General features: G+C 72.6%; 49 protein-coding genes, 1 pseudogene and 2 riboswitches (1 of these 52 cut by a window edge). Of the genes and pseudogenes, 25 read left to right on the forward strand and 25 right to left on the reverse strand.

Annotation, left to right across the window (positions count from 1 at the left end):
- Positions 1 to 337 precede the first annotated feature (337 nt).
- Together cyaB and ACIRYZ_RS07660 are read left to right on the forward strand one after the other, a co-directional pair.
- Positions 338 to 907: a class IV adenylate cyclase gene (gene cyaB, locus ACIRYZ_RS07655; protein ID WP_402940928.1), complete on the forward strand. Its 570-nt coding sequence runs from the start codon at positions 338 to 340 to the stop codon at positions 905 to 907.
- 13 nt (positions 908 to 920) lie between these two features.
- Positions 921 to 1,103: pseudogene (locus ACIRYZ_RS07660) on the forward strand (HD domain-containing protein); the annotation flags it as partial.
- A gap of 209 nt (positions 1,104 to 1,312) precedes the next feature.
- Here the strand turns inward: ACIRYZ_RS07660 and ACIRYZ_RS07665 are convergent.
- From ACIRYZ_RS07665 to ACIRYZ_RS07675, 3 genes are read right to left on the reverse strand one after another with little or no spacing between them, the layout of a single operon-like run.
- Positions 1,313 to 1,786, reverse strand: coding sequence for a hypothetical protein (locus ACIRYZ_RS07665; RefSeq protein WP_402940931.1), 474 nt, complete (start codon positions 1,784 to 1,786; stop codon positions 1,313 to 1,315).
- A gap of 6 nt (positions 1,787 to 1,792) precedes the next feature.
- Positions 1,793 to 3,028: a helix-turn-helix domain-containing protein gene (locus tag ACIRYZ_RS07670; protein ID WP_402940933.1), complete on the reverse strand. Its 1,236-nt coding sequence runs from the start codon at positions 3,026 to 3,028 to the stop codon at positions 1,793 to 1,795.
- Entirely contained in the window at positions 3,025 to 3,351 is a 327-nt protein-coding gene (locus ACIRYZ_RS07675) for a putative quinol monooxygenase (protein ID WP_402940936.1), read from the reverse strand. Before ACIRYZ_RS07675 ends, ACIRYZ_RS07670 begins: the two co-directional genes overlap by 4 nt.
- 227 nt (positions 3,352 to 3,578) lie before the next feature.
- Here ACIRYZ_RS07675 and ACIRYZ_RS07680 point away from each other — a divergent pair, with 227 nt between their 5' ends.
- The gene (locus ACIRYZ_RS07680) at positions 3,579 to 4,070 is read left to right on the forward strand and encodes an ATP-binding protein (RefSeq protein ID WP_402940939.1); all 492 of its coding nucleotides are present in this window, start codon (positions 3,579 to 3,581) and stop codon (positions 4,068 to 4,070) included.
- A 79-nt stretch (positions 4,071 to 4,149) separates the two neighbouring features.
- Here the strand turns inward: ACIRYZ_RS07680 and meaB are convergent, their stop codons facing one another.
- Genes meaB through ACIRYZ_RS07695 form a run of 3 tightly spaced genes read right to left on the reverse strand, consistent with a single transcriptional unit; the run spans position 4,150 to position 9,257 of the window.
- Positions 4,150 to 5,136: a methylmalonyl Co-A mutase-associated GTPase MeaB gene (meaB, locus tag ACIRYZ_RS07685; protein ID WP_402940942.1), complete on the reverse strand. Its 987-nt coding sequence runs from the start codon at positions 5,134 to 5,136 to the stop codon at positions 4,150 to 4,152.
- A 12-nt stretch (positions 5,137 to 5,148) separates the two neighbouring features.
- On the reverse strand, positions 5,149 to 7,353 hold the full coding sequence (gene scpA / locus ACIRYZ_RS07690; RefSeq protein WP_402940945.1) for a methylmalonyl-CoA mutase: 2,205 nt from the start codon (positions 7,351 to 7,353) through the stop codon (positions 5,149 to 5,151).
- Positions 7,350 to 9,257 carry a methylmalonyl-CoA mutase family protein gene (locus ACIRYZ_RS07695; protein ID WP_402940948.1) on the reverse strand — a complete coding sequence of 636 codons (1,908 nt, stop codon included), beginning with the start codon at positions 9,255 to 9,257 and terminating at the stop codon, positions 7,350 to 7,352. Before ACIRYZ_RS07695 ends, scpA begins: the two co-directional genes overlap by 4 nt.
- Positions 9,258 to 9,586: 329 nt before the next feature.
- Here ACIRYZ_RS07695 and ACIRYZ_RS07700 point away from each other — a divergent pair, with 329 nt between their 5' ends.
- Positions 9,587 to 10,657, forward strand: coding sequence for an NlpC/P60 family protein (locus ACIRYZ_RS07700; protein ID WP_402940951.1), 1,071 nt, complete (start codon positions 9,587 to 9,589; stop codon positions 10,655 to 10,657).
- Between the two features lie 291 nt (positions 10,658 to 10,948).
- On the opposite strand, the gene ACIRYZ_RS07705 is transcribed toward ACIRYZ_RS07700, so the two are convergent.
- Both ACIRYZ_RS07705 and ACIRYZ_RS07710 read right to left on the reverse strand, forming a co-directional pair.
- Positions 10,949 to 11,833: a M56 family metallopeptidase gene (locus ACIRYZ_RS07705; protein WP_402940953.1), complete on the reverse strand. Its 885-nt coding sequence runs from the start codon at positions 11,831 to 11,833 to the stop codon at positions 10,949 to 10,951.
- Positions 11,830 to 12,165, reverse strand: coding sequence for a BlaI/MecI/CopY family transcriptional regulator (locus ACIRYZ_RS07710; RefSeq protein WP_393038620.1), 336 nt, complete (start codon positions 12,163 to 12,165; stop codon positions 11,830 to 11,832). Before ACIRYZ_RS07710 ends, ACIRYZ_RS07705 begins: the two co-directional genes overlap by 4 nt.
- A 227-nt stretch (positions 12,166 to 12,392) precedes the next feature.
- A riboswitch (M-box (ykoK) riboswitch) is annotated at positions 12,393 to 12,569 on the forward strand.
- A 358-nt stretch (positions 12,570 to 12,927) separates the two neighbouring features.
- Here ACIRYZ_RS07710 and ACIRYZ_RS07715 point away from each other — a divergent pair.
- From ACIRYZ_RS07715 to ACIRYZ_RS07725, 3 genes are all read left to right on the forward strand, one after another.
- Entirely contained in the window at positions 12,928 to 14,592 is a 1,665-nt protein-coding gene (locus ACIRYZ_RS07715; protein WP_402940956.1) for an NRAMP family divalent metal transporter, read from the forward strand.
- A 103-nt stretch (positions 14,593 to 14,695) separates the two neighbouring features.
- Entirely contained in the window at positions 14,696 to 15,430 is a 735-nt protein-coding gene (locus ACIRYZ_RS07720) for an MgtC/SapB family protein (protein ID WP_402940959.1), read from the forward strand.
- Positions 15,431 to 15,476: 46 nt separating this feature from the next.
- Positions 15,477 to 16,154, forward strand: a complete 678-nt coding sequence (locus ACIRYZ_RS07725; RefSeq protein WP_402940962.1) for a YoaK family protein — start codon at positions 15,477 to 15,479, stop codon at positions 16,152 to 16,154.
- A 70-nt stretch (positions 16,155 to 16,224) separates the two neighbouring features.
- Here the strand turns inward: ACIRYZ_RS07725 and ACIRYZ_RS07730 are convergent, their stop codons facing one another.
- Positions 16,225 to 16,881 carry a hypothetical protein gene (locus tag ACIRYZ_RS07730; RefSeq protein ID WP_402940964.1) on the reverse strand — a complete coding sequence of 219 codons (657 nt, stop codon included), beginning with the start codon at positions 16,879 to 16,881 and terminating at the stop codon, positions 16,225 to 16,227.
- 362 nt (positions 16,882 to 17,243) lie between these two features.
- Between ACIRYZ_RS07730 and ACIRYZ_RS07735 the strand changes: the two genes are divergently transcribed.
- Genes ACIRYZ_RS07735 through ACIRYZ_RS07745 form a run of 3 tightly spaced genes read left to right on the forward strand, consistent with a single transcriptional unit; the run spans position 17,244 to position 20,682 of the window.
- Positions 17,244 to 17,768, forward strand: a complete 525-nt coding sequence (locus tag ACIRYZ_RS07735; RefSeq protein WP_402940972.1) for a PadR family transcriptional regulator — start codon at positions 17,244 to 17,246, stop codon at positions 17,766 to 17,768.
- Positions 17,765 to 18,451, forward strand: coding sequence for an ABC transporter ATP-binding protein (locus tag ACIRYZ_RS07740; RefSeq protein ID WP_402940975.1), 687 nt, complete (start codon positions 17,765 to 17,767; stop codon positions 18,449 to 18,451). The genes ACIRYZ_RS07735 and ACIRYZ_RS07740 overlap by 4 nt, the downstream gene beginning before the upstream one ends.
- The gene (locus ACIRYZ_RS07745) at positions 18,448 to 20,682 is read left to right on the forward strand and encodes an FtsX-like permease family protein (protein ID WP_402940978.1); all 2,235 of its coding nucleotides are present in this window, start codon (positions 18,448 to 18,450) and stop codon (positions 20,680 to 20,682) included. Before ACIRYZ_RS07740 ends, ACIRYZ_RS07745 begins: the two co-directional genes overlap by 4 nt.
- Positions 20,683 to 20,742: 60 nt before the next feature.
- Here the strand turns inward: ACIRYZ_RS07745 and ACIRYZ_RS07750 are convergent, their stop codons facing one another.
- Both ACIRYZ_RS07750 and ACIRYZ_RS07755 read right to left on the reverse strand, forming a co-directional pair.
- A complete protein-coding gene (locus ACIRYZ_RS07750) occupies positions 20,743 to 21,207 on the reverse strand; it encodes an NUDIX hydrolase (protein WP_387617284.1) in 465 nt (154 codons plus the stop codon).
- Positions 21,208 to 21,228: 21 nt separating this feature from the next.
- Positions 21,229 to 22,680 carry an SDR family NAD(P)-dependent oxidoreductase gene (locus tag ACIRYZ_RS07755; RefSeq protein WP_402941442.1) on the reverse strand — a complete coding sequence of 484 codons (1,452 nt, stop codon included), beginning with the start codon at positions 22,678 to 22,680 and terminating at the stop codon, positions 21,229 to 21,231.
- A gap of 362 nt (positions 22,681 to 23,042) precedes the next feature.
- Between ACIRYZ_RS07755 and ACIRYZ_RS07760 the strand changes: the two genes are divergently transcribed.
- A complete protein-coding gene (locus tag ACIRYZ_RS07760; RefSeq protein WP_402940982.1) occupies positions 23,043 to 24,482 on the forward strand; it encodes a GuaB1 family IMP dehydrogenase-related protein in 1,440 nt (479 codons plus the stop codon).
- Here the strand turns inward: ACIRYZ_RS07760 and ACIRYZ_RS07765 are convergent.
- The gene (locus ACIRYZ_RS07765) at positions 24,443 to 25,417 is read right to left on the reverse strand and encodes a DUF5995 family protein (RefSeq protein ID WP_402940985.1); all 975 of its coding nucleotides are present in this window, start codon (positions 25,415 to 25,417) and stop codon (positions 24,443 to 24,445) included. The genes ACIRYZ_RS07760 and ACIRYZ_RS07765 overlap by 40 nt on opposite strands.
- Before the next feature lie 192 nt (positions 25,418 to 25,609).
- On the opposite strand from ACIRYZ_RS07765, the gene ACIRYZ_RS07770 reads away from it, so the two are divergent.
- Complete coding sequence (locus ACIRYZ_RS07770; protein WP_402940988.1) at positions 25,610 to 26,461, forward strand: poly-gamma-glutamate hydrolase family protein; 852 nt, start codon at positions 25,610 to 25,612, stop codon at positions 26,459 to 26,461.
- A gap of 36 nt (positions 26,462 to 26,497) precedes the next feature.
- On the opposite strand, the gene ACIRYZ_RS07775 is transcribed toward ACIRYZ_RS07770, so the two are convergent.
- Both ACIRYZ_RS07775 and ACIRYZ_RS07780 read right to left on the reverse strand, forming a co-directional pair.
- The gene (locus ACIRYZ_RS07775) at positions 26,498 to 26,887 is read right to left on the reverse strand and encodes a DUF3224 domain-containing protein (protein ID WP_402940991.1); all 390 of its coding nucleotides are present in this window, start codon (positions 26,885 to 26,887) and stop codon (positions 26,498 to 26,500) included.
- Positions 26,888 to 27,029: 142 nt separating this feature from the next.
- Positions 27,030 to 28,121: a PP2C family protein-serine/threonine phosphatase gene (locus tag ACIRYZ_RS07780; protein WP_402940994.1), complete on the reverse strand. Its 1,092-nt coding sequence runs from the start codon at positions 28,119 to 28,121 to the stop codon at positions 27,030 to 27,032.
- Between the two features lie 116 nt (positions 28,122 to 28,237).
- On the opposite strand from ACIRYZ_RS07780, the gene ACIRYZ_RS07785 reads away from it, so the two are divergent.
- Positions 28,238 to 29,200, forward strand: a complete 963-nt coding sequence (locus ACIRYZ_RS07785; protein WP_402940997.1) for a pseudouridine synthase — start codon at positions 28,238 to 28,240, stop codon at positions 29,198 to 29,200.
- A 187-nt stretch (positions 29,201 to 29,387) separates the two neighbouring features.
- Here the strand turns inward: ACIRYZ_RS07785 and ACIRYZ_RS07790 are convergent, their stop codons facing one another.
- The 4 genes from ACIRYZ_RS07790 to ACIRYZ_RS07805 all read right to left on the reverse strand — a co-directional run bounded on the left by ACIRYZ_RS07790 (position 29,388) and on the right by ACIRYZ_RS07805 (position 35,233).
- Entirely contained in the window at positions 29,388 to 31,007 is a 1,620-nt protein-coding gene (locus ACIRYZ_RS07790) for a multicopper oxidase family protein (protein ID WP_402941000.1), read from the reverse strand.
- A 423-nt stretch (positions 31,008 to 31,430) separates the two neighbouring features.
- A complete protein-coding gene (locus ACIRYZ_RS07795; RefSeq protein WP_402941003.1) occupies positions 31,431 to 32,288 on the reverse strand; it encodes a DUF1259 domain-containing protein in 858 nt (285 codons plus the stop codon).
- A gap of 334 nt (positions 32,289 to 32,622) precedes the next feature.
- Positions 32,623 to 33,678: a type III polyketide synthase gene (locus ACIRYZ_RS07800; RefSeq protein ID WP_402941006.1), complete on the reverse strand. Its 1,056-nt coding sequence runs from the start codon at positions 33,676 to 33,678 to the stop codon at positions 32,623 to 32,625.
- A 349-nt stretch (positions 33,679 to 34,027) separates the two neighbouring features.
- Complete coding sequence (locus ACIRYZ_RS07805; RefSeq protein ID WP_402941008.1) at positions 34,028 to 35,233, reverse strand: cytochrome P450; 1,206 nt, start codon at positions 35,231 to 35,233, stop codon at positions 34,028 to 34,030.
- 390 nt (positions 35,234 to 35,623) lie between these two features.
- Between ACIRYZ_RS07805 and ACIRYZ_RS07810 the strand changes: the two genes are divergently transcribed.
- Both ACIRYZ_RS07810 and ACIRYZ_RS07815 read left to right on the forward strand, forming a co-directional pair.
- Positions 35,624 to 36,379: an SDR family NAD(P)-dependent oxidoreductase gene (locus ACIRYZ_RS07810; RefSeq protein ID WP_402941010.1), complete on the forward strand. Its 756-nt coding sequence runs from the start codon at positions 35,624 to 35,626 to the stop codon at positions 36,377 to 36,379.
- Complete coding sequence (locus tag ACIRYZ_RS07815) at positions 36,376 to 37,443, forward strand: S-adenosylmethionine:tRNA ribosyltransferase-isomerase (protein WP_402941012.1); 1,068 nt, start codon at positions 36,376 to 36,378, stop codon at positions 37,441 to 37,443. The genes ACIRYZ_RS07810 and ACIRYZ_RS07815 overlap by 4 nt, the downstream gene beginning before the upstream one ends.
- A gap of 149 nt (positions 37,444 to 37,592) precedes the next feature.
- Here ACIRYZ_RS07815 and ACIRYZ_RS07820 read toward each other — a convergent pair whose 3' ends face one another.
- The 3 genes from ACIRYZ_RS07820 to ACIRYZ_RS07830 form a co-directional block, all read right to left on the reverse strand.
- Positions 37,593 to 37,997, reverse strand: coding sequence for a nuclear transport factor 2 family protein (locus tag ACIRYZ_RS07820; protein WP_402941015.1), 405 nt, complete (start codon positions 37,995 to 37,997; stop codon positions 37,593 to 37,595).
- 123 nt (positions 37,998 to 38,120) lie between these two features.
- Positions 38,121 to 41,798 (reverse strand): SpoIIE family protein phosphatase, encoded by a 3,678-nt coding sequence (locus tag ACIRYZ_RS07825; protein ID WP_402941018.1) that lies wholly within the window; start codon positions 41,796 to 41,798, stop codon positions 38,121 to 38,123.
- A gap of 265 nt (positions 41,799 to 42,063) precedes the next feature.
- A complete protein-coding gene (locus ACIRYZ_RS07830) occupies positions 42,064 to 43,545 on the reverse strand; it encodes an MFS transporter (RefSeq protein ID WP_402941020.1) in 1,482 nt (493 codons plus the stop codon).
- 120 nt (positions 43,546 to 43,665) lie between these two features.
- Here ACIRYZ_RS07830 and ACIRYZ_RS07835 point away from each other — a divergent pair, with 120 nt between their 5' ends.
- Complete coding sequence (locus ACIRYZ_RS07835) at positions 43,666 to 44,202, forward strand: winged helix-turn-helix transcriptional regulator (RefSeq protein ID WP_402941022.1); 537 nt, start codon at positions 43,666 to 43,668, stop codon at positions 44,200 to 44,202.
- A gap of 112 nt (positions 44,203 to 44,314) precedes the next feature.
- Here ACIRYZ_RS07835 and ACIRYZ_RS07840 read toward each other — a convergent pair whose 3' ends face one another.
- The 4 genes from ACIRYZ_RS07840 to ACIRYZ_RS07855 form a co-directional block, all read right to left on the reverse strand.
- Positions 44,315 to 45,508 (reverse strand): alpha/beta hydrolase family protein, encoded by a 1,194-nt coding sequence (locus ACIRYZ_RS07840; protein WP_402941025.1) that lies wholly within the window; start codon positions 45,506 to 45,508, stop codon positions 44,315 to 44,317.
- Positions 45,509 to 45,687: 179 nt separating this feature from the next.
- The gene (locus ACIRYZ_RS07845; protein WP_402941028.1) at positions 45,688 to 46,731 is read right to left on the reverse strand and encodes a serine hydrolase domain-containing protein; all 1,044 of its coding nucleotides are present in this window, start codon (positions 46,729 to 46,731) and stop codon (positions 45,688 to 45,690) included.
- Positions 46,732 to 46,887: 156 nt separating this feature from the next.
- Entirely contained in the window at positions 46,888 to 47,304 is a 417-nt protein-coding gene (locus ACIRYZ_RS07850) for an HIT family protein (protein WP_393028571.1), read from the reverse strand.
- Positions 47,305 to 47,463: 159 nt separating this feature from the next.
- A complete protein-coding gene (locus ACIRYZ_RS07855; RefSeq protein WP_402941031.1) occupies positions 47,464 to 48,159 on the reverse strand; it encodes an MSMEG_1061 family FMN-dependent PPOX-type flavoprotein in 696 nt (231 codons plus the stop codon).
- Positions 48,160 to 48,371: 212 nt separating this feature from the next.
- Here ACIRYZ_RS07855 and ACIRYZ_RS07860 point away from each other — a divergent pair, with 212 nt between their 5' ends.
- The 9 genes from ACIRYZ_RS07860 to ACIRYZ_RS07900 form a co-directional block, all read left to right on the forward strand.
- Positions 48,372 to 48,686 (forward strand): antibiotic biosynthesis monooxygenase family protein, encoded by a 315-nt coding sequence (locus ACIRYZ_RS07860; protein ID WP_393028573.1) that lies wholly within the window; start codon positions 48,372 to 48,374, stop codon positions 48,684 to 48,686.
- A gap of 338 nt (positions 48,687 to 49,024) precedes the next feature.
- Positions 49,025 to 49,152: riboswitch (FMN riboswitch) on the forward strand.
- 230 nt (positions 49,153 to 49,382) lie between these two features.
- Positions 49,383 to 50,060, forward strand: a complete 678-nt coding sequence (locus tag ACIRYZ_RS07865) for a riboflavin synthase (RefSeq protein WP_393028574.1) — start codon at positions 49,383 to 49,385, stop codon at positions 50,058 to 50,060.
- Positions 50,057 to 50,704: a nicotinamide riboside transporter PnuC gene (locus tag ACIRYZ_RS07870; RefSeq protein WP_402941035.1), complete on the forward strand. Its 648-nt coding sequence runs from the start codon at positions 50,057 to 50,059 to the stop codon at positions 50,702 to 50,704. Before ACIRYZ_RS07865 ends, ACIRYZ_RS07870 begins: the two co-directional genes overlap by 4 nt.
- Positions 50,701 to 51,972, forward strand: coding sequence for a bifunctional 3,4-dihydroxy-2-butanone-4-phosphate synthase/GTP cyclohydrolase II (locus ACIRYZ_RS07875; RefSeq protein WP_402941038.1), 1,272 nt, complete (start codon positions 50,701 to 50,703; stop codon positions 51,970 to 51,972). The genes ACIRYZ_RS07870 and ACIRYZ_RS07875 overlap by 4 nt, the downstream gene beginning before the upstream one ends.
- Before the next feature lie 84 nt (positions 51,973 to 52,056).
- The gene (ribH, locus tag ACIRYZ_RS07880; RefSeq protein WP_402941041.1) at positions 52,057 to 52,530 is read left to right on the forward strand and encodes a 6,7-dimethyl-8-ribityllumazine synthase; all 474 of its coding nucleotides are present in this window, start codon (positions 52,057 to 52,059) and stop codon (positions 52,528 to 52,530) included.
- A gap of 102 nt (positions 52,531 to 52,632) precedes the next feature.
- Positions 52,633 to 52,905 (forward strand): phosphoribosyl-ATP diphosphatase, encoded by a 273-nt coding sequence (locus ACIRYZ_RS07885; RefSeq protein WP_218200151.1) that lies wholly within the window; start codon positions 52,633 to 52,635, stop codon positions 52,903 to 52,905.
- Between the two features lie 60 nt (positions 52,906 to 52,965).
- Positions 52,966 to 53,814, forward strand: coding sequence for an ATP phosphoribosyltransferase (gene hisG, locus ACIRYZ_RS07890; protein WP_380611313.1), 849 nt, complete (start codon positions 52,966 to 52,968; stop codon positions 53,812 to 53,814).
- Positions 53,815 to 54,031: 217 nt separating this feature from the next.
- On the forward strand, positions 54,032 to 54,472 hold the full coding sequence (locus ACIRYZ_RS07895; RefSeq protein ID WP_393028578.1) for a PH domain-containing protein: 441 nt from the start codon (positions 54,032 to 54,034) through the stop codon (positions 54,470 to 54,472).
- Positions 54,473 to 54,679: 207 nt separating this feature from the next.
- On the forward strand, positions 54,680 to 55,614 hold the 5' portion of the coding sequence (locus tag ACIRYZ_RS07900) for a hemolysin family protein (RefSeq protein WP_402941045.1). 409 nt of this gene lie beyond the right edge of the window; only the first 935 of its 1,344 coding nucleotides appear in the window; its start codon is at positions 54,680 to 54,682; its stop codon lies beyond the right edge, outside the window.

A 55,614-nucleotide genomic window follows, 5' to 3' on the forward strand; every position in this document is an offset into this window, starting at 1 on the left:
ACTCGAACCGATCAGGCTGGCCGACCTCGCTTGGCAGAACGAGCAAGTGCGGCGTGCCCTGCGGGATCGAGACGTTGCCGCCCTGTTCCGGTACGTGAGGAGCTTTCCGAGTACGGGAAGGTTGAGGTGTATCGGTACCGAACGGTTCCGGTGTGGCGGATCATCAGGCTGGACCGCGTCCTCTTCGTCGGGGCCTTCGACGCGGATTGGGAAGGACACGAGTCGGCAACCTATAAGGTGCTGCCCACTCCGCACGGTCCCCTGTACCGGGGCTGGTGTCGGCAGTTCGATGTCATGGTGGACGGCGCTGAGCGTGTCTTCTGACGGAGGGAACAGAATGGCGATCGAAGCGGAGCTCAAGGCAGTCGTGCGCGATCCGGAAGGCGTGCTCAAGCAGTTGGAGGAGCGGCACGGCGCCGGCCGCGCCGAGGTCTACCGCGACACGTACTACGACGTCCCGGACGGCAGCCTGATGGGCGCCGACCGTGAGCTGCGGATCCGTACTGTGCACAGCCCGGACGACACGCGCACCGTGCTCACCTACAAGGGTGCCCGGGTGGACGAGGCGTCCGGGTCGAAGCCGGAGGCCGAGACCCGGGTCGAGGATGCCGACGCGACGCATGAGATCGTCCGGGGCCTGGGGTTCACTCCGCGCATCGCGTTCGAGAAGCGCTGTCGGAACTACAGCTTTCAGCGTGACGGGCGGCGTCTGCTGGCCACACTCGTTCGCGTTCCGGAGCTGGACGATGCGACGTTCATCGAGGTGGAGACATCGGCCGCGTCGGTGGATGAGCTTGCTCCGGCTCTCGCCCTGGTCCGTGTCGTGCTGACGGAACTTGGCATCGACGAGGACGACTTGACCACCGAGCTGTACACCGACGCGGTCGCGGCGGCACGGCCGGCATGAGCGGAGCCACACAGTGGCAGAGGACCTGACCTCGGTGGCGTGGTTCCTGTTCGAGCCCGGGACGCTCAAGCAGACCAAGCGTACGGGCCGGTGGATGGCGGGTGTCTGCGATCCGGAGTCGGTCGCAGAACACTCCTGGCGCACGGCGCTGATCGCCTGGATCATCGCCAAACTTGAAGGTGCTGATCCGGCTCAGCGGTGGATCGACAAACAGCAGTGGCCGACTCACCACGAAGACCGCCAGCGCTCTAGCCGGTGCCGTTCTGGCGAGCGACTCCCTCGACTGGCTTCGCGCCGTGCTGGGTGAGACGCCGATCTGACGCGGGGCTCCGAGGCAGCCGTTCTCTCGCGTGGCCGCCCTCCCTGGGAGGGCGGCCACGCGTTCAGGGCGCTTTGACCGCCTACTTAGCGGAGTGCTCCCCGCGGCCACAGCACCTCGACTGGCACGCCGCGCTGCCGGGCGTACGCGACCACGTCCGCCGTCCCGCCGTAGCCCCGAGCCGGCAGGCGGTCCCAGACAGCGAGGAGCTTGTCGACCTGCTGGACGAGGATTTCGCTGCCTGTCATGTGGGCGGCTTCGTCAGACTCCACGTGACCGGTCCGGTGAACGGCTGTGGCGACTTCCAACAGATGGTCGTAGGTGGGGTGATGCCATTGCGGCAGCCCATCCCGGTACTGATCGGCCGGAATGACGGCCTCCAGCCGCGCACCTCGCTCAAGCGCGATCTCCGCCAACCACGCGTCCGGCCCGTCCGCGATGCAGGACACAATGGTCAGTTCGTTCGGGTTCTCGCGCGCGAGAGCGTCTTCGAGCAACTGCCGTACCTGCCCCTCGACCTCGGTCGTCAGCCCTCGGTGCCCCGTGATTCCGATCCGCACCTCACTTCACCCCATGGCGTTTGCGCGTTTGGCCAGCTGTACCAACTCCGATGGCGCACTACGGCCGGCGATGAGGATGAGTTCACGGATCGTCGCCCGCGCACCCACGTGGGTTCGGACGCTCTCTGGCGCCACCTCCTCGGCGCGGAGGAGGCATTCGAGGGCTTCCCCGAGGTGGCGTCGTTGAGCGTGAGCTCTGCCAAGGTCGATCAGGAGCCTGGACCTCCGCTCGGGTGAAAGCCGTCCGGCATCGATTTGTTGGCCCAGGTCCAGAGCCTCGCCCGCATCGCCGAGGTCGACGGCCGTGGAAACCGCCTGGATCTCCACGTTGGTCGGACCGAACTCCAGGTTGAAGTCGTTGCGATCCTCGCCGAGTTGAGCGGCGACCTCTCGGGCGCTGACAATTCCCTCCCGTGCTCGCTCGCGTTGGCCGGCGCGAGCGGCGGCCAACGCGAGAACCAGATGGAGCGAGCCGAGAACTGAAAGCGCTTCCGGTGGTGGGCTGCCCGCCGACATGTGGGTCCGCAGGGCGGCTACCGCACTCCTGGCTGCGTGTTCGGCCTGGTCCAGCCGCCGCAGCCGGACGAATGCATGGGCCATTCGATAGATCCCGGCGAAGACATGCAGAGGCTGCCCGGACTGCTCGGCAGCTCGGATGGCCCGATCGGCGGCAATCCATGCCGCGTCGGCCTCGTCCTGGCGGACGAATGCTGCTGCGACCGCCTGATATGCCTGGCTGAGTAGCAGATGGATTTCGGCGCGCTCGCCTCCGCTGGTGATCCGTGCTGCCCGCTCCAATCGCGGCAGGACATCAGCGATCGCCGTGCTGAGCTCGGCGAAGCGCGAGCTGTGGGTCAGATGCCAGAGCTGCTCGACGGCGGTGGCCAGCTCGGTCGGGTCGGGAGTGCTGGTTCGGTGCTGCTCACCGAACAGTGCATCGAGAGCAGGATGCCCTGAGAGCGACAGTCGTGCGAGGTCAAGGTCGTTGGGCTGGTCCTCGGTCATAGATGCTATGGCAGGCGGCGGAGCATCAGGTCGCAGTGTCTGAACCGAAACGCCAAGGCCGTGCGCCAGTAGCTGGAGTACGTCGAGGCGGACCACCGGCTGGACGCCCCGTTCGACCTGCGATACCCAACTGGCGGTGCGATTGATGGCTGCGGCGAGTTGATCCTGCCTCATGCCGCGACTCTTGCGGAGCTGGGCGACCCGGGCGCCGAACGCCCGCCGCTCTTCTGGGCTCACCGGGCAGCCTGGCCGGAAGACGTGCCCTTGCCGGAGATCTCGTTCAGGAACGTGACCTCGAACGATTCGAGGTACTGGCCGCGTTCGGCCAGAAACCTGCGGACGTGAGGCTGGCGCTCGTGCTCCTCGAACGCCTCGCGATCCGCGTACAGCTCATAGAAGACTCGAACATGCGGTTCGTCCGATACGGCGTGGTTGACGTAGACGAGAGTGCCGGGCTCCTCGGTGCGGATGCCTTCGAGTGCTGCCTCCGCCAGAGCGTCGAAGGCGTGAGCCGCTGCCGCGTCGCGGGCGACGAAGCGCACAACAAGGCCGAATCCCATGGTTCTCCCCTTCCTGGATTGGTCGAGTCTCGCACGACTCGGTGAAGGTCTGCGAGTAGCAGAGTCGCTTGACTCGCAGAATTTCTGCGACTACTTTCAGTGTTGCCAACGTAGCCGAGAGCTATGTGTGGAGTCCCTTTCGCCGCCGTCCAATGGCGGCCACTGCTTGTGGGTGGACTTTGGGTGTCGACTTCGGCTCTTCGTCCACTCGTAGTGATGGAGGAGCAATGGGGTCGGACCTGATCGTCAGTCCGCTCAACACCGCGCGGTTTCCTGTTCCGCTGGAGTGGGGCGAGCCGCCGGGGGCCGACGCGGTGCCGGCGGCGCGGCGGCTTGTCATGGCGATCCTGCGGGAGTGGGGTGTGTCGCTCTCAGAGGACGCGCTTCAGGAAGTCGAGCTGTGTGCGAGCGAGTTGATTGCCAATGCGCTGGTGCACACCAAGGATCGCTGTGTCGTGACCGTCCGCCGCCGTGCTGGGCGGGCGCGGGTGGAGGTTGCTGATCGGTGTCCGGAGCTCCCGCATCGGGAGCGAGACGAGGAAGCGACCGGTGGGCGTGGCCTCCTGCTCGTGGAGGCGCTGGCACATGCGTGGGGCTGGCGCCCGGCAGGGGTGGGCAAGGTGGTCTGGTTCGAGTACCTGGAAACCGTCGAAGCGCCGTGCCCCACGCACGGGTGGGGCACGGCGGAGGACCTTCGAGCTCTGCCCGAGGTGGCGTAGTGGTGACCGTTGGGCGGCTCGTGTGGTGGGTGCTCTTCTCGGCCGCGGTGGTGGCTGGCTTCGTGTCAGGGTGTGACCGTTAGCCGAAGAAGGTGTCCAGGATCTGCTGTGCTGCCAATCCCGCCGGCAGGGTGCCGGCACGGACCTGGGCCTCCAACTCCGGGGCGAGGCGGAGGACGTCGGGGTGTTCGTGCAGCCTCGCGTAGAGCTGGTCATGGACCATGGACCAGGTCCACTCGACTTGCTGTTCGCGGCGCTTGGCGGCCAGGGCGCCCGTTGCGTCGAGGACCTTACGGTGCTGCTGGAGGCGCTCCCACAGCACGTCGAGCCCGGCCCCGTCGAGGCCGCTGCAGGTGAGCACCGGGGGAGTCCACGCCGCGTCCGGCGCCTGCAACAGCCGCAGCGCGCCCGCCAGTTCGCGCGCCGCCGCCTTGGCGTCGCGCTCGTGCGGGCCGTCGGCCTTGTTGACGGCGATGACGTCCGCCAGCTCCAGCACGCCCTTCTTGATGCCCTGGAGCTGGTCGCCCGTCCGGGCCAGGCTGAGCAGCAGGAAGGTGTCCACCATCCCCGCCACGGCCGTCTCGGACTGGCCCACACCCACCGTCTCGATGAGCACCACGTCGTACCCGGCCGCCTCCATCACCACCATCGACTCCCGGGTGGCCTTGGCGACCCCGCCCAGCGTCCCCGAGGTCGGCGACGGTCGGACGAAGGCGGCAGGGTCGACGGCGAGGCGCTCCATCCGGGTCTTGTCGCCCAGGATGGAGCCGCCCGTCCGGCTCGACGTCGGGTCGACGGCGAGCACCGCGACCCGGTGGCCCAACCCCGTCAGCATCGTGCCGAAGGAGTCGATGAAGGTCGACTTGCCGACCCCGGGCACGCCCGTGATGCCCACCCGGACCGCACCGCCCGCGTGCGGCAGCAGCCGCTGGAGCAACTGCTGCGCGAGCGCGCGGTGGTCGGGCCGGGTGGACTCGACGAGGGTGACGGCGCGCGCGATCCAGGCGCGCGAGCCGTCGAGGACACCCGTCACATAGCTGTCGAGGTCGATCGTCCGCGGAGGCATACGATCAGGCGATCACAGCTCGTGGCCGAGGTCGGCCGCCAGCGACTTCAGCAGGTCGTAGGCGGCCTCCGGGATCACGGTGCCGGGCGGGAAGACCGCGGCCGCGCCCGCCTCGTAGAGGGCGTCGAAGTCCTGCGGGGGGATGACCCCGCCCACCACGATGGTGATGTCCTCGCGCCCCGCCTCGGCGAGTTCGGCGCGCAGCGCGGGCACCAGCGTCAGGTGCCCGGCGGCCAGTGAGGAGACGCCGACGATGTGCACGTCCGCCTCGACGGCCTGGCGGGCGACCTCGGCCGGGGTCTGGAACAGCGGGCCGACGTCCACCGTGAAGCCGAGGTCGGCGAAGGCGGTGGCGATCACCTTCTGGCCGCGGTCGTGGCCGTCCTGGCCCATCTTGGCGACCAGGATGCGCGGGCGGCGGCCCTCGGCCTGCTCGAACCGCTCGACCAGGTCCCGGGTGCGCTGGAGGGGGGCCGACGGGCCGGCTTCGTCACGGTACACACCGGAGATGGTACGGATCTGGCCGGAGTGGCGGCCGTACACCTTCTCCAGGGCGTCCGAGATCTCGCCGACGGTGGCCTTGGCCCGGGCCGCGTTGACGGCCAGGTGCAGCAGGTTGCCGTCCAGCGAACCGCCGCGCTGCGGACCGGCCTCGGCGGCCCGGGTCAGCGCGTTCAGCGCGTCCTGGCACGCGGCCTCGTCCCGCTCCTCGCGCAGCCGGCGCAGCTTCTCGATCTGCCGGGCGCGCACCGCGGAGTTGTCGACCTTGAGCACGTCGATCTGCTCGTCGCTCTCGACCCGGTACTTGTTGACGCCGATCACCGGCTGGCGGCCGGAGTCGATCCGGGCCTGGGTACGGGCGGCGGCCTCCTCGACGCGCATCTTGGGGATGCCCGCGTCGATCGCCTTGGCCATGCCGCCGGCCGCCTCGACCTCCTGGATGTGCTGCCAGGCCCGGGCCGCCAGGTCGTTCGTCAGCTTCTCGACGTAGGCCGAGCCGCCCCACGGGTCGATCACCCGGCAGGTGCCCGACTCCTGCTGCAGCAGCAGCTGGGTGTTGCGGGCGATGCGGGCGGAGAAGTCGGTGGGCAGCGCCAGCGCCTCGTCCAGGGCGTTGGTGTGCAGCGACTGGGTGTGGCCCTGGGTGGCGGCCATCGCCTCGACGCAGGTGCGCGTCACGTTGTTGAACACGTCCTGGGCGGTCAGCGACCAGCCCGAGGTCTGCGAATGGGTGCGCAGCGACAGCGACTTGGGGTTCTTCGGGTCGAACTGCTTGACCAGCTTGGCCCAGAGCAGCCGGGCCGCGCGCAGCTTGGCGACCTCCATGAAGAAGTTCATGCCGATCGCCCAGAAGAACGACAGCCGCGGCGCGAAGGCGTCCACGTCCAGCCCCACGTCCAGGCCCGCGCGCAGGTACTCCACCCCGTCGGCCAGGGTGTAGGCCAGCTCCAGGTCGGCCGTCGCACCGGCCTCCTGGATGTGGTAGCCGGAGATGGAGATCGAGTTGTACCGGGGCATCTTCTGCGAGGTGTACGCGAAGATGTCCGAGATGATCCGCATCGACGGCTGCGGCGGGTAGATGTAGGTGTTGCGGACCATGAACTCCTTGAGGATGTCGTTCTGGATGGTCCCCGCGAGCTTCTCGGGCGGGACGCCCTGCTCCTCGGCCGCGACGATGTACAGCGCCAGGACGGGCAGCACCGCGCCGTTCATGGTCATCGACACCGACATCCTGTCCAGCGGGATGCCGTCGAACAGCTGGCGCATGTCGTAGATCGAGTCGATGGCGACACCCGCCATGCCGACGTCGCCGGTGACGCGCGGGTGGTCGCTGTCGTAGCCGCGGTGGGTCGGCAGGTCGAAGGCGACCGAGAGGCCCTTCTGGCCGGCCGCCAGGTTGCGGCGGTAGAAGGCGTTGGACTCCTCGGCGGTGGAGAAGCCGGCGTACTGGCGGACGGTCCAGGGCTGGTTGACGTACATGGTCGGGTACGGCCCGCGCAGGTACGGGGCGACGCCCGGGTAGGTGTCCAGGAAGTCCAGACCGGTGAGGTCCGCCGCGGTGTACAGCGGCTTGACGCCGATGCCCTCGGGGGTGTCCCAGACCAGCTCGTCGACGTCCTTGCCGGTGGACTGCCGCCAGGCGGACTGCCACTGGGCGTCGGTGACGTCGGCGGCGGCGTCGCCGTCCAGCCCGATTCCGGTGAAGTCAGGGATCATCGCGCCACCTCGTCCTCGTCGGCGTTCTCGTCGGTGCTGCTCGCACCGGTGATCTGGTCCAGCAGGGAGGTCAGGACGGCGACCGCGTCCCCGCCGGCGTGGATGAACTCGTCCACTCCGGCGGGCACTTCGGCGAGCCGCCCGGCCAGCAGCACCCGCTGGGCGCCGGCCGCCCGGAGTGCGGCGGCGACCGCCTCGGCGTGCTCGGCGTACAGGGCGTCGCTGGAGCACAGGCAGGCGACGGTCGCGCCGGAGGCGGCGAACGCCTCGGCGAAGGCCGCCGGGTCGAGGGATTCGTGCGAGCCGGTCGCGATGCCGCCGGCCTGGAACAGGTTGGCCGCGAAGGTGGTGCGCGCGGTGTGCGCGGCGGCGCTGCCGATCGAGGCCAGGAACAGCTTCGGCCGCTCGCCGGTGGCGGCGAGCACCGCGTCCGAGCGGTCGCGCAGCGCCTCGTACGCCTCGGCGCGGCGGACCTGCGGCAGGCCGCCGGCGTGCCCGGCCGGGGCCGGCTCGCGGACCAGCGGCTGCTCGTCCAGGTGCGGGAACTCGCTGACGCCGGTGACGGGTTCGCGCCGCTTGGCGAGCTTCCCGGACCGCTCCGCCCAGGTCGCGGCGATCCGCTCGTCGATGAGACCGGACTCCAGGGCGCCGCGCTGGCCGCCGGCCCGCTCGATCTCCTGGAACCAGGCCCAGGCGGCCCGCGCCAGCTCCTCGCCCAGCTGCTCGACGTACCAGGAGCCGCCGGCCGGGTCGATCACCCGGGACAGGTGGGACTCCTCCAGCAGGATCGACTGGGTGTTGCGGGCGATCCGGCGGGCGAAGGCGTCCGGCAGGCCGAGCGCGCTGTCGAAGGGCAGCACGGTGACGGCGTCGGCGCCGCCGACCCCGGCGGCCAGGCAGGCGATGGTGGTGCGCAGCATGTTCACCCACGGGTCGCGGGCGGTCATCATCACCCGGGAGGTGACGGCGTGCTGGCGCTGCGCCGAGGCCTCGGCGGAGGCGCCGGACACCTCGGCCACGCGAGCCCACAGGCGGCGCGCGGCACGGAACTTGGCGATGGTCAGGAACTGGTCGGTGTCCGCGGCGTAGCGAAACTCCAGCTGGCCGAGCGCCTCGTCCACCGACAGCCCGGCGGCGGTCAGCGCGCGCAGGTAGGCGACGCCGGTGGCCAGCGAGCAGCCCAGCTCCTGGGCGGGGGAGGCGCCGGCCTCGTGGTACGGCAGGGCGTCGACGGTGAGGGCCCGGACGTTCGGGTGGTCGGCGGCGCAGCGGGCGGCCAGCGCGGTGGCCGCGGCGAGCAGCGCGTCGGTGCGGGCGGCGTCGCCGGTGCGGGCCTGGAGGCCGAGCGGGTCGGCGCCGAGGTTGCCGGCGGCGGAGGCGGGGGAGACCTCGTGCTCCTCGTACAGTTTGAACAACTGCTCGGCGGCGTCGGCGAATTCGGGGCCGGCGTCGAGCGCCACGGCGGCCAGGTCCAGGTACACGCCGGCGAGCGCCTCGGGCAGGGCCGTCACCGGCAGGCCCGCGGCGCCCAGCTCCAGCCAGAGCGAGCCGACGCCGTTCTCCAGGTCCGCGAGGACCGCCTCGTTGGTGCGCCGCCGGTCGGGGTCGGCGTGCCGCTGCCGAACGTCCCACCCGGCGACGGCGGAGCCCTGCGGCCGCCCGCCGCGGACGAACGGCGGGAAGCCGGGGTAGCCGGGCTCGGCCGAACTGTCCTCGGCGGTGTACAGCGGGCGGGCGCGCAGGCCGTCCTGGAGTGCGGTGCTGAGCGCCCGCTCGGCGGCGGCGCCGTCCTCGGGCTGGGCACCGGACTTGCGCAGCACGCCCTCGACGAGCTGCTGCCACTGCTCACGGTGCGCGGCCGGGAACTCGGCAGCGAGGGGGAGCCCTTCGGGCGGGACCTTCATGTCCGCAGGTTAGCGCCCGTTTGCATACCCGCAAGAGGGGAGGCGTGTGTGACCTTGTTCTCGATTTGGCGAAGCTTTAGCACTCCGCTGGGTGACGAGTGTCAGAACGGGTGTCAAGGCAGGTGTCACGGGGTGGCGTGACGGGTGACGCAACGCCGGTGCCACGGTACGCGATCGATCGCCCGGCAGTGCCCGGATGGGGGATTGCGGAACCCCGCCACTCATCTATTAAGTTACTTCGAAGAAGGCGGGCAGGGGCGGCATCCCCCGTACGCCCCTGCCCGCTCTTCGTCGTCCCCTTTGCGTCCCCCGAAGGAGATCCCACCGCGATGGGAAAGCGCCGCAAGCCCAGCCCCCCGAGCCGGGCCCGCCTGGCGGTCCTCACCACGGCCATGGCCGGCGGCGCGGTGCTCGCCTCCGGCACCGCCCATGCCGAGCCCGCCCCGAGCCTCGCCACCGTCAAGGAGCAGGTGGACAAGCTCAATGAGGAGGCCGAGCAGGCCATCGAGCAGTACAACGGCTTCCAGGGCAAGCAGCAGAAGCTCCAGGGCGACGCCAACAAGATCCAGGAGAAGGTCGCCCGCGGCCAGGAGGCGATGAACGAACTGCGCACCCGGCTCGGCGGGGTGGCCGCCGACCAGTACCGCAGCAACGGCATCGACCCGTCCGTCCAGCTGATGCTCGACTCCGACCCGGCCGCCTACCTGGAGCGCGTCTCGGCGCAGAACCAGGTCGCCGACACCCAGACGGCCCTGCTCAAGCAGGCCCAGGAGGAGCAGCGCAAGCTCGACCAGGACCGCACCGAGGCCACCGCCACCCTCGCCCAGCTGGACTCCGTCGGCACCGAGCTCGCCGAGAGGAAGAAGCAGATCCAGGCCAAGCTCGCCCAGGCCCAGGCCATGCTCAACAAGCTCAGCGCCGAGGACCGCGCCAAGGTCAACGCCCAGCAGTCCGCGGAGAAGGCCAGGGCCGAGGCCCAGAAGGCGGCCGCCGCCGACCGGGCCTCCCGCTCCACCCAGCGCCCCGACCTGAACGCCCCGGCCCCGCCCGCCGGCGGCCGCGCCGCCGCCATCGTCGGTTTCGCCTACGCCCAGCTCGGCAAGCCCTACGGCTGGGGCGCCACCGGCCCCAGCAGCTTCGACTGCTCCGGCCTCACCGGCGCCGCCTACCGCGCGGCGGGCGTCAAGCTCTCCCGGATGTCCCAGGACCAGTGGAACGACGGCCCCCGCGTCGCCCGCGCCGACCTTCAGCCCGGCGACCTGGTCTTCTTCTACGGCGACATCCACCACGTCGGCATCTACATCGGCGACGGCAAGATGATCCACGCCCCCCGCACCGGCAAGAACGTCGAGGTCCTCCCCATCGACGCCATGCCCTACGTCGGCGCCGTCCGCCCGTAAACCCTTCCGCCCCGGCGGCCCCGTCAACCCCTGCGCGCGGCCGTCGGGGTGGGGCCGCAGAACGATCGGAGGACGTTCCGTCCGGCCGGAAGCGGCCTCAACTGAGCGGACCGGTCGAAACGTTGCCCAGAGGGTGGCCGGGCGCTCCGACAGCGCCGACCGCGATCACCCGGGCGCTCCGACAGCGTCGGCCGCGATCACCCGGGCGCCCGCGGCGGTAGTCCCGGTCGCCGCCGAGACGCGAGAAGGCTGGGGCGTACCTGCGCCGCCGCTGGGTACTGGTGGAACGACCTACGGGTGCGGCGCGCAGGCCAGCAGGTACGGCAGCACCGGCAGTGCCGACACCGCCAGCCACCCGGCCAGTTGGCGCCGCCGGCCGCCGCCGGGCCGCGCCAGCCGACGGACCCGGGTCAGCACCCCGGTGGACGCCGCCCCCAGGGACCCACCCGGAGCCGGACCGGACGTGGCCAACGCGCAGAGCGCCGAGGCCAGTTCGCCCCGCGACACCTTCGCCAGCGCCGCGTCGTCCGCCGCCATCTCCAGCAGCAGCGCCACCTCGGAGCGCCCCAGCCGGGCCAGCGGCAGCGGCCCGAGCAGCAGCGCGAAGGTGTCGGCGGGCAGCCGGAACAGGTGGTGGCGGCCGCGGATGTGCCCGTGCTCGTGCGCGACGGCCGCGGCGAGCTGCCGCTCGTCGAGCAGTCGCAGCGCCCCGCGCGACAGCACGACCCGGGAGCGACGCCCGGGCAGGCAGTAGATCGTCGGGTGGGCGTGCTCCAGCACCAGCGCGCCCCAGCGCCGGTCCCGTACGGCGACCACGTCCAGCACCGCCCGGTGCCGCCGCCGGGCCCGCCCGGCCCGGGCGCCGACCGCGGCCAGCGCGAGGGCGAGCAGCGCCCCGGCTGCGGCCGGCAGCCACCAGCCATGGGTGTGCGGCACGACCGGCCCGGCCGGTTCGAGGTGGGGGAGCAGTCCGAGCAGCCCGGCCGGCTCGTGGGCGGCGGGCTCCAGCGCGTGGTGCGCGGCGAGCACCAGGGCGACGGTGAAGGAGGCCATCAACGCCAGCCACAGCGCCGCGCCCAGGGTCGGACGGGTTTGGAGCCGGGTGGAGCCGGCCAGCCGGCGGGGCAGCAGGACGCCGGTCACGGCCAGGTAGAGGCCGAGCAGGGCGAGCGTCACTCGGCGTCCCGGGCCTTGACCTGTTCGAGGGCGGCGAGCAGGGCGGAGGCCTCGTCCCCGCTGATCCGGTCGACGAAGCGCAGCAGCGCGCCGGCCCGGTCCGGGGTGGTCTCCAGCGCCTGGTGCATCAGCTCGGCGGTGTACACCTCGCGGGTGCAGGTCGGTTCGTACACCCAGGCGCGGCCGACCTTGTCCCGGCGCAGCCAGCCCTTGGTGTGCAGGATGTCGGCGACGGTGGTCACCGTGGTGTACGCGACCGGCCGCTGCCGCTGGAGGTCGTCGACCACCTCGCGCACCGTGGCCGGACGGCCCCAGGACCAGAGCCGGTCCATGATCTCGGCCTCCAGATCGCCGAACCCCCGTAGCACCGCCGTGGTCTCCCTTGCCGAACCGACCGCCGGCGCCCTTCGCCCGCTGGAACGCGGCCCATGCTACGGCGGGTGCCGGGCGCGAGAGGGTGAAGGGAGTGCGCTTGGTCAAGGTTCTACAAAGGTGTAGCGGATCGGCCGAAAACGTGATTGGGCCGTTCGTGGCGGGTCTATGCTTGGGGAGGTTTGAAAAGGCACCTCGTTCGGTGAGGCGTCTTCACGGACACAGGCCACTGACCCGACGACGTCGAGAGACGCCCAGGTTCAGGACAGGTCTTCCCGACTTAAGGGTTGACCCCAAGTGGCTTCCGGCCAGGCAGGCTGGACACGCCGTGGAGTGCCAAAGCTCTGACGAGTTGGGGTGTACCGGTCCATTCGGGGCCGGTGTGCTCCTTGCCGTGTCGTGATGCGGCGCACAGACGGTGCGCCCCCGACCGGGAGGAGGTGGGAGACATGGACTGTCCTAGTCCGGGCCACAGTTGCCCCTGCCCCCGCATGCTCTCGAACACCTCCGGCACGCGGTAACAACCTTCCCTGCGCGTTCACCCGGTGCTTCGTCCCGCGCTCAACCATGCCTGGACGCAAGCCGCCTGACGCATCCTCATGCCCGTACGGCCGCCGCCGCTCAGCGTCGCCGTGTGGAGCGGATGCCGTGCGCTCGCAGGGAGGATCGCTGCTGCGTGCCCCCTGTCGCCCCCTCCAGGAAGGGGGCAGGGAGGCCCCGCCATGACCAACGTGATGCTGGACCCGAAGGTTTCCACGGTCCCCACCGCTCCCACCGCCCAGTCCGCCGTGCTCGACGACGCCCACGTCGGCGACATCAGGGGCGCGCTCGGCACCATCAAGCTGGACGACAACGCCCCGCGCCAGGGTCTGTCCGCGAAGCTCAAGACGCTGCTGGCGATCGTCGGCCCCGGCCTGATCGTGATGGTCGGCGACAACGACGCCGGCGCCTTCTCCACCTACGGCCAGGCCGGCCAGAACTACGGCACCCAGCTGCTGTGGACGCTGGCCCTGCTGATCCCGGTGCTCTACGTCAACCAGGAGATGGTGCTGCGCCTGGGCGCCGTCACCGGCGTCGGCCACGCCCGCCTCATCCTGGAGCGGTTCGGCAAGTTCTGGGGCGCGTTCAGCGTCATCGACCTGTTCCTGCTGAACGCGCTGACCCTGGTCACCGAGTTCATCGGCGTCACGCTGGCGGCCGGGTACCTGGGCCTGCCCAAGGTCGCCTCGGTCATCCTGGCGGCGGCGATCATCATCGCCTCGGCCTTCACCGGCTCCTTCCAGCGCTTCGAGCGCGTCGCCATCGCCCTGTGCGTGGGCTCGCTGCTGCTGGTGCCGATCTACTTCATGGTCCACCCCAAGACCTCGCAGATGACCCACGACTTCGTGGTGCCGCAGATGCCGGGCGGTTCCGGCCAGCTCGCGGCCGTCATGCTCGTCATCGTCTCGATCGTGGGCACCACCGTCGCCCCGTGGCAGCTGTTCTTCCAGCAGTCGTACGTCATCGACAAGCGGATCACGCCGCGTTTCATGAAGTACGAGAAGGTCGACCTGTGGATCGGCATCGCGATCGTGATCATCGGCGCCGCCGCGATGATCGGCTTCACCGCCGCCGCCTTCGCGGGCACCGACGGCTTCGGCCAGTTCTCCGACGCGGCCGCCGTGGCCAAGGGCCTGGAGGACAAGGCCGGCCACCTGGTGGGCGTGCTGTTCGCCATCGCGCTGCTGGACGCCTCGATCATCGGCGCCTTCGCGGTGTCCCTGTCCACCGCCTACGCCATCGGCGACGTCTTCGGCATCAAGCACTCGCTGCACCGCGGGGTCAAGGGCGCCAAGGGCTTCTACGCGGTCTACGCCGGCCTGGTGGTGGTCGCCGCGGCGATCACCCTGCTGTCGAACGACTACATGCAGGGCCTGATGACCCAGTTCGTGCAGGTGCTGGCCGGCGTGCTGCTGCCTTCCGCGACGGTCTTCCTGCTGCTGCTCTGCAACGACAAGGCCGTGCTCGGCCCCTGGCGCAACGGGCCGAAGACCAACGCCTTCACCTCGGCGGTGGTCGGCGTGCTGGTCATGCTGTCGCTGATCCTGACCGCGGCCGTGGTCTGGCCGGACATCAGCTCGGACGCGATCCTGTGGATCATGGCCGGCTGCGGCGTGGCGGGTGTGCTCGTCGCCGGGTACTTCTTCACCTTCGGCCGCCGCGGCACCAAGGAGGACCCGATCGACCGCACGGACCGGGAGAACTGGCGGATGCCCCCGCTGGAGACGCTGAGCCGCCCGGTGATGTCCACCGCCCGCAAGATCGGCATGGGCGCCCTGCGCACCTACCTGCTGATCGCGATGGTCATGGTCATCATCAAGATCGTGCAGACCGCGCTGAACCACTGAGCCACCGATCGAAGCCCGTACGGACGGGTGGTGGGCAGCGGCTCGCCACCCGTTCGTTTCCTTTTCCCGCGTTCCCCGTGATTCCTCTGGAGGAGGTGCCGTCGTGCACACCCTGACCACCGTCGAGTTCCTGGTCCGGCTCGCCACCGGCGTCGCCTGCGGCGCACTGATCGGCGTCGAGCGCCAGTGGCGGGCCCGGATGGCCGGCCTGCGCACCAACGCCCTGGTCGCCGCCGGCGCCACCCTGTTCGTGCTCTACAGCGAGGCGGTCGGCGACACCGGCAGCCCCACCCGGGTCGCCTCGTACGTCGTCTCCGGCATCGGCTTCCTGGGCGGTGGCGTCATCCTGCGCGACGGCGCCGGCGTGCGCGGCCTCAACACCGCCGCCACGCTCTGGTGTTCGGCCGCCGTCGGGGTGCTGGCCGCCTCCGGCAAGCTGGAGCTCGCCGGCCTCGGCGCGCTCGCCGTGCTCGCCGTCCACCTGGTGCTGCGCCCGGCCGGCCGGGCGCTCGACCGGGCCCCGCAGTCCGGCAGCGACCCGGACTCCACCTGCCGGGCCACCGTCCACCTGGAGTGCGACCGCAAGTCCGAGACCCACATCCGCGCCCTGCTGCTCCAGGCCCTGGCCGCCTCCGGCCTCGCCCCCACCGGCCTGCGTGCCCGCCGCACGGAACAGGGCGACGCCACCAGCCTGCGCGCCACCGTGGCGATCACCGGGCAGGTGACCCCGGCCCTGGAGCAGGTCGTCACCCGGCTGTCGCTGGAGCCCGGGGTGCGGGACCTGCACTGGCACCTGGACGAGGAGTCGGACGAGTCCGGCAGCCCGGCGCTCGCCTGAGGGAGTAGAACGGAAGGACCGTCACGCGAACCGCCCGGGAGGCCCGATGCTGAAACCCGACCCCGAGCACGGGCCGCTGGTGCCGATGCTGCTGGTGCTGACCGTGGTCACCGGGATGGTGGACGCGGTCAGCTACCTCGAACTCGGGCACGTCTTCGTCGCCAACATGACCGGCAACGTGGTCTTCCTCGGCTTCGCCCTGGCCGGCGCCGCGAACCTCTCCGCCACCGCCTCACTCGCCGCCCTCGCCGTGTTCCTGCTCGGCGCCCTGGCCGGCGGCCACCTCGCCCGGCACCTGCCCGGCCACCGCGGCCGGCTGCTGACCGCCGCCGTCGCCGCCCAGGCGGTGCTGGTCGCCGCGAGCACCGTCCTGGCGGCCGTCATCGGCCACGGCTCCGAACCCGCCCGCTACACCCTGATCGGCCTGCTCGCCCTCGCCATGGGCGGCCAGAACGCGGTGGTCCGCTCGCTCAAGGTCCCCGACCTCACCACCACCGTGCTCACCATGACCATCACCGCCCTCGCCGCCGACCTCACCGGCCTGCGCCGTATCGCCTCCGTCGTCTGGATGTTCGCCGGCGCCCTGCTCGGCGCGCTGCTCGTCCTCCACGCCAACGTCCCCACCGCGCTGGCCCTGGCCCTCGCCCTGCTGGTCGCGGTGGCCGTCCTCACCCACCACGCCGGCAAGCCCACCCCGGCGCCCGCCTGGACCGAGCGCCTCTGAGGCCGAACGCCCTCGCGCCCCCTCGCCGAACGGCTGAGGGGGCGCGAAGGCTTCCGGAGTCGGCAGCTTCTCAATCCTCGCGGCGGTGTCCGGCGCGGCCGCTCCAGAGCGGCTCGAGGCGGGCCCAGCTGGTGGTCCAGGCGGTCTCGGCGCGGCGGTCGAGGGAGTGGAGGCGCAGCCGCAGTGCCAGGGTCAGCATCGCGAGGAGGGCGAGGAGGACGCCGGCGCCGGTGCAGGCGGCAAAGACGGCGAGGGAGGCGCGGTTGGCCGGGGGAGTGGTGGGGGTGCCCGCGGGGTCGACCCAGATCGGGACGACGGTGCCGGTGGTGGCCGTGCGAGGGGCCTCGACGGTACCGGTGTGCGCGGTGCCCGCAGGGTAGTTCCAGGCGGCCGGGACCTCGATCCGGCTGTTGTAGCCGTCCGCGAAGCGGCTGCCGGTGGCGGCGCCGTGGTCGGGGAGGACGGCGACCACGGCGTCCACCCGGTGCAGCCGCACCCGGTCGGCGGCGGCCTGCGGCGCGGTCGAGCGGTAGAGGAGCAGGGCGCCCAGCACGGAGACGGCGACCGCCGCCAGCCCGCCGACGATCGCGAGCAGCCAGGCCCGGGCCCGGGCGCGGTCGAGCGGGCGGACCAGCGGTTCGTGCCGAGTGCCGAAGGCCCGCCGCAGCTGACGGCCGGTTCGCCGCGGGAGCGACGCGGGCCGGGCGGAGCGGGGTGTGCTGGGCACGGTGAGGACTCCTCAAGGGCGCGGGGACGTACAGGGTTTCATCACCCAATCTCCACCCGACGGCCCCTCGCGCACAAGAGTGGCGCCCGCTCGTCGTGCCACCGACCGCACCACCCGGGACGTTCGGCCCTCGGCAGGCGCCGCCCGCCCGGGCAGGCTGGAGTCCGGCCGCGCCCTCCGTGCCTGAGCGCGAGGCCGGCCCGGCCGGACCGTGGGGGTTCCGGGCCGCGGCGCGGAGCAGGGGGCGGTCGTGGGGGCCGCCTCCTGTCCCCGCCTGTCCGCCAGTTGACGTTTCGCCAGCTCAGCGCCGTATTCTTCCCAGCTATACACTCGGTGTATATCCCTGGTGTATGGTTTCGCCCATGAGTGTTCCTTTGACCCTCCTCGGGCTGCTGGAGCGGGAGCCGAGCCACGGCTACGACCTCAAGCGCGACTACGACGCCCTCTTCGGTCGCGGCAAGCCCCTCCCGTACGGCCAGGTCTACTCGACCCTCGGCCGACTCGCCCGCGACGGCAAGGTGATGGCCGGTGAGGCCGAGCCCGGCGACGGGCCCGAGCGCAAGCGCTACGTCATCACCGACGCCGGGGCGACCGAGTTCGAGACCTGGCTCCAGGAGCCGGTCGCGCCCGAACCCAACCTGCAGTCCGTGCTGTTCACCAAGGTGGTGCTGGCCCTGATGCTGGGCCGCGACGCCGAGCAGTACCTGGACACCCAGCGTGCCGCCCACCTGCGCCGGATGCGCGAGCTCACCGAACTGCGCCGCGCCGGCGCCCTGGTGGACGCCCTGCTCGCCGACCACGGCCTGTTCCACCTGGAAGCCGACCTGCGCTGGATCGACCTCACCGTCGCCCGCCTCGACGCCCTCGCCGCGGAGGTGCGCGCATGACCACGGTCATCGAAGCCCGCGACATCGCCCTCGCCTTCGGCGAGACGCCCGCGCTGCGCGGGGCGAGCCTGGCCGTCCAGGCCGGCGAGGTGCTCGCCATCATGGGCCCCAGCGGCTCGGGCAAGTCGACGCTACTGCACTGCCTGGCCGGCATCCTGGTGCCCGACGCGGGTGAGGTGCTGTTCAACGGGCAGCGCCTGGACCGCATGTCGGAGGCCCAGCGCAGCGCCCTGCGCCGGGACACGTTCGGCTTCGTCTTCCAGTTCGGCCAGCTGGTGCCGGAGTTGACGGCCGAGGAGAACGTGGCCCTGCCGCTGTTGCTGAACGGCGTGCGCCGGCCCGCGGCGCTGGCCCAGGCCCGGCCCTGGTTCGCCCGGCTCGGCCTGGACGGCATGGAGACGCGCCGCTCCGGTGAACTGTCGGGTGGTCAGGCGCAACGCGTGGCGCTGGCCCGAGGCCTGGTGGCCCGTCCGCAGGTGCTGTTCGCCGACGAGCCGACCGGTGCGCTGGACTCGCTGACCGGCGAGCAGGTGATGGAGCTGATGGTCACCGCGGCCAAGGAGCAGGGCACCACCGTCATCCTGGTCACCCACGAGCCCCGGGTCGCCGCCTACGCCGACCGCGAGGCGATCGTCCGCGACGGCCGGGCCCGCACGCTCTCCGCCGGGTCGGTGGCCCCGTGATCCCGTTCTCGCTCCGACTGGCCGTCAGCGGCGGCCGGGAGGCGGTGGCCCGGCTGCTGATGATCGCGGCGGCGGTCGCGATCGGCGTCGGACTGCTGCTGTCCACCCTCTCCAGCGTCAACGCGATCGACCGCGCCAACCAGCGGCAGGTCTGGATGAACACGGGGGTCAAGGGCGCGACCGCGGCCACCTCGGCGGACCCGCTCTGGTGGGGTGCCCGGGTGGACTACTACCGGGGCAAGACCGTCTTCCGGGCCGACCTCGCCCCGACCGGGCCCACCTCACCGCTGCCGCCCGGCCTGACCCGGTTCCCCGCGCCCGGCGAGTACTACGCCTCGCCCGCGCTGGAGAAGCTGCTGCGGGAGACCCCGGCCGTCGAACTGGGCGACCGCTTCCCGGGGCGGCAGGTCGGCACCCTCGGTGAGGACGCGCTGCCCTCCCCGGACACCCTGGCGCTGGTCATCGGCCGTACGGTGGACCAGGTCAAGGCGCTGCCGCGACCCACCGCGGTGACCAGCATCGCCACCGCACTGCCCGCCGACTGCGAGCAGGACTGCTACGGCGCCGGCGTGCACGGCGACAGGATGCTGCTGGTGCTCACGGTGGTGGCCGGGGCACTGATCTTCCCGGTGCTGATCTTCATCGGTACTGCGACCCGGCTGTCCGCCGCCACTCGCGAGCAGCGCTACGCCGCGATGCGCCTGGTGGGTGCGACGCCGGGTCAGGTGTCGGTGATGTCGGCGGTGGAGTCCACGGTGGCAGCGGTGATCGGTACCGCCGTCGGCTTCGGACTGTACTTCGCGCTGAAGCCCCTGGTCGCCGATGTGCCGTTCACCGGCGACCGCTTCTTCCCCCAGGACCTCAGCCTGAGCCTGCCGCAGGCGGCCGCGGTGGTGCTGGGCGTGCCGGTGACGGCGGCGCTGGCCGCCCGGTTCGCGCTGCGCCGGGTCACCGTCTCGCCGCTCGGGGTCTCCCGCCGGATCACCCCGAAGCCGCCGAGCGCCTGGCGGCTCACCCCGCTGGTGGCCGGCCTCGCGGAGCTCGGCTACTTCGTCGGCGGCCGCCCGGCGACCACCAACGGGCAGTCGCTGGCGTACCTGACCGGCTTCGTGCTGGTGATGCTGGGGCTGGTCATCGCCGGTCCGTGGCTCACCATGGCGACCGCCCAGGCGGTGGCCCGGCGCACCAGTCGGCCGGCCTCGCTGATCGCGATGCGCCGCCTGTCGGACGACCCCCGGGCGGGCTTCCGCTCGGTCGCCGGTCTGGTGCTGGCGCTGTTCGTGACCACCGGGACCCTGGCCATCATGAGCACCATCAACGCCAACCAGGGCATGCTGAACGGCGCCCCCGAGGTGCGCAAGGCGATCGTGGACGTCCCGTTCGGCAACAAGGAGGACGCGGCCACGCTGCCCTCCGTGCCCGATCGCGTGCTGGCGCAGGCCCGGGCCGTCCCCGGGTTCCGGGGGATCGCGCTGGTGCACGACAACCCGGCCGGGATCGGCGCGTACCAGCTGGGCGAGCGGCGGATGGTGCCGAGCCTGGTGAACTGCTCGGAGCTCGCGCAGATCCCCGTGGTCGGCCACTGCGCGCCCGGAGCCGCCGTCGCGGCGGTCGATCCCTTCCAGCTCCTCGACCTGATGGACGCCTCCCAGCACGAGTGGCCGACCGCACCGATCCCCGCCGCAGACGTGGCCGGACTCCCGGTACGGATGCTCTACGCGACCACCGACGGCTCCGAAGAAGCCAAGGAGCAGCTGCGGACCCTGTTCATGAAGGAGTTCCCGAACTACGAGCCGCGGTTGGCCGAGGACTGGTCCTCCGAGGGGCAGAAGAAGCTCCAGGGCTGGCGGCAGTTGGCGAACGTCGTGCTGTTGACCACCCTGCCGATCGCCGGGTGCAGCCTCGCGGTGAGCGTGGTGGCCGGACTGTCCGACCGCCGACGGCCGTTCGCGATGCTGCGCCTCACCGGGGCACCGCTGCGGCTGCTGCGCGGGGTGGTCGGACTGGAGAGCGCGCTGCCGCTGCTGGTGGTGTCGGCGCTCGCGATCGGGACGGGCTTCGCCGCGGCGGCGATGTTCCTCAAGGCGCAGATGGACTACAGCCTGGTCTCCCCGGGCCTGGCGTACTACGGACTGACCGGCTTCGGGCTGCTCGCCTCGCTCGGGATCATCGGCTCGACGCTGCCGCTGCTCAAGCGGATCACCGGGCCGGAGGCGGCCCGCAACGGCTGAGCGAGGTCGGTGAGTTGACTGCCCCGTCGCCTGCTACGAGTGGGCGACGGGGCGGCCGTGTCATCGGCGGGCGACGGTGTAGCCGTGTGTCCGGTCCCGCCGGATGTCGTCCAGCCCGGGCAGCCAGCTGCCGAGCACCAGCGCGGACGGGTAGAACATCGGCTCCGGCAGCTCGTCCACCGCGAAGCGCTCCCAACCGGCGCACGCGTGCGGCTCGGTGACCACCGCCTCGGCCAGGCTCGGCGGCGCCAGCACGGCGGCGGTCAGCCGGGGCCGGCCGAGCTCGTGGTCCAGGTGCACGGCGAGCACCCGCATCTGCGCCGCGGGCAGCACGATGCCGGTCTCCTCGGCGAGTTCGCGGGCCGCGGTCTGCTCGAAGGACTCGCCGAGGTCGACCTTGCCGCCGGGCAGGCTCCAGGTGGGCGGTTCGCCGGCCGTGGTGCGGCGGCCGATCAGCACCCGGCCGTCCCCGGTGGGCACGATGACCCCGGCGCCGAGCAGCGGTGCGGTCGGTACGGTGCTCAACTCGCCATCTCCTTCAGCTGATTACCAGTTGCCGCGCTCGTAGTCCTTGAGGAAGCAGCCGTACAGGTCCTCGCCCGCCTCGCCGCGCACGATCGGGTCGTACACCCGGGCCGCGCCGTCGACCAGGTCGAGCGGGGCGTGGAAGCCCTCGTCGGCGAGGCGCATCTTGTCCGGGTGCGGCCGCTCGTCGGTGATCCAGCCGGTGTCGACGGCGGTCATCAGGATGCCGTCGCTCTGGAACATCTCCTCCGCGCTGGTGCGGGTGAGCATGTTGAGCGCGGCCTTGGCCATGTTGGTGTGCGGGTGGCCGGCGCCCTTGTAGCCGCGCTGGAACACGCCCTCCATCGCGGAGACGTTGACCACGTACTTGCGGCGGGACGCGGACGCGGCCATCGCCGGGCGCAGCCGGCTGATCAGGATGAACGGCGCGGTGGAGTTGCAGAGCTGGACCTCCAGCAGCTCGACCGGGCCGACCTCGCTGACGGTCTGCACCCAGCTGTTGGTGGGCGCGAGGTCGGGCACCAGGCCGCCGGCGTCGATCGCCGTTCCGGCCTCGATCCGGGCGGGCGTGGCGGAGCCGGTGACCAGGGCGAGCGAGGTGACGTCCTCGGCGGCCAGCCGCTGCTCGCCGCCGCTCGCCTGGTGGGGGAGTGCGGGCAGGTCGACGCCGCCGCTGTTGAAGCGGCCGATGGTGGTGGCCTGCGGCAGCTCACCGGCCGGCAGCGGGGCGGACTCGGCGTTGACCAGCTCGCGGTAGGACTCCGGCGGGCGGCGGACGGTCTGCGCGGCGTTGTTGATCAGGATGTCCAGCGGGCCGTCGGCGGCGACCTCGTCGGCCAGCGCCATCACCTGGGCCGGGTCACGCAGGTCGATGCCGACGATCTTGAGTCGGTGGATCCACTCGGCGCTGTCCGGCATCGCCTTGAAGCGGCGGATCGCGTCGTTGGGGAAGCGGGTGGTGATGGTGGTGTGGGCGCCGTCGCGCAGCAGCATCAGCGCGATGTACATCCCGATCTTGGCCCGGCCGCCGGTCAGCAGCGCCCGCTTGCCGGTCAGGTCGGCCCGGGCGTCCCGGCGGGACCGGTTGAGGACCGCGCACTTCTGGCACAGGTTGTGGTAGAAGGCGTCGACCTCGACGTACCGGGTCTTGCAGGTGTAGCAGGAGCGCGGCCGTTCCAGGATGCCGGCGATCTCGGTGGTGGTGACGGTGGTCAGGCCGAAGGCGCCGGCCGTCTCGTCGTCGATCCGGGTGGGCGCGCCGGTGGCCGTCCGGGCGGTGACCTCGCGGTCGTTGGCGGTCTTGCGGGCCCGGGTCTCCTGGCGGCGGCGCTGCTTGAGCGTCCGGAATATGCCGCCGACGGCCTTGCGGACGGTGATCGCGTCCGGGTGGTCGACGTGCAGCTCGTCCAGCTCCGCGAGCACCTCCAGGCAGAGCCGCAGCCGCTCGGGGTCGAGGCCGGGACCGAAGTCGATCTCCTCCTCGGTGCCGTCGACCTGGTCATGCCCGACGTCGTGTCGCTCGACGTCCTTCTGCTCGATGCTCACGCCCGCTGCCGCTTTCCCACTCGCCTCGCCGTTACCGCGTGAATGCTACGGGAGCGGTCCACGCCGGGGCGAAAAGCCGACGTGGGGGCCGGGGCTTGGAGGATCGTCCATGTCTACGCGCGGAGCATTGATCATGGTTTGTGTACAGCACCAGCAATGTGCCTCGAACTGGCTTTTGCCTCCGCACTGCCGGAGAATCGAATGCTGGGTGCCGGGCGCCCGAGTGCGCCCCGGCGGCATCGCCGCAACCGCACCCGAGGTGTAATTTCTCCCAGCCAGAGAGCCCATTCATGCGTTTCCTGAACGACCTCAAGCCCTCGTACGACCTGACGTACGACGACGTCTTCATGGTCCCCAGCCGTTCCGCCGTGGGCTCCCGGCAGGGCGTCGACCTCTCCTCGAACGACGGCACCGGCACCACCATCCCGCTGGTCGTCGCCAACATGACCGCCATCGCCGGCCGCCGGATGGCCGAGACCGTCGCCCGCCGCGGCGGCCTGGTCGCCATCCCGCAGGACATCCCGACCGAGGTCATCGCCGAGGTCATCTCCTGGGTCAAGCAGCGCCACCTGGTGGTCGACACCCCGATCACCCTCGCCCCCGGCGCCACCGTCGCCGAGGCGCTCTCCCTGCTGCCCAAGCGCGCGCACGGCGCCCTCGTGGTGGTCGAGGACGGCAAGCCGGTCGGCGTCGTCACCGAGTCCGACTGCCAGGGCGTGGACCGCTTCACCAGCCTCGCCGACGTCATGTCCCGCGAGCTGCTGCTGCTGGACGAGGGCATCGACCCGCGAGACGCCTTCGACAAGCTCTCCGAGGCGCACCGCAAGCTCGCCCCGGTGGTCGACGCCGAGGGCCGCCTGGTCGGCATCCTCACCCGCAAGGGCGCGCTGCGCGCCACCCTGTACACCCCGGCCGTGGACGCGAACGGCAAGCTGCGGATCGCCGCCACCGTCGGCATCAACGGCGACGTCGCGGGCAAGGCCAAGGCGCTGATCGAGGCCGGGGCCGACGTGCTGGTGGTCGACACCGCGCACGGCCACCAGGAGAGCATGATCAGCGCGCTGCGCGCGGTGCGCGGCCTGGACCCGCAGATCCCGATCGTGGCCGGCAACGTGGTCTCCGCCGCCGGTGTCCGCGACCTGGTCGAGGCGGGCGCCGACATCCTCAAGGTCGGCGTCGGCCCGGGCGCCATGTGCACCACCCGGATGATGACCGGTGTCGGCCGCCCGCAGTTCTCCGCCGTCCTGGAATGCGCCGCCGAGGCCCGCCGGCTCGGCAAGCACGTCTGGGCCGACGGCGGCGTGCGCCACCCGCGCGACGTCGCCATGGCGCTGGCCGCCGGTGCCTCCAACGTGATGATCGGCTCCTGGTTCGCCGGCACCTACGAGTCCCCGGGCGACCTGCAGACCGCCGCCGACGGCCGCCAGTACAAGGAGAGCTTCGGCATGGCCTCGGCTCGTGCGGTCAGCAACCGCACCGCCCAGGACTCCACCTACGACCGGGCCCGCAAGGCGCTGTTCGAGGAGGGCATCTCGCACTCCCGGATGTTCCTCGACCCGGCCCGCCCGGGCGTCGAGGACCTGATCGACTCGATCGTGGCCGGCGTGCGCAGCTCCTGCACCTACGCGGGCGCCAACACCCTGGAGGAGTTCCACGAGAAGGCGATCGTGGGCATCCAGAGCGCGGCCGGCTACGCCGAGGGCAAGCCGCTGCACTCCAGCTGGGCCTGATCGGGCCGGGGCCGGCCGGGCTGGGTGTGTCCAGTCCGGGCCTGCCCGCCCGCGTCCGTACCGTCGGCCGTCCGGTTCCTCGTCTCGGGGAACCGGGCGGCCGCGGCCGTTTCGGGCGTGTCCTGCCGCTGGCCGTGCCCGTCACGCCCGTCGGGCCCGTTGCGGCTGTCGGGCCCGTCGTGCCCGTGGTGGCCTTGGCCCTCGCCGCCTTGTCCGCCCCGGCCGTGGTGCGGTCCGAGCGGGATCAGTAGGGCACGGCCGAGCAGCCCCACCGAGCCGTCCAGCTCGGCCGCGAAGGCCCGGGCGGCGCCCGGCAGCCGGCGCAGCTCCCACAGTGCCTGCACGGCCGCCCAGGCCCCCTCGCGGGCGGCCTCGACCGACCAGGTACCGAGCAGGTGGGTGAGTGGCTCGGCGTGCTCCAGCAGGTCGGGCCCGGGCATCAGCTGCTCGCGCACGGCCGTCTCCACCTCGGCCAGCACCCCGTTGATCCGGTGGTAGTCCGCCTCGACTCCGGCCGGCTCGCAGCCACGGCGCAGGCAGAGGTCGACCACGGCCAGCGGCAGGTCGTGCTGGATGTGGGCGTTCATCCCGGCCAACGCGAACTGCAGCGGGTGCACGCCCGGGTGGGCGCGCAGCGTGAACAGCGGCCGCCAGCAGGCGGGCGGCTCCTGCCCGGCCGCGTCGGCGGCCACGGCCAGCAGGTACCGCCCGGCGAACACCACGTCCAGCTCGGCCATCGCCGGAGGGTCGGCGAAGTACCCGCCGGCGAGGCGGTCGCGCACCGCCTCCGTCACTGTGAGGTAGGCCCGGTTGAAGACCGCCACCCCGTCTGCCGGGGGCAGCTCTGCCGCGATCTCCCGCAGCCGGCCGACCACCTCCTCGACCGTGACCGGCCTGCGAGCCGTCACCGTACGGGTCGTCGCTGTGCGGGTCATGTGCCACCCTCCGAGGCCGGTCGTGCACCGATCGCATCATCGTGGCAGCGTGGAGAGTGTCCGGTGGGCGCGAACACGCGCCCGTCGAAGTGGCGTCACACGATCAGGCCGCCCCCACCCTGGAACGACGTCGAGTTGGACATGACTTCGCTGTGAACTTGCCGTGACTCCACCTATCCGCCACCTCCTGCCATGGTCCCGACCGTGATCAACCGTCGTAGCCTGCTGTCCGCGCTCGCCGCGGCCCCGGCCCTCAGCGCCATCGACGCCATCGGCGCCACGCTGGGGAGCACCCCCGCGAACGCCGCCGACCTCTACCCCTCCAACACGGCCCTCTACGCCGACCCGTCCCTGGTCGAGGGCGTGGACTACGGCCGCCGCTACCGCCGGCACCTGATCGACGACCAGAGCCCGCAAGGCCGTCCGCCGTTCATCCGGACCACCGTCATCGCCCTGCACGGCGGCGGCATCGAGGGCGGCACGTCCGAACTGTGCCTCGCCGTCGCCGGTTACCACCCGGCCGACCTCGCCCCGACCCCGGCCGCCGGGCCGGTGTGCGACTTCTGGAAGTTCGAGGGCCTGCGCTCCTCCGACAACCGTGCGCTGCACGTCACCTCGACCCACTGTGACGACGGCGTGGCCCGCGCGATGTGCGCCGGCAGCCTCAACGTGCTCTCGCTGCACGGCTGCACCACCGCACGAGCCGGCTTGGAGGCCGGCGCCCAGGCCGTGCTGGTCGGTGGCCTGAACCCCGCCTTCCGCCACTACCTGATGGAGGAGTTCGCGGTGGCGGGCGTCCGGGCCGTGACCGCCTCCGGGGAGGAGGAGCTCGCGGGCGTCTCGCCGGAGAACATCTGCAACCGCAGCCTGCTCGGGATGGGCGCCCAGGTGGAGATGACCCCTGAGCTGCGCGCCACGATGTTCGCCCCGGGCAGGACCACCCGCGCCGAAGCGGCGGCCAACACCCTGCCGCTGTTCTGGAGCTTCACGACCGCGGTCCGGACCGCGATCCAGCGGCTGGAGGCGACCCAGCCCGGCCTGTGACGGACGGCCCTTCGGCTGCGCGCCCCGCAGCCGGCGTCAGCCCAGCTCGTACGCCAGCACGTAGGTGTGGGTGCCGGACTCGTCGACGGCCAGCTCGAACTCCCCGGTGATCCCGGCCAGCTCGCCCGCCCCGGTGCCCGGCACCACGCGTATCGTCACCCCGGTGGTGTCCCAGGCTGCGTGCTGGAGCACGAACGAGCCCTTGCACCCGTCCAGTTCACCCGTTACGTGCTCCACCGCGACGTACGAGGCCGGGCTGCCCGAGGCGTCGCCGACGGACAGCATCCGCACCTCGCTCCGCCCGCTCAGGCCGCCCGTGAAGGTCTTGGCGATGCTGACCCGCCCGAAGGAGGCGCCCTCGCGCTCCTCCGTCTCCACCGGCTCGAAAGCGGTCAGCTCGAACGACCCGCTCGCCTTGGCACCCACGGCACGCTCCCCTCGTCGGTCGTCTCCCCGGCCGGCACCCCGCCGACCGAGCGGCCGGGCACGCCCCGACCCTGCGGCCGGGCACGCCCCGACCGTGCGTGAAGCCTTGCACACGCCACTGACAATCGGCCCCGCGTCGCCGTCAGTACTCCCAGCGCAGCGCCAGCACCGCCGCGTCGTCGGCCAGCCCGGCGTCCCCGACCCAGCCGTCGACGTCCGCGAGCAGGTCGTCCAGCAGGTCCGCCGGGTTCCCCGCGGGCAGGTCGGGCAGACGTTCCGCCAGCGGGTAGAACCGGCCCTCGGCGTTCCGGGCCTCGGACACGCCGTCAGTGTGCAGGAGCAGCAGGTCGCCGGGCCGCGGCTCGAAGCGGCCCGCCGGGTAGCCGCCGCCGGTCAGTCCGAGCAGGCCCAGCGGCGGCGCCGGGAACGGCGGCTCCAGCTCGCTCACCCTGCCCGCGCGGCGCAGCAGCGGGTGCGGATGGCCGCAGTTCACGATCGTCACCGGCCCCTGGTCCGGCGCCACGTCCAGCAGCAGCGCGGTGGCGAACCGCCCGTCCTCCGACCGCGCGGTGAGCGCCGCGTCCAGCCGCTCCGCCAGTCGGGTGAGGTCGGGATCGGTCCGCGCCGCCTCCCGGAACACGCCCAGCACGTCCGCCGCCGTCTCCACCGCCGGCAGCCCGTGCCCCTGCACGTCGCCGAGCAGGATCCGCACGCCGGAGCGGGTCTCGACGACGGCGTACACGTCCCCGCCGATCCGCGCCTCGGCCGCCGCCGCGACGTACCGCACGGCCACCCGCAGCCGCCCGATCCGCTCCGGCGGAGGGCGCAGCAGGGCCCGCTGCGCCGCCTCGGCCACCGTCCGGACCCGGAACAGCTCCCGTTCCCGGGCCGCCACCAGGACGACGTTGGCGGCGCTGGCCAAGGTCGCGGCGAGCACCGTGATCAGCGCGGTGACGTGCACCTCGGTCGGCAGCTCGGTGTTGGTGGTCTCCAGCAGCCCGACCGCGAGGATGGCGATCGCCCCGGCGATCAGCGGCACCCGGGCCGTCCGGGTGGTCGCTCCGGCCAGCACCGGCGCCACCGCGAGGACGGGGGAGAGCGTCGTGCCGGGACCGGTTACCAGGTCGGCGACGATGGCGCCGATCAGCAGCGCGAAGGAGCCGTACAGCAGCAACCGGGTGCGCCGCGGCAGGTGCAGCGGCGGCACCCCGGCCGGGCCGTCGTCGGCGGTCACACGTCCTCCAGGGCTGAGCGGCAGAGCGGGCCTACGGTCCACTCTGCTCCGCGCCCCCCGCAGACGGCACCTCGGACGAGGAGGGCCGGGCGTACCCGACTAGGCTGGGCCGCGAGATGAGACGCAAGAGCCGCCGCCCGGCCTCCCCCCTCCCGCAGCGCAACGGCGTGGATCCGGTGCACCTGCGGCTCCCGGCCGAGGGTCCCTGGCCGACCGTTCGCGCCCACCTGGTCGAGCGGCTGCCCACCGTGGCTGCCGAGCGGATCGACACGGCGTTGCACGGGCGGGAGATCGTCGGCGAGGACGGGCCGGTCGCGCCCGACGCACCGTTCCGGCCCGGCGCGCACCTGTGGTTCTACCGGGACCTGCCGGACGAGGTCCGCGTCCCGTTCGAGCTGGAGGTGCTGCACCGGGACGAGCACCTGGTCGTCGTCGACAAGCCGCACTTCCTGGCCACCACCCCGCGCGGCCGGCACGTCGTCGAGACGGCGCTCTCCCGGCTGCGGCACACCCTCGACCTGCCCGCGCTCAGCCCCGCCCACCGGCTCGACCGGCTCACCGCCGGCCTGGCCATGTTCGTGGTCCGGCCGGAGGACCGGGGCGCCTACCAGACGCTCTTCCGCGACCGGCTGGTCCGCAAGGAGTACCAGGCCGTCGCCCCCTACGACCCGGCGCTGAGCCTGCCGCGCACCGTCCGCAGCCACATCGTCAAGGAACGGGGCGTGATCGCCGCCCGCGAGGTCGACGCCCCGCCGAACAGCGAGAGCGAGATCGACCTGCTCGACCGCCGCGACGGCCTCGCCCGCTACCGCCTCCGCCCGCTCAGCGGACGCACCCACCAGCTGCGACTGCACATGTGCGGGCTCGGCGTGCCGATCCTCGGCGACCCGGTCTACCCGGTGGTGCTGCCCGAACCGGCCCCGGACGACTTCCGCCGACCGCTCCAACTCCTCTCCTCCGTCGTCGAGTTCACCGACCCGCTGACCGGCCGCGCGCGCCGCTTCGAGAGCCGCCGCACCCTGGCCGCCTGGACCGACCCCGAGGGCTGGGCCCTCGGCGCGTCCTCGGACAGGTCTTAGGTTCGGCTGACGACCGGGCCCGGCCCGGTGGCCGATCCGCCGCACGCCCCCGCGGCGCGATCGCGGGGGCGTGAACGCGGCGCTGCCCACCGCCCCGCACTCCTGGGGGTCTCGCGGGCCCCCGGTACCCGCGAGACTGGCTCACCACCGTGATCACGGACGGTCGAACGCCAGGATCCCCGACAGGTCAGGACCGGGCGGCGACGTGGTGCCTGTGGTGGTGCCGATGGTGCCGCCGCCGTTGCCGCCGACCGGTTCCGGACGCCGACGATCCGGACCGGCGGGCTCCGGACATCGAGGCTTCCGAGGAGGAGGACGAGTCGGCGGAGGACTCGTCCGACTCCTTGCCGCTGCCTTCCGATCCCTTGCCGCTGCCTTCCGATCCCTTGGGCAGCACGTCGATCCGGCCCATCTGGCCGTGCGAGGAGTGCACCATGTGGTGGCAGTGGTAGACGTACTCGCCCGGATAGTCGCCCCAGGTCATGGCGATCCGGACGCTCTGGCCCGGATAGATCGGGACGGTGTCCTTCAGCCCGGCCTCGGCCGGGCCGACCGGCACCCCGTCGCGGTCCAGCACGCGGAACCGCACCAGATGGGTGTGGAAGGAGTGGGGGGCGTGGAAGACCCCGGCAGGCTTCTGGGTGAGGTGGTTGTGGATCGTCCAGATCTCGCTGGTGCCGAGGGGGGTCCGCACGTCGGTCCGGTCCGAGTCGTACTTGCGCCCGTTGATCCTGGTGTCCGGGAAGGTCGTCAGCCAGAACTCCCGGTGCACCGTCGCCTCCGGGATCGGCGGCAGGGTGGCCAGGACGTCCGGTATCCGGCTACGGTCCTCGGCCGTCCGGGTGATGTCGAAGCGCAGCACCTCGGACCGCTCGGTCTCCAGCGCGGCCGTGTTCTCCAGCACCACCGATTCGCCGACCGGGAAGCGGGCGAAGTCGACCACGATCTCCGCGCGTTCCGCGCCGGCCAGGGTCAGCTCGTCCAGCTTCACCGGCGCGGCGAGCAGTCCGCCGTCGGAGGCTATCTGGGTGAACGGCTCGCCGTCGGCGAAGCGCAGCGATATGTGGCGGTTGGGCGAGACGTTGAAGACCCGCAGCCGGTACTTGCGCGCCGCCACCTCGAAGTAGGGCCGCTCCTTGCCGTTGACCAGCATGTGCGGGCACTCGTAGGGGTCGGTGTAGACCAGCCTGCCGTCCGTCTCGATCCGGGCGTCCCGGATCAGTAGCGGGATGTCGAACTCGCCGCTCGGCAGCGGCAGGCTGCTCTCGTGCGGGTCGCTGAGCAGGTAGGCGCCGGCCAGGCCGCGGTAGACGTTCTCGGCCTCCAGCTGGTGCGCGTGGTCGTGGTACCAGAGTGAGGCGGCCACCTGTTCGTTGGGGTAGCGGTACTCGCGGGTCTCGCCGGGCTCGACGAGGTCCATCGGCAGGCCGTCGTACCGCGACGGGACATGGCCGCCGTGCAGGTGGACGGAGGTGTGCAGGTCCAGGTCGTTGGTCTGCTGGATCACCACCTCCCGGCCCTTGACCGCCCGGATGGTCGGACCTGGGAAGCAGCCGCCGTACGCCCGGACGGTGGTCTTCAGCCCCTTGACGATCTCCACCTCGGTCTCGGCCATCCGCAGCTTGTACAGGTCCGAGGAATCCGTCCGCGACGCCGGACTCAGCACCGGGGGCACCGGCATGGCGTGTGCGAAGGGGACGATCCGGGCGGCCCGCCGCCTGGTCTCCGAGCCGGTCTTGGCGACCGGCAGTGCGGCTGGCGCGCTGTGGGCCAGGCTTGGTGTGAGGCCCCATGGGAAGAGGGCCACTGGGCCGCCTATGGTGGCGGCCCTGAGGAGGTCTCGTCGGTTCAGCATCCTCGGTCTCTCTGTCCGGGACCCGGCGGTCGGTATGCCGCCGGGCAGATGGTTCGCCGGCCGTGGTCGCCGGCCGCCCCGCCCAGAGGCTGTCGCGCACAAGACGGTGCGCGGGCCTGGCGGTGGCTGACCGTGCGGCTCGCGCCGCGCTTGGTAACCGCCCCGCTGGCTCAGTATCAGCGGGGTTCGCGCGCTCTGCATCGCGACCGCATCCGCCCGTGACCCCGGCATCCCGGGGTGGCCGGCATTCCGGGACGTCCGGCGGCCACTTCGTGCGGGGGCGAGCACCTGGTGCGGGCTGCGGGCGTGCGGGCGCGCCCGTCGTGCCCGACACTCGTCGGGCACGACGGGGGAAGGCCGGGTATCTCCGGTCATTCAGGTGGTGGCCGGTACGACATTGGTGGCGGCGACCGCGCGGCGGACCGTTCTGGCCAACTCCAGGGCATTGCCCTGGGCCCAGATGTGGGTGAAGAAGAGGCGCGGTTCGTCCGTCAGACCGTGGTTGTGGAGTTCGACGAGTTCGATGCCGCCCTGCCGCAGTATCCCGATCACCTCCTGGACCTCGCCGGCGACCATGGCGAGGTCGCCGCTGAGCGCGGCCCGTCCCCCGCCGAGCGGCTGGAAGTTGAAGGCCGAGGTCGCGCCCAGGCCGGGTGGCAGGACGTGCCCCTCGTCGACGAGGGTCTCGCGGCGCACGAAGACGCACGCATGGACGTCCTCGCCGCTGTTGCCCCTGGCCCCCAGCGCGGCGTCGATGCCGGCGGTGTCCAGATCGAGGGGCCGCGGCGGTCTGGGCGGGCGCGGTGCTGGAGTGCCGGTGCGGTCGAGCGCGGTCCGCAGCCCGCGGGCCAGTGCCCTGCCGTCCTTCCCGTGTGCGCAGACATGGGTCCACCAGACGTCCGGCGACTGCGCCGGGAGGTGTTTGTGGATGGCGGTCAGGGCGATCCCCTGAGCCCGGAGGGCGTCGGTGAACGCCGGCAGTTCGTCCGCGGTCACCACCAGATCGCCCATCATCAGGATGCTGCCGTCGTCGTACCGCGCGAAGGAGGCGTGCGAGCCCAGCGCGAGCCCGGGGGTGATGTTGACGCCGCGGCTGACCACGCGCAGGTCGTGCCGCGGGAAGGGCGTGTGGTGGTAGGTCCTGCGGATGAGGTTGCCCGGGCGGCCGAGGGTGTGCGCGACGTCGCCCCAGTCCTCCTCGCGGGTGCTCACCGGGATGGGGGCGGGCCCCATGCCGCCGTGATCATGGGCTGCGACCGGCCTCGTGCCGCCGGGATCACGGGCCGCTGCCGTCCCCGTCGTCGCATCCCCCGCCAGGCCGACGATTACTGGCATCAGCCCGGCCGCCGTCAGCAGTGGTCGTCGCGCTACAGCGGGGGGAACAGGGTTCCCGGGGGTTGCGTCCTCGGTTTTCACAGGTACCTCCAGAGCCCGGGGCGAGTACGGGAGCCGGTCCCCGCGTGGTGGCCACGGCGGCGCGCGGGTGACGGCTCCCGTCTGGACCGGCCGCCGGGGTGTGCCGGCGGCCGGACGAAGGATCGGATGGGGGAGCGGCTCGACCTCTCGGTCAGGAGCCGGACGCCGCCCAGGTGCCCAGGGACATCTCGGCGGTGATGCCCGGGCCGAACCCGGCCAGCAGCCCTTGGTGGCCGTTGAGAGCCGACTTCTCGTCGAACATCCGGGCCAGGGCGTCGAGCACGACCGCACTCGCGATGTTGCCGTACTGGGTGAGGGTGGCCCGGCTGAAGCGGAACGCCTCGGGCGGCACCCCCAGGAAGCGGCTCAGGTCGTCCAGGATCCGCGGACCGCCGGCGTGGACGATGTAGAAGTCCAGCGTGCCCACGTCCCACTGGTGCTGCTCCGCCACCGCACGCAGGGCAGGGCTGAGGGGCTCCATCGTCCCCGGCACCCGCCTGTCCAGCTGGAAGTGGAACCCGGTGGGGCGTACCGCGTAGGAGATCCACTCCTCGGTGTTCGGGATGAGGTACGAGCCGTTGCGCTCCAACCGGATCCCGGTGCCGCCCTCGCCCCGGACCACGGCGGCGGCGATCCCGTCGCCGAACAGGCCGTTGGACAGCAGCGAGCCCACGCCCAGGTCGGTGGGCTGGTAGCACAGCGAGCAGAACTCGCAGGCCACGATCAGCACGTTGGCGCCCGGGTAGGCCGAACAGAAGTCATGGGCCCGGTTCACCGCCGCGCCGCCGGCCGCACAGCCCAGTTGGGCGATCGGCAGCTGCCGGGTCTCCGGTCGGAAGCCCAGCTTGTTGATCAGCCACGCCGTGAGCGACGGCATCATGAAGCCGGTGCACGACACGTAGACGATCAGGTCGATCTGTGACGGCTCCACTTGGGCCGTTGCGAGGGCCTCGACCACCACCGCCGGGACGCGGGCCTTGGACTCCGTCTCGAAGACGGCGCTCCGCTCGTCCAACCCCGGGTGCTTCAGCACCACGTCGATGGGTTGGATCAGATGCCGCTTCTGCACCCCGGTGTTCTTGATGAGGCGCAACGCCAGATCGAGCTGGGGATGGTCGCGGTGGAGCCTGCGCGCCAGTTCGAGGGTTTCCTCGTTGGTGATGATGTGCTCCGGCACGGCTATCGCCGGCTTACACAGAACGGCCATGGGACTTCCTCCTGACGGGCGGAGTTCCCGGTGCGACCTTGGCGAGGCGGGGAATTCGGTACTCGACGGCAGCCGTTGCGAGCCGGACGCGTGGAGCCGGCGCGGCGGCGGGACTCACCGGGCGGGGCCCAACGGCGCGGCAGGCGAGCCGGCAGAGCGAGGTTCTGATGCTCGCTGTGCGGGCGGTTGTGCCGGCCGCGAGTTGGTTCGGGCCACGTCAGCCCAATCTACGGAAGGTGGGTCCAGCACGCACGTCGGCCCGCACACTCCAAGGTGCGCGGGCCGACGTGCGCGGCGATGCCGGAAGCGAGCCGGCGGCAGGCGGGCGCCTGAGCGTGGGGGAGCACCGTCACCAGGTGACCGGCAGCCCGAGCGGATAGCGCCAGATCGACGAGGTGTTCCACGCCAGCTCCGCGGCCGGCTTCGCCAGCGCGATCCTGGGGAAGCGCTCCAGCAGGGTCCCGAAGGCGACTTCGAGTTCGGTGATGGCCAGCGGTGCGCCGAGGCAGTGGTGCGCGCCCCAGCCGAAGGTCATGTGGGAGGGGGTGGTCCGCTCCAGGTCCAGCTCGTCGGGCCGCTCGAACCTGCGGCCGTCCCGGTTGGCGGTCAGGTAGGAGACGTGCACGATGTCCCCCGCCGGGATCGTGACCCCGCTCAGCTCCACGTCCTCAAGGGCCACCCGGGGGATGCCGACGCCCTTGCGGAACGGGATGAAGCGCAGCATCTCCTGGATCACCTGGGGGAGCATCTCGGGCCGCTCGCTCAGGGTGGCGCGTACGTCCGGCCGGGTGAGGATGGTGTACGAGAGGTTGCCGAGTTCGTACGTCGTGGTGTCCTGGCCGGTGATCAGCAGCACCATGGCCATCACGGTGAGTTCCCGCTCGTCGAGGACCTCGTCCCCGTCGCGGGCCGTGGCCAGCGCGCTGATCAGGTCGTCACCGGGGTTCCTGCGCCGTTCGGCCGTCAGTTCGGCGAAGTACGCCCGCAGGTCGGCCTTGGCCCGTACCGCGTCCGGCTTGTTGTCCAGGTCCATGTTCATCATCGTCCGGGCGTTGGCGCGCAGCTGTGCGCTGTCGGCCTCGGGGATCTCCAGGACCTCGCAGATCGTGATCAGCGGGAGCGGGTGGGCCAGGTGCTCCATGAGGTCGGCCGGGGGACCCTGGTCCTGCATGCGGTCCAGCAGCTCGTTCACCACGTGCTGGGTGCGGTCCCTCATCCGCTCGATGTGGTCGGGTGTGAAGCCCTTGGACACCAGGCTGCGCAGGCGGGCGCTGGCGGGCGGGTCCATGACGTTGATCGCCTCGGCCTGGACGATCGGCTCGGGAGTCATGCGCGGGAAGTCCCGGCCGACGACGGCGTGGCGACTGAAACGCCGGTCAGTGGTCACGGTGCGCACGTCGTCGTACCCCGTGACGAGCCAGGCCTCCCCCTCGCCGTAGGGGAGGCGGATGCGGCTGGCCGGTGCGTCGGTCATGAGCTGCCGGAGCGTCGGGTCGAACTCAAGGGCTTCGGCGAAGTCGAACGGGCAGTTCCGTGCGCTGGAGTCGGTGGACATGCGGACCTCCAGGTCTGGGCCGTGCGGGCCGGCTGGGAAGGCGGATGGAATGGACTGACCACCCGTACCCGATCGGTCGGCCGCACACACCGGTGGAGGTGCGGGACCGCCGGTAATTCATCCGGGCTGATCAGCGGCGGCAGCGTCCGGTTCCCCCAGCAAGCGGTCGCCCCGGCCGCCGCGCGCCGGTCCGCCGCCCGGCTGCTCACGGCCACCGCGGGGCCACGCCGGGTGGGCTGACACCGCCGCCGCACCCTCGCCGCCCGGACCGGCCCCCAGGGCTGGGAGGCCCGGTCCTAGGACGGCCCGTCGGTCTAGGACGAACGCATGACCAGGTCCCAAGCCGGGCGACCGATCCGCCGATCGCCCCGGCGGCGGGATCGTTGCCCCATGAACGCAGCACCGCACACCGTCCCCGCCCCCGTCGCCCTGGTCACCGGCGCCTCCCGAGGACTCGGCCTGGCGCTCGCGCACGCCCTCGCCGCCGAGGGCTGGCAGCTGGTGATCACCGCCCGGGGCGCTGCCGAACTCGCCGAGGCCGAAGCGGCCCTGGCCGCCGTCACCGAGGTGGTGGCCCTGTCCGGCTCGATCGTCGACGACGACCACCGCGCCCGCCTGGCCGAGGCCGCCGAAGGACTCGGTGGCGCGAGCCTCCTGGTCAACAACGCCGGCACGCTCAACGGCGCCCCCGCCCCCGGCGCCGAGCCGCTGCCCCGGCTGGCCGATTTCCCGCTGCCGGACCTGCTGGAGACCTTCGAGGTCAACGCGCTCGCCCCGATCGCGCTCACCCAACTCGTCCTGCCCCAGCTGCGCGCCCGCTCCGGTGCCGTCCTCAACGTCAGCTCGGACGCCGCCGTGGTGCCCTACCTCGGCTGGGGAGGCTACGGCGCCAGCAAGGCCGCGCTCGACCTGGCCACCGCCGTACTCGCCAGGGAGGAGCCGGAGTTGAGCGTCTGGGCGGTCGACCCGGGCAGCATGCGCACCCGGATGCTGCGGGAGGCGAGCCCCGGCGAGGACATCTCCGGCGAGCCCCTGCCCGAGCAGGTCGCACCCGTTCTGCTCGGCCTGCTGCGCGACCGCACCCCCTCCGGCCGCTACCGTGCCGAAGACCTGGTGGCGGCCGCCGCCGACCGGGGTGGGCGATGACGGCCCTGACCGGTCTCGGCCTCAGCCTCGCCGTTCCGCCCGAACTCTCCGCCCGCGCACCGGCGGAGGCCCGCGGCGGGGCCCGGGACGGCGTACGGATGCTGGTCGGCCGGCGTGCCTCCGGCGACATCGAGCACCGTCGCTTCACCGAACTGCCCGAGGTGCTGCGGCCCGGCGACCTGCTGGTGGTCAACAACTCGGCGACCCTCCCGGCCGCCCTGCCGGGCCGGCTGCCCGACGGCGCGCCGGTCGCGCTGCACCTCTCCTCCGCCCAGCCGGACCAACGCGGCGGCTATCTGGTGGAGTTGCGCGAGGTGGTGCCCGGACAGGCGGCGGCGTACTACCCGCCGGAACGGTCCCCGGCCCGCCCGGGCCTGCGAATCGGTCTGCCGGACGGCGGCACGGCCGAGCTGACCGAGTCGTTCACCGCCCGCCTCTGGTACGCCGAACTCGACCTGCCCGAAGAGCTGTTGCGCTACCTGGAGCTGCACGGCCGGGCGATCCGGTACGGCTACACGGACCGCGACCGGCCGATCGAGGCCTACCAGACGGTCTTCGCGGCCGTCCCCGGCAGCAGTGAAATGCCCAGCGCGGCCCGCCCGTTCAGCCCCGAGGTGGTGGCCCGGCTGGCCGGCCGGGGCGTGCTGGTCGCCCCGGTCACCCTGCACACCGGGGTGGCCTCGCCGGAGGCGCACGAGGCCCCGTACGCCGAGCGCTTCCACGTCCCGGCGGCCACCGCCCGGCTGGCCGGCCACGTCCGGGCCGAGGGCGGCCGGGTGATCGCCGTCGGCACCAGCGTGGTCCGCGCCCTGGAGTCGGCCGCCGAGCCCGACGGCACGCTCCAGGAGGCCGACGGCTGGACGGAGTTGGTGATCACCCCGGAGCGCGGCGTGCGCGCCGTCGACGGCCTGCTCACCGGCTGGCACGAGCCCCGCGCCTCGCACCTGCTGATGCTGGCCGCCGTCGCGGGCCGTCCGCTGCTGGCGGCCTGCTATCGCGAGGCCGTCCGACATCGCTACCTGTGGCACGAGTTCGGGGACGTCAACCTGCTGCTGCCGGACTGACCGGGGTCGGCCGGTGGCGGCGTAGGCCGCGAGCCCCCGTGGGTGTCCGCCGGCCCCGCACGGTGGTCGCCCAGGGCGGGGGGAACGATGATTCCCCGGCGGGCGGGCGGGCGGGCGAGGCGATCACGGTGCCGATTCCGGGGCGCCGCTCAGGCCAGCAGGGTCTGCGCCACGTGGTGGGTGTCCAGGTACTCGCGGACGGCGGTGATCAGCCCGTTCTCCACGGTGAACACGCCCAGGCAGTGGTTCTCGTACGCGGCGCCGTCGGCGGCCTTCCCGACGGTGGTCCACTCGGCCACCGCCTGCGGGCCGTCGGCGAGGACGTGGGTGAGGGTGATGGTCGGCAGGCCGTCGGCGGCGAACAGGGCGCCGACCTGGCCGAGGAACTCGCCGAAGATCTCCTGCTTGCCGTGCCAGGTGCGGGACAGGGCGAGGCCGCCCGGGTAGGTCCAGGTCGCGTCCTCGGCGAACAGGGCGATGGCGGCGTCGAGTTCACCTGCCGCGAGGAGGGTGACGTAGTCGGTGACGACGGTGCGGGCGTCGGGCTGCTGCATGGCGGGCTCCTCTGGCGCGTTCGGTCGGGGCTCTCCCGCCGTGACACCAGCAAAGCCCGGCGGCGGCGGTGGCGGCCAACAACCGCGCAGGCATCCCGACAACCGTCCGTTGTCCATGCAGGTCTAATCGGTCGAGAAGCCAGGCGGCAGCTCCAGCTCGAACCAGACCACCTTGCCGTCCCTGGTCCGGCGGGTGCCCCAGCGGTGCGCCAGCTCGTTGACCAGGTGGATGCCGCGCCCGCCCTCGTCCTCGGTGTGGGCGCGGCGGATCCGGGGCGCCTCGCTCCCCCGGTCGGCGACCTCCACGGTGAGCACCCGGTTGCAGAACAGCCTCAGTTGGGTGGGGGATCCGGCGTGCACCAGGGCATTGGTGATCAGCTCGCTGGTGAGCAGCTCGGCCCAGTCCGCGAGCGCGGTGAGCCCCCAGTCGGCCAGCGTCTCGCGGGTGAAGCGGCGCGAGTGGGCGACCATCGCGCGGTCGCCGGTGAGCGGCAGGATGGCGATCCGGTCCGCGCCCTGCGGGCGGACCTGCGCCATGATGACCGCGATGTCGTCCTCGGAGGTGCGGCCGGTGAGCCGGGCCAGGACGGCGTCGCAGGTCTGCTCCAGCGTGCGGCGCCGGTCCGCGACGGTACGGCGCAGCAGGGTCAGGCCCTCGTCCAGGTCGCGGCCCCGGCGCTCGATCAGACCGTCGGTGTAGAGGGTCAGGATGCCCTCCTCGGGGAGGGTGAACTCCACGCTCTCGAACGGGACTCCACCGACCCCGAGCGGCGCGCCGGGCGGCAGGTCGACCAGGTCGGCGTTGCCCTCGGTGTCGGCGACCACGGGCGGCAGGTGCCCGGCGCAGGCCGCGGTGCAGCGGCGGTCCACCGGGTCGTACACCGCGCACACGCAGGTGGCGAACTGCCCCTCGCCGAGCGCGGTGGTGGCCTCGTCCAACCGGTACAGCACCCGTGCCGGGTCCAGTTCGAGGGTGATCAACGTCCGGGCCACGGTCCGGAGTTGGCCCATGGTGGCGGCGGCCCGGATGCCGTGGCCCATCACGTCGCCGACGATCAGCGCGACCCGGCCGGCGGAGAGCGGCACCACGTCGAACCAGTCGCCGCCGACCTCGCTCACCACGCTGCTGGGCAGGTAGCGGTAGGCCAGCTCCAAGCCGAGCGTACGGTGGATCTCCTGTGGCAGCAGGCTGCGTTGGAGTGTGAGCGCGGTGTCCCGCTCACGGCGGTAGAGCCGCCCGTTGTCGATCGCCAGCGCCGTCCGGGCGGCCAGCTCCTCGGCCAGTGAACGGTCCGCCGGGCCGAACGGCACCGGGTTGCGGGTGCGGACGAACTCCGCGCCGCCCAGCACGAGTCCGCGCGCCACCAGCGGCACCATCAGGTACGAGTGGATCCCGGCGTCCAGCCCCGGTTGTACCCGGTCGGGCGAGGCGACGATCCGGCGCAGCTCCTCCTCGGTCACCTCGGAGATCAGGGTCGAGCGCCGGGTGCGCAGGCTCTGTGCGTACACCTCGGCGGACTGCGAGGTCTCGCCGACCTGGTCGGCGGCCTCCGTCATGGTGCCGTCCTGGGCCACCTCGCCGACCGCCACCGCCCGCATCAGCACCGACCCGTCCCGGGGCATCGGCCCGGCCTCCTCGCCGCTGAGCACCGCCTCACGCAGGTCCACGGTGACGAAGTCGGCGAAGCGCGGGATCACCACCTCCACCAACTCCTGGGCGGTGCGGTGCAGATCGAGCGTGGTGCCGATCCGGTTGCTGGCCTCGTTCAGCAGGCCCAGCCGCTGCTGGGCGGCCCAGGCCTCGTCCAGCGCCCGCTGCCGGGCGGCGGCCGCGTCGCGCTCCCGGGTGAACAGCAACGCGTTGTCGATCGACACGGCCGCCCGTACCGCCAACTCCCCGGCCAGTGCGAGGTCCTCGTCCTCGTACGGGCGCTCCACCATGGTCCGGTAGAAGCCCGCCACCCCGACCGCGCTGCCCCGCGCGATCAGCGGGACCACCATGAACGAGAGCACGTTCTGCTCCCGGACGGCGGCGGTGCGCACCGGGTCGTCGGCGAACCAGGCCAGGCCCTCCTCGTCCATCCGCGGCACCAGGACCGGCTTGCGGTGCGCCAGGCTCCATGCGTACGGCGAACTGGGCAGGAAGCGGTGCACCCCGTCCAGCCGGTCGATCGGCGCCAGGGTGGAGCCGCGCACCGAGTGGAAGGCGATCCGCCGCAGCAGCGCCGAACCGTCCGGCGCGGCACGGGCCTCCCGCTCGCCCCGGACCAGTTCCTCCAAGACCTCCACCACCACCGTGTCGGCCAGCCGGGGCGTCGCCACCTCGGCCAACTCCTGCGCGGTCCGGCCGATTTCGAGCGTGGTGCCGATCCGGGTGGAGGCCGCGTTGACCAGCGCGAGCCGCTCCTGCGCCGCCTTCGCCTCGCGCAGCGCCTGCTGGCGGGCCAGTACCGTCTGGTGCTGGCGCAGGTACAGCCGGGCATTGTCGATCGCGACGGCGGCCCGCGAGGCCAGCTCGTCGCCCAGGGTGATGTCGGCCGCCGCGAAGGACTCCCGGTCGCCGCGCCGCGAGTACACCACCATGCCGAGCGTCGTGCCGCGCGCCACCAGCGGCGTGATCCGCACCGGACGCGGCCGGTCGCCCGAGAACGCCTGGCGGCGGCTCTCGTTGATGGCCTCGCTCAGCGGCGTCAGCTCCCAGGACGGCACCACCACCGTGCGCCCGGTGGTCAGCGCCCGGCCGTACGGGGAGTCCGCCGGCAGCTCGTACACCGCGTCCACCGGCAGCGCCTCGGCCGGGTACAGCGGGTCGGTGGTGGCCAGCGCCAGGCGGCGCACCAGCTGCGGGGCCTCCGGGCCAGGTGGTTCGACGTTGCCGCCCGCCACCAGCGCCTCCAGCGCGAACACCCCGCTGACGTCGGCGAGCCTGGGAACCATCGCGTCGGCCAGCTCCCGGGCGGTCTGCCGCAGGTCGAGGGTGGTGCCGATCGAGGCGGTCGCGTCGACCAGCAGGGCGAGCCGCTCCTGCGCGCGGGCCGCCCGGGCCTCGGCGCGGTAACGCGCGGTCCTGTCGATGACGGTCGCGCTGACCCCGAGCACCCGCCCGGCCCGGTCCGCCAGCCGGAAGTAGGACGCGGACCACGCGTGCTCGTGCTGCGGATCCTCCGGGGTACGCCCGTGCGTGCGGAGGTCCACCACCGGCTCACCGCCCGCCAGCACCTGCCGCATCACCGCCTCGGCCTCGGCGCTGTTGATCCCCGGCATCAGTTCGGTGAGCCGGTGGCCCAGGTGGTCGTCGGCGGGCAGCCCGTTCGCCCGGGCCAGTGCCTCGTTCAGCCGCACGAAGCGCAGCTCGGTGTCGTACACCGCCATGCCGACCGGGGACTGGGAGAAGAACCCGTCCAGCACGGCCAGATCCGCCTGGATCCGGTGCAGCGTCGTCACCTCGGACGCGACGGCCAGTACCAGCGGCGCCCCACCGGGCCCCCGGATCGGGTGGGTGCGGAACTCCAGGTTCACCAGGTGCCCGTCGCGGTGCCGCACCGGGAACACCCCGGACCACTCCAGGCCCTCCAGGATCTGCCCGAACAGCTCCAGCACCTCGGGCCGCGTCTCGTCCGAGGTCAGCAGCTTCGCCGCCTTCTGCCCCACCGCCTCGTCCGCACGGTAACCGAGCAGCGCCTCCGCGTCGGAGCTCCAGTGCAGGATCCGGCCGTCGGCCTCGATCAGCGCCGTGGCGATCGGCACCAGCAGGGCATCCCGCCGCGGCTCCCCCTGGCGCCGCCCTTCGTCGTTCACCATGGCCAGAGACCCGCCCGGAGATCGTTCCCACCAGCCCTGCCATCGTCGCACGCGGCCCCCGGCCCGCGCCCCTCGTGGCTGCCCCGGACACCTGGGCCGCTTCCCGCGCGTGCCCGTGCCGGGGCCCGCCGTCGACGCGCTCGCGGCGACCGCCGGCCCGGTGCGGGCCTCGGCATGGTGAGCGTCGGTGCCGGGCCGATGAGGGAGGGGACGGCGACTCCGGAGGGCGCCGGTGGTGCGGGCCCTCGGCGTTCCCGGTCGCGGGTCACCGGGTGGCGGCGCGTTCCCGGGCCGGCGCCGTCGGCTCCGGTCCGGCGAGGGTCTTGTCGCGGGCCTCGGAGCGGCGGGCCGCGACCGCGAGCACGGCGCCGATGAGGCAGAGGGTGGCGGCGACCAGGACGGCGCGGTCGGTGCCCGTGGCGAGGGCGCGGGCGGCCGCCTCGGGGCCCGGGGCAGCGGCGCGGGCGGAGCCGGCGACGGCGACCGTCACGGCCACGCCGAGGGCCGAACCCAGGTAGCGGGAGGTGTTGTTGGCACCCGAGCCCATCGCGGCGCGGTGGGCCGGGACGCTGCTGACCGCCAGGCGGGCGAGGGCCGCGTTGAGGACGCCGCTGCCGATCCCCGCGACCGCGAGGCCGGGTGCCAGCCGGAGCCAGGAGGAGCCGGGGGTGAGCCCGTACAGCCCGGCTTCGCCCAGGCCGCAGACCAGCAGGCCGAGAGCGACCTGTGCGGTGGCCGACAGGTGCGCTGCGAGCCGACGGGCCTGGAGGGCGGAGACCACCGACAGGCCCGACCACAGGGCGAGCACGCCGCCCGCCGCCAGGCCGGACAGGCCGAGCACGCCCTGGAGCAGGGTGGGCAGGTAGCTCATGAAGCCGACCAGCGAGAGCCCGGTGAACAGCGCCCCGCCGGTCGCGGCGATGAAGCCGGGGCTGCGGAACAGCGCGAGGTCGAGCATCGGCTCGCGGACCTTCGCCTCGACCACGGCGAAGGCCGCCAGCAGCAGCACTCCGCCCGCGAGCAGCGCCACCACGACCGACCGCCCCCAGCCGCTGCGGCCCTCGGCCAGTCCGGCGATCAGCACGGACGTCCCGGCGGCGAGGGTCAGCACGCCGTACGGGTCGAGCGCGCGGGGCTGCTCGGCCCGTGACTCGGTGAGGTACACGGCGGCGCAGGCGGCCACGGCGGCCGAGACCACCGCGAGTCCGCCGCCGACCGTGCGCCAGCCGGCCCATTGCTGGACCAACGCGCCGTAGACCGGTCCGACCGCGATGCCGAGGCCGACGGCCGCGCCCCAGATCCCGAGTGCCCGGATCCGGGCGGGCCCCGGCGGGTGGGCGTGGCTGAGCAGGCCGAGCGCGGGTGCCAGGACTGCGGCCGAGGCGATGCCGAGCAGCACCCGGGCGGCCAGGTAGACGGCGCCGCCGGGGGCGAGTGCGGCCAGGGCCTCGGCGGCGGCGAACAGGGCCACGCCGAAGGTGAAGACTCGCTTGCGGCCGTGGTCGTCGGCGGCGCTGCCGGCGGTGAGCAGCAGTGCCGAGATACCGACCAGGGTGCCGGTGAGGATCCAGGTGCGGCCGGAGGCGCCGAGGTGGGCGGCCCGGGCAGTGGCGGCGAGCGAGGCGGTGGGGGCGGTGTAGGCGACGGTGACCAGGGCGGTCGCCGCCGCCGTCACGGCCAGTGTGGCGCCGGGCCGGACGGGCACGGCCGATGGGGCGGGGGAGGAGCCGGGTGGTGCGGGGGACATGGGTGTTCCCTCCGGAGCGCGGACCGATGGGTCTGGTGAATGAACCTTCGTCTCGACGGCACGCTACCACCTGTGGTCTGTTCATTGAACCCACCGGTCGGGTGGACTACGCTGACCCGCATGGCGCTGGGAACCGACTACGAACTGCAGGACTGCGCACTGGCCCGCGCGCTGGAGGTGGTCGGCGAGCGCTGGAGCCTGCTGATCGTGCGCGACGCGTTCTACGGCGTACAGCGGTTCAACGACTTCCTCGCCCACCTCGGCATCCCCCGCGCCGTCCTCACCGCGCGCCTGAACGCCCTGGTCGCGGCCGGGGTGCTGCGCAAGGAGCCGTACCAGCAGGCTCCGCTGCGCCACGGCTACCTGCTCACCGAGGTCGGCCTCGAACTCTGGGGCCCGCTCTACCAGTTGAGCCGCTGGGGCGGCCGGCACGCCACCGAGGGCGGTCCGCACCACCTGTTCGCGCACGCCGCCTGCGGCACCGACCTGGACCTCGTCGGCGCCTGCCCGAAGTGCGGCGGCGGGCCCGTCCCGCCGGCCGAGGTCGCCATGCGCCCCAACCCCGCCCGCGCTGTCGGCCGACGCGAGGACGCCGTCTCCCGCGCCCTGGTCCGCCCTCACCTGTTGCTCGAACCGATCGCCTCGGCGGCGGCCTAGATCGACGTCCGGGTCCAGGCCCGGGCCTGGACCCGGCCCCGGACTTGAGCCCGGGGCCCGTATGCCGACGAGGCCGTCGGCGGGTCGCCGACGGCCTCGCGGGGAGCATGGGTCAGGAGTGGAACCGGACCTCCGGGTTGGCGGCGGTGGGCCCGTCGAACAGCGGCTGGTTGACGCCCTTCAACTGGAGGTCGAAGAACGCCCCGACGTACTGGCGGGTGAGCTCCACGCCGCGCCGGCCCGACATGGTGGTGCCCGGGCCCTGGGGCATGCCGAGCGCGTCGAAGAACATCGGGAAGTCGGTGAAGCTGCCGTGGTTGGCGCCGTCGACGCTCAGCCACCGCTTCCAGCCGTCGAGCCGGGGCCAGCTCTCGGTCCAGCTGGAGTCCTCGACGCCGTCATCCAGCGAGTGGCCGATCATCAGGAACGGCTTGCCGTCGATGCCGGACTCGGGCACCAGGTAGTCCATGCTGCCGTCCAGGTCCACCCCGGCCTGGATCCGGTCGTCGGTCACCAGTGCGGGGACGCTGGCCGCGCCGCCGGCGGAGTGGCCGGCCATGCCGATCCGGTCGCGGTCGATCATGCGGGCGTAGCGCCAGGCCGGGTGGGGGCGGTCGGTCAGCTGGTCGATGACGAAGGAGACGTCCTTCGCCCGGCTCTCGTCCAGGCCCTTCCAGGCCTCCGGGGTCTTGAGCTGGCCGCACATCACGCAGGGGAGCGTCTGCCCGTCGGGGAAGGTGGTCCCGGTGTTCTCGTAGGTGTGGTCGACCAGTGCCACGACGTACCCGCGGCTGCCCAGGTCCTCGGCGAGGCTGGTGAGCGAGGCGCGCGGCATGGTGAAGCCGGGTGACAGCACCACCAGCGGGTAGTGGCCGCCCTGGGGGCGGGCGCCGACGCTGGACCACGTCCGGGTGTTGGTGACCGACTCGGTCGGGATGGTGCTGGTCAAGGGCTTGGCGTCCAGCAGCATCCGGGCGGCCGCGGCGGTCATGTACGGGGCCGGGCTGCCGGTTCCGGCGTGCGCGGGGTAGTACATCGTGACCATCAGCTGACGCGGCCCGGCGGAGGGGACCCATGGGTCCGGACGGTCCTCGTCGACCAAGTGCAGGACCTCCTGCCCGACCGCGTACGGCCCGGTCGGGCGCGGGAGTTCGAGGTGGAGGGCGTTGGGGGCGGAGGCGCCGTCGCCGGCCGTGGCGGCGACCGGTGCGGCGGGCGCGGCCAGGGCCGGTGCGGCGGCGGCGACGGACAGCGGCAGCGCGAGCAACAAGGCTGCCGCGGCGGCGGTTGTGCGAAGTCGGCTCATGTGACCGAAGGTAGTGTGGGGGCACGGGAATTGACGTCGCCTCAGCGGTGTACTGATCCCTTCCGGGATGCGTCCGGAGCGACCCCTAGGGGACGGGCAGGCGGACGGGCGGGGTCAGTCAGTGCCGCGCCGCGCCGGCCTCGGGTGTGTCCGACGATCCGCGCGCCCGGCAGGGATCGTCAGACACGCCCGAGCTGCAGCCTCCGCAGCAGCGCCGTCCCGGCCGGGTCCACCGACCGCCGGGTGTTCGCCAGGACCACCACCCCCACCTGCTTCTCCGGATCGAACGCGACGAAGGAACTGAACCCGCCCGTGCCCCCGTTGTGCCACAGCTGCAGATGGCCGCCCTGCTGGCTGTGCAGCCGGTGCCCGAGCCAGCCGAGGTGCGTCCAGGCGAACGGGTTGACCCGGTGCCGGGTGTCCCGGGTGAGCGTGATCGCGGGCGCCAGCGGCCCGTCCGGCTCGCGGCCGGCGGACAGCTGGGCCCGCAGGAGCGCCGCGAGGTCCGCGGCCGTGGAGCGGAGCCCGCCCATGCCCGGTATCGCCGCCAGGTCCCAGTACGGCACCGGCCGCCCGCCCGGCGCGTGCCCGCGCGCCAGCCGCCCGGACTGCTCCTCGCCCGGCCGCAGGCAGGTGTCCGTGAGCCCCAGCGGCTCGCAGACCTCGCGCGCCACCAGTTCCCCGTACCCGGTGCCGGCCCGCTGGGCGAGGGCCAGCCCGAGCAGCCCGACCCCGAGGTTGGAGTAGCGGAAGCTGCGCCCGGGCGCGGCCCGCAACCGCGTCCTGGCGAGCCCGCGCAGTACCGCCTCGGCTGTGCAACCGGCGTACGGATCCGGCCTGTTGGGCATGAGCAGCGCCCGCGCGGCGATGCCCCTCGGCAGCCGGGGGAGCCCCGAGGTGTGGGTGGCGAGGTGCCGCAGGGTGACCGGCTGCCCGCCCCGCACCGGGACGGTCGGCGTGTCCGCGAGCACCTCCGCGAGCGGCTCGTCGAGCCCCACCGCCTCGTCCAGGGCCAGTCGCGCGAGTACGAGCGAGGTGAACACCTTGGTGACGGAACCGATTTCGAACAGGGTGTGCGGTCCGGGCACACCGCCGCCCGGACCGGTCCGCCCGGCGCCGTGGATCTCCACGGCGCCGTCGGCCAGCCCGGCGACCACCGCGCCGACGTGCTGGCCCGCGAGCCGGTCGGCGGTCTGCTGCACGAGGCTGACGAGTTCTTCCATGGCCATCAGCCTAGGCCGCCCCGACCTGCGAATTCGTCCGCCTGGAAGCCGATTTCGACCCCCTCCCGCTGCTCCTCCGGATGTACGCCCCGCTGCTCTCCGCACGGTACGGACACCACGGTACGGACACCACGGCGTGGCCACCCTCGCGGCCGGCTACGGCTCCCCGAGCGCCGCCCGCAGCCGGGCCGCGACCTCCGCCGCCCCCGCCTCGTCGGGGTACTTCCCCCGCGGCCAGAAGAACCCGCGCAGCCCGTCCTTCGGATTGCGCGGCACCACATGGACGTGCAGGTGCGGCACCGACTGGCTGATCCGGTTGTTCGCCGCCACGAAACTGCCGGCCGCGCCCAGCCCCCGCTCGACGGCCGCCGCCACCCGCTGCACCCGCAGGAAGAACGGCCCGACCTCGGCCGGCGGCAGGTCCGCCAGGGTCCGATGGTGGGCGCGCGGTACGACCAGCACATGGCCCGGGAACAGCGGCCGGCGGTCCAGGAAGGCCACCGCCGCCTCGTCGTCCAGCACCCGGTGCGCGGGCTCCTCGCCCGCCACCACCGCACAGAACACGCAGTCCATCCGTCCATTCAAGCGAGCGGCGGCGGCCCCGGCACCCCTGCGAACCCCGGCCCGCCCGACGTCACCCGTCCGGCCGCCGAGCGGGTGCCCGCCCAGCCCGCCCCCGCCCCGGACGCACGGTGCGGCGGGGGAGCGATCAACGCGGCGCGACCCGTGCCCCTACTCGTACCGGTACAGCAGCGCCTCCCGCTCCGTCTGCTCGATGATCCCGATCGTCAGCGACTCGTCCCGCAGGTGCGACAGCGTGACCTCCGCCGAACTCGGCTGAGTGTCCTTGGCGAGCCAGTTCTCCGGCTTCCACGCCGACCCGCGCAGGAGCGCCTTCGGGCAGTGCGCGTACACCTCCTCCACCGCCACCACGATCGCGCTGCGCGGCGGCTTGCCGACCGCCGTCAGCCGGCTCAGCAGCTCCGGGTCGGTCGAGACGCAGGCCAGCCCGTTGACCCGCAGCGTGGTGTCCCGGCCCGGCACGACGAAGAGCAGCCCGACGCGGCCGTTCTCCAGGATGTTGTGCAGGGTGTCCAGGCGCTTGTTGCCGGTGGCGTCCGGTATGGCCAGGGTGTGCTCGTCGAGCACCGAGACCAGCCCGGCCGGCCCGCCACGCGGGGAGACGTCACAGCGCCCGGCGGCGTCGGAGCTGGCGACGAAGACCAGCGAGGAGCACGCGATCAGCCGCTGGGCGACCTCGTGCAGGCGGTCGACCTGCTTGCGGCGTGCGTGATCGCCCGGCTGCTCGTAGATCTCGCGCAGCTGGGCCGGCTCGGTGAGGGCGCCCGCGCTGAGGGCGGCGAACAGGCGGTTCGGCGCGTCCGGAGCGGTGGTTGACGGTACGGCAGCATCCGGTGTGGTGGTCATACCGGGAATGTACGGGACTCCGGGGAGGCCGAGCCGGAGTCCTTCACCACACCCCGGGCCGCGATCCGCGACCGGCTCCGTCCCGCACCGCCGCCCCGGCCGCCCGCCGTCGCGTCCCCAACTGTCCGTGAAAGTGCCGCCGTACCCCTCCCCACCAGCGGTTTTCCGCTGATAATGGGGCCAGGGACTCCAGCCAGCCGGAGGTGGTGGTCGTGATCGTCAGAATCTGGGCCGGGCAGGTCGTGTCCGATCGCATCGAGGAGTTCTGCGCGCACCTGACCACCCAGGTGATCCCGCAGCTGGGGCGTACGGACGGCTGCCTCGGCGGCGAGCTGCTGCGCTCGGTGACCGAGGGCGGGCACCGGGTGCTCGTGGTGAGTCGCTGGCGCGACGAGGAGGCCCTGCGCGGCTACGCCGGGCCGATGTGGCGGATCCGGCCGGTCGGGGCGGAGGGCGAACTGTGCTTTCTCGCGCACCCCCCGGAGGTCACCCACTTCCTGTCGATCGCCGCACCCGCCACCCTCTGAACCGCCGACCCCGAACACCAGGGCCTTGCGCCGCTCGTCGACCACCGAGGGGCCCTCGAACACCGAGAAGCCCTAGAACGCCCTAGAACACCGAGAGGCCCTCGGAAGCCGAGGGGCCCTCGCACACCGGGGTCCTACGCGGACAACGGCACCGGGTGGATCCCGTCCGCCGGGTGCCGCCCGATCGCGCCACCAGGTCCCCGCACCAGCGGGCCCGGAACCAGCGCCCGCCACCCCGCCGTGCATTCCCCGCGCCGACCGTGAAACAGACCACAGTCGAAGACCCTCCCTGGGCTCGCACCGCGCGTGGCAGAATGACGTCAACAGCAGTGACGTTCAGCGCACTCCGGGGTCGGTGAAAATCCGAACCGGCGGTTACAGTCCGCGACCCGTCCGCAGCCAGCGGCCGGTTGACCAGGTGAAATTCCTGGACCGACGGTTAAAGTCCGGATGGGAGGCGTGCGCGGGCGGACGAAGAGCAGTACCCGTGGTCCATCGGAACCGGAGAAACCGGACCGGCCCGGACCGCGGTCAGGTGAACGACGGGAGAGGTCTCTCCCGGGCCGGGCGAGCGATCTCCCGGCGGCTCCGGCACCCCGGCGACGGGTCGTGTCCGCGGGTTCGCGCACCGTTGCCCGTCCGTGTCATCTCCCTCTGCCGCCCCGGAGTCCGCGCCCCAAGCGCGAGGAGACCCGGGTGTTCACCGGCATCATCGAAGAGCTCGGCGAGGTCGTGTCGATCGAGGAGATCGGCGACTCCTCGCGAATCCGCCTGCGCGGCCCGGTGGTCTGTTCCGGTGCGCGGCACGGCGACTCCATCGCGGTCAACGGCGTCTGCCTGACCGTCGTCGACAGCCCCGAGCAACTGGCCGCCGAGACCGGCGAGTTCAGCGCCGACGTGATGGCCGAGACGCTGCACCGTTCCAGCCTGGGCGAGTTGAAGCCCGGCTCCCGGGTCAACCTGGAGCGCGCCATGGCGCTCGGCGCCCGCCTCGGCGGCCACCTGGTGCAGGGCCATGTCGACGCCACCGGGCGGCTGTTGAGCCGCGAGCCCGGCGAGCGCGACGCGGACGGCAACCTGCGCTGGGAGGTGCTGCGCTTCTCGCTGCCGGAGTCGATCTCCCGCTACCTGGTGGAGAAGGGCTCGATCACGGTCGACGGCGTCAGCCTCACCGTGGTGGAGGCGGCCCGCGACAGCTTCACCGTCAGCCTCATCCCGGCCACCCTCGCGCTGACCACGCTCGGCGCCAAGACCACCGGCGAGAGCGTCAACCTCGAGGTGGACGTGCTCGCCAAGTACGTGGAGCGGCTGCTCGAATCGCGCGCGCTGCCGACCCTGCCGGACCTGGAGCACATCACGGGGGAGTCCAAGTGAGCTGGCTCAGCGGAGAGGCGTTCACCGTCCTCGGTGAGCACGTGAAGTGGGCCGACATGATCGGCAACCTGTTCGGCCTCGGCGGCCTCGCGCTCGGCTGGCGCCGCTCGGTGTGGAGCTGGCCGGTCCAACTCCTGTCCGGCGTCGTGCTGATCACCGCCTACCTCGGGGGCCACGTCCCCGGCCTGATCGGCAAGCAGCTGATCGTCATCGTCACCGCCGCCTGGGGCTGGACGCAGTGGAACCGCGGCCGCCGCGACACCGGCACCATCGCCGTACGGTTCGCCAGCTGGCCCGAGCGGGCCGCCCTGGTGGCCGGCACCGCGGTGGGCACCGTCGCCCTGGCGACACTGTTCACCGCCTACCCCAGTCTGTCCTGGAGCCCCTGGTCGGACGCCTACATCTTCGTCGGCACGCTCGCCGCGATGGTCGCCCAGGCGCGCGGCTGGCTGGAGTTCTGGTTCGCCTGGATCGCCGTCGACGCGGTCGGCGTCCCGTTCGCCTTCAACAGCGGCTACACCTTCTCCGGCCTCACCTACTCGATCTACTTCGTCCTGGTGCTGCTCGGCCTGCGCTCCTGGTGGCTGAGCACCCGTGAGCCGCGAGTCACGTCCACCAACGTCCCGCAGGGAGTCACGGCATGACCGAGAACCAGACCTTCGAGAGCGGCATCGGTGAAGAGCTCGTCCTCGACCCCGTCGAGCGGGCGATCGCCGACATCGCGCTCGGTCGCGCGGTGATCGTGGTCGACGACGAGGACCGCGAGAACGAGGGCGACATCGTCTTCGCCGCCTCCGCCGCCACCCCCGAGCTGATGGCCTTCACCATCCGCTACAGCTCCGGCGTGATCTGCGCCCCGATGACCGGCGAGGAGCTGGACCGCCTCAAGCTCCCGCCGATGACCCAGGTCAACGAGGACCGCAAGGGCACCGCGTACACCGTCTCGGTGGACGCCCGTGAGGGGGTCGACACCGGCATCTCCGCCGCCGACCGCGCCCGCACCGTACGGCTGCTCTCCTCGCCCGGCACCGAGCCCGGGGACCTGACCCGCCCCGGCCACGTCTTCCCGCTGCGCGCCGTCGAGGGCGGCGTGCTGGTCCGCCCCGGCCACACCGAGGCCGCCGTCGACCTGGCCCGGCTCGCCGGGCTGGCGCCGGCCGGCGCGATCGCCGAGGTGGTCAACGACGACGGCACCATGGCCCGGCTGCCCGAGCTGGTCGCCTTCGCCCGTGAGCACGGCCTCGCGATCATCTCCATCGAGGACCTGATCGCCTACCGCCGCCGCACCGAGTTGCACGTCGACCGGGCCGCCGTCACCGCCCTGCCCACCACCCACGGCGAGTTCACCGCGGTCGGCTACCGGGGCACCATCGACGGCGTCGAGCACATCGCCCTGGTGGCCGGCGGCCTCGACGCGGACGGACAGCTGCCGGACGGCGAGGACGTCCTGGTCCGGGTCCACTCCGAGTGCCTGACCGGCGACGTCTTCGGCTCGCTGCGCTGCGACTGCGGCCCGCAGCTGGAGGCCTCGCTGCAGCGGGTCGCCGAGGCCGGCCGCGGCGTGGTGCTCTACCTGCGCGGCCACGAGGGCCGGGGGATCGGCCTGGCCCACAAGCTGCGCGCGTACGAGCTCCAGGAGCAGGGCCGCGACACCGTGGACGCCAACCTGGACCTCGGCCTGCCCGCCGACGCCCGCGACTACAGCATCGCGGCGCAGATGCTGGTGGACCTCGGCGTCCGCTCGCTCACCCTGCTCACCAACAACCCGCAGAAGCTGACCGCGCTCACCGAGCACGGCCTCAAGGTCAAGGGGCGCGAGGCGGTCGAGATCGCGCCGGGCGAGCACAACCTGCGCTACCTGCGCACCAAGCGCGACCGGATGGGCCACGACCTGCCCGGCCTGGGCTCCTGACCGACGCACGCCCGGGCTCCCGACACCCGCGGGCCCGGCAGCCGAGACTCGCAACGACCCACACCAAGGAACGGAAGTAACGACATGAGCGGCCACGGAGCCCCCGAGCTGACCATCGACGGCGCCGCCGACCTCAAGGTCGCCGTCGTCGCGGCCCAGTGGCACGACACGGTGATGAACGGCCTGCTGGACGGCGCCCACCGCGCGCTCAAGGAGCTGGGCATCGCCGAGCCGACCGTGCTGCGGGTGCCCGGCACCTTCGAGCTGCCGGTCGCCGCCAAGCGCCTCGCCGAGCGCGGCTACGACGCGGTGATCGCCCTGGGCGTGGTCATCCGCGGCGGCACCCCGCACTTCGACTACGTCTGCCAGGCGGCCGCCGTCGGCCTCACCCAGGTCAGCGTCGACACCGGCGTCCCGGTCGGTTTCGGCGTGCTGACCTGCGACAACGACGAGCAGGCGCTCGACCGGGCCGGCCTGCCGGGCTCCGCCGAGGACAAGGGCCACGAGGCCGTCACCGCCGCCGTGGCCACCGCCGCGGTGCTGCGCGCCACCGCCTGACCCGCACGCGACCGTTCCCGGGCCGTGGACGTCCACTCGACCGTCCACGGTCCGGGACCGTTTACCGCCGGTCTGCTCGCACGCCGTATGGTGATTCCCATCATGGCTTCGAAGACATTCGAGGAGCTCTTCGCCGAGCTCCAGCAGAAGGCCGCCACCGGCGACCCCTCGTCCTCCCGTACCGCGCAGCTCGTCCAGCAGGGCGTCCATGCGATCGGCAAGAAGGTCGTCGAGGAGGCCGCCGAGGTCTGGATGGCCGCCGAGTTCCAGTCGGACGAGCAGACGGCGGAGGAGATCTCCCAGCTCCTCTACCACCTTCAGGTGATGATGGTCGCCCGCGGGCTGACGCTCGACGACGTCTACAAGTACCTCTGAACCTCACCCTCGAGCTCCCCGAGCACACCCCCCTCCCAACAGGTAAGGAAGCAACCTCCCATGCTGCGCATCGCCGTCCCCAACAAGGGTTCGCTCTCGGGTCCCGCGGCGGAGATGCTCCATGAGGCCGGCTACCGCCAGCGGAAGGACCCCAAGGAGCTCGTCCTCGTCGACCCGAACAACGAGGTCGAGTTCTTCTTCCTGCGCCCGCGCGATATCGCCGTCTACGTCGGCTCCGGCCGCCTCGACGTCGGCATCACCGGCCGCGACCTGCTGCTGGACTCGCACTCCAACGCGGAGGAGGTGCTCGCCCTCGGCTTCGCCGGGTCGACCTTCCGCTTCGCCCGCCCCGAGGGTGTGGACGTCAAGGACGTGACGGGCCTGGAGGGCCTGCGGATCGCCACCTCCTACACCGGCCTGGTCGAGCAGCACCTGGCCGACCACGGCGTGAAGGCGACGGTCACCAAGCTGGACGGCGCGGTCGAGACCGCGGTGCAGCTGGGTGTCGCCGACGTCATCGCCGACGTGGTGGAGACCGGCACCAGCCTGCGCAACGCCGGCCTGGAGGTCTTCGGCGAGCCGATCCTGATCTCGGACGCCGTGGTGATCCGCCCCAAGGGTGCGGGCGAGGACCCGCGGGTGGAGCAGTTCCTGCGCCGCCTGCAGGGCGTGCTGGTGGCCCGCCGCTACGTGCTGATGGACTACGACATCCGCGCCGAGAAGGTCAGCGCCGCCGTGGCGCTCACCCCCGGCCTGGAGTCGCCGACCGTCTCCCCGCTGCACACCGAGGGCTGGGTGGCCGTCCGCTCGATGGTGCTCCGCAAGGAGGCCCAGCAGATCATGGACGACCTCTGGAGCATCGGCGCCCGGGCCATCCTGGTCACCAACATCCACGCCTGCCGCCTCTGACCTGCTCGAACGGCCTGCTCCAACGGCATGTCCGCGGCCTGATCGCCGGACCGCGGGCAACGACCTGCCCGGCAGGCCGCGAGTAAAGAACGGTTCAATAGGGGCGGGGACGCCGAACGGTGTCCCCGCCCTTCGCCGTCAGCACCCCGCTGCCAGCATCCTGGCCGTCAGCACCCGGCGCGCCGCACGCCGCCACCAGAACCACCGGAGATCCCACGTGTCCACGCCGCCCGTCCAGTTCCCCGTCACCTGGGCGCCCCGCCGCACCCGCGCGGTGCTGCTGCCGGTCTGCGCCCTGCTGGTGGTGCTGTTCGCCGTGCTGGCCTTCCTGCTGCCGGAGAACTGGCAGCTCAACGACCGGATCATGATGATCGGCAGCGGTGTGCTGTTCGCCTGCGTGGGCCTCATGCTGGCCCGCCCCCGGGTGCGTGCGGACGCGGAGGGCGTGACGGTGGTCAACTTCGTCCGCAGCCGCCGGCTCGCCTGGGCCGAGATCGTCCGGGTCAACTTCCGCCAGGGCGACCCGTGGGCCACCCTCGACCTCTCCGACGGCACCTCGCTCGCGGTGGTCGGCATCCAGTCCGGCGTCGGCAAGTCCCAGGCGATCGCGGACGCCCGCGCGCTGCGCGACCTGGTCGAGAGCCGCGCCCAGGGCTGAGCGGGCCGCGGCCCGGCGGATCCCGAACACGCTTCCTGTCGTCGCACAGGTATGGTCTACGCTGGTAAAAGCAGGGCAAAAATTCAGTCCTGCCCGAAAGCGACCCGAGTCGAACCGACCTGAGGAGTGACTCTCCCCCTCGATGGACGATCCGTCCGGTAGTACCTGCGCCGCCTCGCTTCCGAACCCCGGAAGGCAGGCGGCACTGTGATCACCGCCTGGCTGCTGTTGTTCGCAGCCCTTCTCCTGATCCTCGCCAACGGCCTCTTCGTGGCCGCCGAGTTCGCCTTCGTGACCGCCGACCGCGGTGCGGTGGAACGCTCCGCCGCGGCCGGCGACGCCAAGTCCGGCCGGGTCGCCAGGGCCCTGCGGCACCTCTCCTTCGAACTCTCCGGCGCCCAGCTGGGCATCACCATCACCTCGCTGGTGGTCGGCATGCTCGCGCAGCCGGCCCTGTCGACCCTGCTCCGGCCCGTGATGGCGGGCATCGGCGTGCCCGACCCGGTCGCCCGCGGCGCCGCAGTGGTGATCGGCATGGTGCTGGCGACCGTCGTCCAGATGGTGATCGGCGAGCTGGTCCCGAAGAACTGGGCGATCTCCCGCCCGCTCCAGGTGGGCCGCGCGGTCGCCGCCCCGCACATGGCCTTCTCCTTCGTCTGCCGCCCGTTGATCAGGTTCCTGAACGGCGCCGCCGACAAGACCGTCCGGGCCTTCGGCATCGAGCCGCACGAGGAGTTGGAGCACGCCCGGACCCCGGCCGAGCTGGTCTCGCTGGCCCGTCACTCGGCCAAGGCCGGCGCGATAGACGAGGAGTCGGCGGCCCTGTTCGTCCGCACCCTGGGTCTCGGCGAGCTGACCGCGGAGTCCGTGATGACCCCGCGGGTCGACGTCTCCGCCCTCCAGCGCGACGCCACCGCCTCCGACGTCATCAACCTGACCCGGGCCACCGGCCTGTCCCGCTTCCCGGTCTACAGCGACAGCCTGGACGAGGTCACCGGCATCGTGACGCTCAAGGACGCCCTGGCCGTCCCGGCCGCCCGGCGCGGCCTGGTGCGGGTGGCCGAGCTGACCTCGCCGCCGCTGCTGGTGCCCGAGACCCTGCCCGCCGAACGGCTGCTCGACCAGCTGCGCCGCCTCCAGCC

Origin of the sequence: Kitasatospora sp. NPDC101155, assembly GCF_044768305.1 — a bacterium.
Lineage (GTDB): Bacteria > Actinomycetota > Actinomycetes > Streptomycetales > Streptomycetaceae > Kitasatospora.

Bases quoted from the DNA above. Each gene is read 5' to 3' on its own strand.
- ACIRYZ_RS07680 (WP_402940939.1), top strand. From the start codon at position 3,579: ATGGGGTCGGACCTGATCGTCAGTCCGCTCAACACCGCGCGGTTTCCT.
- ACIRYZ_RS07850 (WP_393028571.1), bottom strand. From the start codon at position 47,304: ATGGACTGCGTGTTCTGTGCGGTGGTGGCGGGCGAGGAGCCCGCGCAC.
- ACIRYZ_RS07710 (WP_393038620.1), bottom strand. From the start codon at position 12,165: ATGGACCGGCTCTGGTCCTGGGGCCGTCCGGCCACGGTGCGCGAGGTG.
- ACIRYZ_RS07815 (WP_402941012.1), top strand. From the start codon at position 36,376: ATGACGGCCCTGACCGGTCTCGGCCTCAGCCTCGCCGTTCCGCCCGAA.
- ACIRYZ_RS07845 (WP_402941028.1), bottom strand. From the start codon at position 46,731: ATGGAAGAACTCGTCAGCCTCGTGCAGCAGACCGCCGACCGGCTCGCG.
- ACIRYZ_RS07840 (WP_402941025.1), bottom strand. From the start codon at position 45,508: ATGAGCCGACTTCGCACAACCGCCGCCGCGGCAGCCTTGTTGCTCGCG.
- scpA (WP_402940945.1), bottom strand. From the start codon at position 7,353: ATGATCCCTGACTTCACCGGAATCGGGCTGGACGGCGACGCCGCCGCC.
- ACIRYZ_RS07805 (WP_402941008.1), bottom strand. From the start codon at position 35,233: ATGTCCACCGACTCCAGCGCACGGAACTGCCCGTTCGACTTCGCCGAA.
- ACIRYZ_RS07855 (WP_402941031.1), bottom strand. From the start codon at position 48,159: ATGACCACCACACCGGATGCTGCCGTACCGTCAACCACCGCTCCGGAC.
- ACIRYZ_RS07830 (WP_402941020.1), bottom strand. From the start codon at position 43,545: ATGTCCCCCGCACCACCCGGCTCCTCCCCCGCCCCATCGGCCGTGCCC.
- ACIRYZ_RS07715 (WP_402940956.1), top strand. From the start codon at position 12,928: ATGACCAACGTGATGCTGGACCCGAAGGTTTCCACGGTCCCCACCGCT.
- ACIRYZ_RS07675 (WP_402940936.1), bottom strand. From the start codon at position 3,351: ATGGGATTCGGCCTTGTTGTGCGCTTCGTCGCCCGCGACGCGGCAGCG.
- ACIRYZ_RS07785 (WP_402940997.1), top strand. From the start codon at position 28,238: ATGAGACGCAAGAGCCGCCGCCCGGCCTCCCCCCTCCCGCAGCGCAAC.
- ACIRYZ_RS07740 (WP_402940975.1), top strand. From the start codon at position 17,765: ATGACCACGGTCATCGAAGCCCGCGACATCGCCCTCGCCTTCGGCGAG.
- ribH (WP_402941041.1), top strand. From the start codon at position 52,057: ATGAGCGGCCACGGAGCCCCCGAGCTGACCATCGACGGCGCCGCCGAC.
- ACIRYZ_RS07875 (WP_402941038.1), top strand. From the start codon at position 50,701: ATGACCGAGAACCAGACCTTCGAGAGCGGCATCGGTGAAGAGCTCGTC.
- ACIRYZ_RS07765 (WP_402940985.1), bottom strand. From the start codon at position 25,417: ATGACCCGCACAGCGACGACCCGTACGGTGACGGCTCGCAGGCCGGTC.
- ACIRYZ_RS07760 (WP_402940982.1), top strand. From the start codon at position 23,043: ATGCGTTTCCTGAACGACCTCAAGCCCTCGTACGACCTGACGTACGAC.
- ACIRYZ_RS07835 (WP_402941022.1), top strand. From the start codon at position 43,666: ATGGCGCTGGGAACCGACTACGAACTGCAGGACTGCGCACTGGCCCGC.
- ACIRYZ_RS07820 (WP_402941015.1), bottom strand. From the start codon at position 37,997: ATGCAGCAGCCCGACGCCCGCACCGTCGTCACCGACTACGTCACCCTC.
- ACIRYZ_RS07700 (WP_402940951.1), top strand. From the start codon at position 9,587: ATGGGAAAGCGCCGCAAGCCCAGCCCCCCGAGCCGGGCCCGCCTGGCG.
- ACIRYZ_RS07735 (WP_402940972.1), top strand. From the start codon at position 17,244: ATGAGTGTTCCTTTGACCCTCCTCGGGCTGCTGGAGCGGGAGCCGAGC.
- ACIRYZ_RS07810 (WP_402941010.1), top strand. From the start codon at position 35,624: ATGAACGCAGCACCGCACACCGTCCCCGCCCCCGTCGCCCTGGTCACC.
- ACIRYZ_RS07770 (WP_402940988.1), top strand. From the start codon at position 25,610: ATGGTCCCGACCGTGATCAACCGTCGTAGCCTGCTGTCCGCGCTCGCC.
- ACIRYZ_RS07825 (WP_402941018.1), bottom strand. From the start codon at position 41,798: ATGGTGAACGACGAAGGGCGGCGCCAGGGGGAGCCGCGGCGGGATGCC.
- ACIRYZ_RS07800 (WP_402941006.1), bottom strand. From the start codon at position 33,678: ATGGCCGTTCTGTGTAAGCCGGCGATAGCCGTGCCGGAGCACATCATC.
- ACIRYZ_RS07885 (WP_218200151.1), top strand. From the start codon at position 52,633: ATGGCTTCGAAGACATTCGAGGAGCTCTTCGCCGAGCTCCAGCAGAAG.
- cyaB (WP_402940928.1), top strand. From the start codon at position 338: ATGGCGATCGAAGCGGAGCTCAAGGCAGTCGTGCGCGATCCGGAAGGC.
- ACIRYZ_RS07725 (WP_402940962.1), top strand. From the start codon at position 15,477: ATGCTGAAACCCGACCCCGAGCACGGGCCGCTGGTGCCGATGCTGCTG.
- meaB (WP_402940942.1), bottom strand. From the start codon at position 5,136: ATGCCTCCGCGGACGATCGACCTCGACAGCTATGTGACGGGTGTCCTC.
- ACIRYZ_RS07695 (WP_402940948.1), bottom strand. From the start codon at position 9,257: ATGAAGGTCCCGCCCGAAGGGCTCCCCCTCGCTGCCGAGTTCCCGGCC.
- hisG (WP_380611313.1), top strand. From the start codon at position 52,966: ATGCTGCGCATCGCCGTCCCCAACAAGGGTTCGCTCTCGGGTCCCGCG.
- ACIRYZ_RS07795 (WP_402941003.1), bottom strand. From the start codon at position 32,288: ATGGGGCCCGCCCCCATCCCGGTGAGCACCCGCGAGGAGGACTGGGGC.